We start from the raw sequence: 57,671 nt of genomic DNA, 5'->3' as shown, positions 1-57,671 counted from the left end.
GGTGAATACGGTTCGTACCCACCAGTTTGCAGAAGATGCCGGGCCAATGGCACACCCAATTCGCCCCCAGCAAGTGATCGAAATGAATAACTTCTATACGGTGACTGTCTATAACAAAGGCGCTGAAGTGATCCGTATGATGCATACCATTTTGGGAGAGGCGGGTTTCCAAAAGGGCATGAAGCAGTATTTCGAACGTCATGATGGTCAAGCGGTTACCTGTGATGACTTTGTTGCTGCCATGAGTGATGCCAATGGTAAAGACTTAAGCCAATTTAAGCTCTGGTACAATCAAGTCGGTACCCCGAAAATCAGTGCCCGAACGAGTTATGATGCGCAGCAAGGGGAGTTTACCCTGCATCTGGCGCAGAGCCATGCAGACAATGATCCTGTTGAAGCGCCACTACATATTCCAGTGGCGATTGAGCTGTTAGACCAGCAAGGGCAGGTGATTGCAATTCCTGAATCAACCGCCAAACAAGGCAAAGTCATTGAGTTGACAGAGAAACAACAAAGCTTTGTTTTTGCAGGATTAAAGGATGAGCCTGTGGTCGTACTACTGGAGGACTTTTCGGCTCCCTGCACACTGAACTACGATCATAAACAGCATCAGTTGCTTCACATTGCTAAGTTTGCAAGCAGTGATTACGCGCGCTGGGAAGCCATTCAGCAGCTATATAAAGCCGAGATTAAATCACTGGTCAACACACAGGCATTTGCTGAATATCGCCTACCCGAAAGCTTGACTCACGCGCTGAGTGTGTTGCTTGACGACTTAAGCGGAGATCTGTCGATTCTGGCGGAGCAATTTACAGTGCCAGGCTTTGATGCCCTTAGTGCTGATCACAACCCAGTGCCGGTTGAGCCGCTGCACCAGGCGATTTCGACTATAGAGTATCAGATAGCACAGAAGCTTAAGCCAGTCTGGTGTGCAACCTATGAACAGCTCAATGATGACGGCAGCCTGAGCAGCGCCGCGGTCGCTACTCGAACAATGAAAAATAAATGTCTGTTTTATCTCGCACTGGTATCGGATTCCCAGATCCAAGGCTGGATCCAGGAACAAAGTGAAAGCCACAACATGACGCTAAAACTAGGTGCGATCAGGGCCGCAGTGAATGCGGATCATGTGCTGACCCAGTTGTTACTAGATGATTTTGACAAGCAGTGGCAATCCGATCTGCTGGTAATGGACAAGTGGTTTGCACTGCAAGCCAGCCGGCGCGACGATAACTGCTTAGACAACATTTTGTCTCTGTACAGCCACCCCTGTTTCGACAAAGCGAATCCAAACCGGGTTAGGGCACTCATTGGCGCATTCACTCGCAGCAATCCACTTCACTTCCATCGTAACGACGGGCAGGGCTACGCATTATTGGGTGATTTGATAGCCGAATTAAACCAGGTCAACCCGCAAAACGCCTCGCGGATCATCACGCCTTTGTTGTCGTTCAAACGCTTTGATGAAACCCGTCAAGGCCTGATGAAAGCGCAATTAGAGAAGCTGGCGAGATTGCCTGAATTGAGCGACGATTTGTACGAAAAAATTGACAAGGCGCTGAATTAACAGGGCCTCTGGCTGTAATGTGTAAAGGTTATTATATACAGAATGCAAGAGTATTACTTTTACATGGATTTGAGCCATGAACAGTGTATGGCGTATTACCACGGGCATGTCGAGTTTATTCAGGTTATCGAAGATGGCGGGAAGCGAATTCGCTTCCCGGCGCATCATATCAGACGCCATGTTTCAACTTTAGGGGTCCGAGGGCGCTTCCGTTTATTGCTTGATGAAAATAACCGCTTCGTAGCGTTGGAAAAAGTAGTTTGATGACAATTATGCGACGAGACACAACGTATTTTTGTTAAATCGGTTTGTTTTAAACTTAAATTACGTGTTATAACTACTCTGGTAGGACGTCTTACCATGAGTGAAATGCGCTCCAATGAGATAAAAATGCACCGATCAGACGCGTATTATTTGTAATTTAAAGCTATCGCTTCTATCGTTACGACAACAAAAAACAATAACTTGATAAGAATTACCCGCCAAAGGGGGGAGAAATAATGATAAAAACATCGCGCTTTGTGAAGAACAAGATAATGCTGGGCCTGAGCGCTGCATGTCTTGGTGTCGCTGGCACTGCTGCGCAAGCCGCCACGTTCCAAGTTGGTGATTTTGATGTAACCTTTGATTCCACGTTTTCTTACGGTCAGAGCATTCGTGTAGAAGACCGTGATTTTGATCACATTGGTAAAAGTAATCACCCACGTTATAACTGGACGGGTTATAACGCGTCACTTGGCAACACCATCTACTCATCATCTCAGATCTGGTCTCAGCAGGGTGCATACTCGAATAACGGTGACGCCGGCGATCTGAATTTCGATTCAGGTGACACTTTTTCTCAGTTGCTTAAAGGAACGCATGAACTTGGCATTACGAAGGACAACTATGGTTTCTTCTCTCGCTTCATGTACTTCAAAGACTTTGCAATGGAAGACGGTGATTTCGCATACACCAATCCTGTATCAGGTCAAAAAGTAGACCCTTGTGCAGACGACAAGACTAAGGAGCAAGTATGTTCAGACTTGCGCCTGTTAGATGCGTTCGTTTGGGCTGATTTTGACATCAATGATGGTAAAAACCCACTGTCAGTAAGATTGGGTCGTCAGGTTGTTAACTGGGGCGAAAGTACGCTTATCAGCCACGGGATAAACGTTAACCCGGTTGATATCGACCGCCTGAAAGCACCTGGTGCTGAACTTAAAGAAGCCTTTATCCCGGTTGGGATGTTCTGGGCCTCACTTGGCCTGACTGACAACGTGACACTGGAAGCCTTCTATCAGTACGAATGGCACGAGACTCGTCTTCCTGCGACAGGCAGCTATTTCTCTACTAATGACTTCGCGTCAGAGAATGGCTATAACCAGAACATTCAGCTTGGCTTTACCGCAAACCCGGATATTGACCTGGCACACCTGACTGAAGCGCTTAATAACCTGCATGCTAACTGGATGGGTGCGTTGGCAGCTCAGGGCCTGGACGTAACCGATCCGAACGTATTACAAAGCGAAGCGGCTGTGTCGCAGCTTACTTCGATGTATCTCGCTTACCCGACTAAAGTGGCTTTGAAAGGCAAGGGCCATAACGGTAAGAGAGAGCCTCAAGATGGCGGTCAGTTTGGTATTCGCTTGGGCATGTTTGCCCCGGAGCTTAACGATACTGAGTTTGCGTTATATTACATTAATTACCATGCGCGTCGTCCTCTGATCTCAGGTAAAGCCTCTAACTTTACCAGCGATGCTATTGCCGCTGATCTGAACTACATTCAGAACAACACGCTTAACGAAGAAAACTTCACTAACCTAAACGCATTTACACAGGGCCTGATTGAGTACCCTGAAGACATCAAGTTGTATGGCCTGAGCTTCAATACTGCCATTGGCGAAACCGCTTTCTCAGGTGAATTTGCTTATCGCGAAGATGAGCCGCTGCAAATTGACGACGTAGAATTGCTTTATGCAGGTATGTTGGAACAACTGGCGTTAGCTGGTATTCGTACTGACGTTGCGGGTCTGTCTCAGTTGAGCCAAGGTGACGACGTTGCTTATGTAAAACCGGGTGAAATCGCACAAGGTTATGTCCTGAAAGACACGATGCAGCTACAGTTTACTGCTACACATCTGTTTGGCCCTTCTTTAGGCGCAGACAGCTGGGCATTGGTCGGTGAAGTCGGTGGTGTAACCATTAAAGACATGCCAAGTTACGATGAGCTACGTTTAAACGTAGCAGGTACTGGCCGAAGCGGTACCATTGAAGGTGTTAACGGTCAAAGCTACGATCTGCTGCATATGGCAATTTCTAATGGCCCTGAAGCGAACCCGTTCCCAACGGCTTCAGCATGGGGTTATCGTTTAATTGCTAAGGGTGAATACAACAACCTGTTTGCTGGCGTGAATATGTCACCTCGCATCGTGTTCTCTCACGACGTGAATGGTATAACACCTGATCCTATGTTCTTGTTTGTCGAAGATCGTAAGTCAGTTGGTCTGACCCTGAACTTTAACTACCAAAATGCCTGGTCATTCGACTTCGGTTATAACGCATTCTGGGGTGGTGGCAAGACCAACACATTCTCAGATCGTGACTTCGTTTCATTTAATATCAAGTATTCAATCTAAGGGCTTTCAATATGTTTAGAAAACCTACTATGCTTGCTGCAACAATTATAACTATGATGGCAGCACCGGGTGCATTTGCAAAAATGACCCCAGAAGAAATTGCGCGCTTGGGCGCCGACCTGACGCCAATCGGCGCAGAAAAAGCGGGTAATGCCGACGGCAGTATCCCTGCGTGGACAGGGGGTATTACTAAGCCACCTGCGGGATATAAAGTGGGCATGCACCACCCAGACCCGTTCGCAGACGACAAAACTTTGTTCACGATTGATAAAACCAATCTGGACAAGCACAAAGATAAACTGAGCCCGGGGCAGGTTGCCTTGTTTGAAACTTACCCGGATACCTTTAAGATGCACATCTACCCAACTCGACGTAGTGCTGCCTATCCTCAGTTTGTTTACGATGCAACCAAAAAGTATGCAGCAACGGCACAGCTGATCGAAGATGGTAACGGTATCAAAGACACCGCCATTGGTATTCCTTTCCCTATTCCTAAAAATGGTTTAGAGGCAATCTGGAACCACCTGTTGCGTTATCGTGGTTTGTCTATTGCACGTTACGGCGGACAAGCAATGCCCACGGCTTCAGGGTCTTACAACATCATCGGATTCGATGAGCAACTGTTGGTAAAATACTCTGATCCAGATGCGACACCGGCTGAACTGAAAGAGTCTAACGTACTGTTCAAGTTCAAGCAGAAGGTAACGGAACCTGCACGTCTTGCGGGTACTGCTCTGTTGGTTCACGAAACCATGGACCAGATCCTGACCCCTCGTCAGGCATGGACTTACAACACGGGTCAGCGTCGTGTACGTCGTGCACCAAACGTAGCTTACGATGCACCGGGAACAGCATCAGACAGCCTGCGTACTACCGATGATTTCGATATGTTTAACGGCTCACCTAACCGTTACAACTGGACGCTTAAAGGCAAACAGGAGCTGTACATCCCTTACAACAGCTACAAGTTGCACAGTGATAAGCTAAAGTATGACGATATTCTGATGGCCGGTCATGTAAACCCTGAGCATGTTCGTTATGAAAAGCACCGTGTTTGGGTGGTTGAAGCGAATCTGAAAGAGGGCACACGCCACATTTATAAGAAGCGAGTATTCTACATCGACGAAGACAGCTGGCAGATCCACATTGCAGATTTGTATGATAACCGCGACCAGATGTATCGTGTGGCGATGGCTCATGGTCTGAACTACTATGAGGTACCTACCCACTGGAGTACGCTAGACGTGTATCATGATCTGAACTCTCGTCGTTACCTGGCTATTGGCCTGGACAACGAAGAAAGCATGTATGATTTCAGCCAGTCTTTCCAGGACAATGAGTTTACACAAAGCGCGTTACGCCGCGAGGGTAGACGATAAGCATAGTGGCCGGCTAGTGCCGGCACAGCACAACTCCTCAGGGGCTGCTTTTGTAGCCCCTGAACCTGCTCTTCCTACTCTCTCACACTAAATTTATCGAGTATTCATCATGATTAAGAAGTTAGTCGCAACCACGATTGCAGTGATGGCAATGCAAAGTGATGCAGTAGCCGCAGCTTCTGATGCATTAATGGTGGCACACCCACAGCGTACACTATTGACAGATATCAGTTACACAGGTCAGCAACTGGTTGCGGTTGGTAAGCATGGCACCATAGTAACCAGCAAAGATGGTAAAAGTTGGCAGCAAGCCACAGTGCCAGTGCAAAGTTTACTGACCGCAGTGACCTTTGCCAGCGAAAAAAAAGGCTGGGCATGTGGCCACGACGCAACAATCCTGAACACCGAAGACGGTGGTCAAAGCTGGCAGATCCAGCAACATTTACCAGATATTGAAAAACCTTGTCTTGATATTACCTTTGCCGATGAACAAACCGGCTATGCTGTCGGTGCCTACGGAATGATGTATGAAACCACTGACGGCGGCAAAAAATGGACTAAGCGGTTTATTGATGCCTTTGTTCACCCGGATGACGTCACTTATCTTGCCGAACTCAAAGAAGATGATCCGGCAGCTTATGAAGATGAAACCGCGTTTATTTTGCCTCACTTCAATGCGCTGCTGATTGATGGCTCGCAATATCTGCTGGCCGGTGAAATGGGTTTATTCGCCATCAGTGATGATGCAGGAAAGAGCTGGCGCAAGTTACCCGCATTTTATGCCGGTTCTTTGTTCTCAATTAATAAAACCGCGGATGGCAGAGTGGTTGCAGCAGGGCTACGCGGCAATGCGTTTGTTTCCAACTCGGATCTGTCTCAATTTCAGCGCCTTGCCCTCACTAAAACGGCCACGATTAACCATGTTATGAGTGTGAATGAACAGCAATATCTGTTTGCAAACAGTGGCGTTATTCACACCAGAAATGAAGCAGGTCTGTCTACCAAACAGCTTAAAAATGGCAAGTCCATCATGGCCGGTGTGTTGTTTGAAGGAAACTTGATATTGGCAACGGAACAAGGGATCCAGATAGAAGAGGCGAAACACTAATGCAGTCATTGTTAAACCAACTTGTTTACGTCGTTTTCCGGCATCGTGTTGCGATGATCTTGTTTTTCATTGTCGCAACGCTGTTTTTAGGCTTTCGCGCGACGCAGATCCAGCTTGATGCCTCTTTCAATAAAAATATTCCGCTCAACCATGAATATATGCAGGTTTACCTGAAGCATGAAAAGCAGTTTGGTGGTGCGAACAGTATTCTGATCTCTGTGTGTGATGCCGACGGAGATATTTTTAATCCTGAATTTTTTACTCAGCTGAAAGCCGTTCACGACCAGCTGTATTTTATTCCGGGGGTCAATCGCCCACTGGTTAACTCGATTTTTGCACCCAGCGCACGGTTTGTAGAGGTCGTTGAAGACGGCTTTGCCGGCGGTCCCATTATTCCGGCAAATTTCACGGCTGACGAAGCTGGTTTGGCTGTGGTAAAGCAAAACATCGAAAAAGCAAAAGTGGTTGGCCGTATGGTAGCCAGTGACTATTCGTGTGCCATGGTTACAGCTCAACTTATGGAAACGGATCCGCAAACGCAGGAAAAGCTCGATACACTGGCATTTGCTAAAAAGCTTGAAAGTGAAATTCGTGAGCCACTGAGCACAGACAAAGTATCTATTCATATTATCGGCTTTGCCAAAATGGCCGGTGATATTGCCGATGGTGCCAAAGGCGTTGTGCTATTTTTTGCGGTAGCAATTTTATTCACGTTTATCATGGTGTGGTTATTCTGTAAAAGCTTCAAGCTGACGCTTTTGCCTATCATGTGCTCTTTGATTGCCGTTGTCTGGCAAATGGGCCTGCTCACCGTACTGGGTTTTGGCTTAGATCCTATGTCGATCCTGGTGCCATTTTTGGTCTTTGCCATTGGGGTGAGCCATGGTGTGCAGATGATTAATGCGATCGGTAAAAAAGTGGCGGAAGGCGTGAGCAGTAAAGTGGCGGCAGAAGCAAGCTTTAAAGCCCTGCTAATACCGGGTGGTATTGCGCTGTTATCCGACACCGTAGGCTTCTTGACTTTACTTGCCATTGATATCGGCATTATCCGTGAGCTGGCGATCACAGCGAGTTTAGGTGTTGCTGTGATTATCTTCACTAACCTGATCTTGTTGCCAGTACTGGCTTCTTACTATAACTCCAGCAAAATTCACCGTGTTGACGATGGTAATTCTTTCAGCCACAAGCTATTCACCGCGATGCGAGAAACCTTGGTGAAAACCACGGATAAGCGTGTTGCCCGGGTGATCCTGCTGGTGAGTGCCGTTTTATTTGGGCTGGGATACTGGCAGTCGCAACATATGCAAATTGGTGATCTGCATGCAGGGGCACCAGCGCTACATGAAGATGCGCGCTACAATCAGGATACCTTCCTGATCTCAGACCGTTACGCTATTTCTTCGGATATCCTCAAAGTATTGGTGGAAGCCTATCCGGCTGCGTGTACGGAGCATGACACGATGGACAGGATCAGTCGCTTCCAGTGGCGCGTTGAGAACTTGCCCGGTGTCCAGTCTGCTGTTTCACTGAGCTCCGTTGCGCAATCTGTGAATGCGGGATACAACGAAGGCAACCTGAAGTGGCAAACCTTGCCGCGCAACAGTGCGTCACTGGTTCAGGCCACATCCCGGGTTGAAACCAGCACGGGCTTGTTAAATGGTGACTGCTCTGTGATGCCGATTATCATCTTTATGGCCGATCACAAGGCGCAAACCATAGATAATGTGGTATCGCAAATTAAGGCGTTTGCAGAAGAAGAGGGCACAGATCAGGTGCAGTTTAAACTGGCATCGGGTCCTATTGGTGTAATGGCCGCTACCAACGAATCGGTCTCCGCGGCGCAGTTGCCGATGATGATTTATGTATATGGTGCTGTGATTGTGTTGTGTCTGATTAGCTTCAGAAGTGTGCGTGCCACCATCGCCGTGGTATTGCCGCTATATATCGTCTCAACGCTGGCACAAGCGCTGATGGTAAAACTGGAAATTGGCCTGACAGTTTCGACCCTGCCAGTGATTGCGCTGGGGGTAGGTATAGGTGTGGATTATGGCATCTATATTCTGTCTTCGATGATGACCCAACTGAAACAGGGCGTGCCACTGGCCTATGCGTATCGTAATGCGCTGGCCGAGCGCGGCAGTGCGGTGCTGTTTACCGGCATCACTTTGGCCATCGGTGTCAGTACCTGGATTTTCTCCGCACTCAAATTCCAGGTCGATATGGGCATATTATTAACCTTTATGTTCCTGGTTAATATGTTGGGTGCCGTTTTATTATTACCTGCAATAGGAACCTTAATCTGGACAGACCAGAAAAAAAAGTGTGAATAAAAGTGCTTATAAATGGCCGGTTTCGGCCATTTATATCTATATTTAGTGAATATCTGACCAACCGGCTGAAAAGGCTATAATGTTTTCGTCGAAAAGGCTTTTTATTAGCGCCAGAAAGGTTAAAATTCACATGACTCCACGCTAATAAATGGCTGTACAAATAATCTACCGTTCAAAGGTGGTATAGATTAAGGAACACATAATGACACAAAATGAAGGTCCAGCATCGGTTATCCTGGATAACGTCACCAAGCTGATCCACAAAAAAGTTCATGCCGAAAACGTGTCGCTCGTTGAAACTTTTGCCAAAGCCTTGTACAGCAATATGTCTAAAGAGGACTTGGCACATCGTAACGACAGTGACTTATACGGAGCCGCATTGAGTCTTTGGAATTCTCTCGAAAAGAATGCCACTGACGACGCGGTTATTCGCGTTTTCAACCCGGAAGTAGCCAAAGATGGCTGGCAATCCTCTCACACGATCGTCGAGATCATCGCCAAAGACATGCCATTTTTGGTTGACTCGGTACGCATGGCACTGAGCCGCAAAAACATCGTGTCTCACTTACTGTTGCATAGCCCGCTTAAAATTAAGCGCGACAGCAGTAACAAGATCACTGCATTATCAAATTTAAAAGCAGAACAAGAATCATCGTCGACTAAGACAGTGTTTTTCATTGAGATCGACCGTCAGACAGATGCCAAGGCAATCAAAGCGTTTACCGAAGAACTGGAATCAGTATTGAAAGACGTGTCTGTGGCAGTTGAAGACTGGAAGCCAATCCGCGATAAGCTGGTTGCAGTCAGTAAAGAGATCCCATCACGTCACCATGACTGCTCTCAGGCAGAAGTCAATGAAGCGGTTGAGTTCCTTGAATGGCTATCTTCAGATAACTTCACTTTTATGGGCTACCGCCAGTATGATTTGGTGCCAGTACAAGGTGACCATGAGCTGCGCGCTGTACCAGACACCAGCCTGGGTTTGATGAAAAACTCCAGCCACGATGGCGGTCGTTTGCTTTCTGAGCTGCCAGAAGTGGCCCGAAAAGAAGCCCGCAGCAAAAACCTGCTGATTTTAACCAAGACTAACTCTCTGTCTCGTGTTCACCGTCCAGCCTATATTGATTATGTGGGTATCAAGCGTTTTGACGAGCAGGGCAATGTGATCGGTGAAGACCGTTTCATTGGTTTGTTCTCATCGAGCTTCTACAATAATAGTGCTGCCGATGTGCCTGTGCTCAAGAGCAAGATCCAGCGTATTATGGAGCAATGTGATTTTGCAGAAGGTACGCACGCTTATAAAGCCGTATTAAACTTGCTCGAAACCTATCCGCGCGACGAGTTAGTTCAGGCCCGTGAAGCCGAGCTACTGGAAGTTGCGACAGGCGTATTGCAAATTCAGGAACGCGACATGTGTCGTCTGTTCGTTCGCCGTGATGTATACGGGCGCTTCTTCTCTTGTATGGTATACGTACCACGGGAGCGTTATAACACGGCACTACGTCGTGAAACTCAAAAACTATTGGCAGATGCATTTAAGTCCAATGAAAAAGTTGAGTTTACGACCTTTTTCTCAGAGTCCACACTGGCGAGAACGCATTACATCGTGCGTGTGGCAGACAACAGTATTAAGTACAACGTGAAAGACATCGAAAATAACCTGGCAGAAGCCGCTCGCACTTGGGAAGATAAACTACAGTCAGCATTGCTTGGCAGCAATGGTGAAACTCGCGGTAACGAGCTAAACCGCAAGTATGCCAATGCGTTCCCACACTCATACAAAGATCAGGTTTTGCCTAGTGCCGCTGTAGTCGACATTGAGAAGCTGGAGCAACTGAGCGACGAGAAAAAGCTGGAAATGCTGTTCTATCGTCCTCAGGAAGAAGCAAACAGCGAAATCGTTCGTCTGAGCCTGTTCCACAAAGATGTGCCGATCCACCTGTCAGACGTTATGCCGATGTTGGAAAACTTTGGTCTGCGCGTGATTGGTGAAACGCCTTACGCAATCAAAACTAGCGATGGTCAGGTAAACTGGATCATGGACTTCTCCATGATGATCGACTCCAAAGGCATTGCAGATTTCGATAAAGTATCTGCACGTTTTCGCGCCGCATTGACCAACGTCTGGAACAACCGTCTGGAAAGCGATGGCTTTAACCGCATGGTATTGCTGGGTGGTATGACTGGCCGTGAAGCGTCTATTTTGCGTGCATACGCTAAATATATGCGTCAGATCGGTGTGACATTCTCGCAATCTTATATCGAGAATACCTTTGAGCACTATCCGCACATTGCAGCGCAAATCGTAGAGCTGTTTGTGAAGAAATTCTCTCCTGCGAAGAAAGCGGCACAAAAGACGCTGGACAAGCTGATTGAGAAGATCTACCTGGAGCTGGAAAACGTTGCTAACCTGGATGACGACCGCATCATTCGCATGTACGTTGATATGATCAACGCCACACTGCGTACTAACTTCTACCAAAAAGAAGCGGACGACAGCAACAAGTCTTATGTCTCGTTCAAGGTGAATCCACGTGCCATTCCTGACATGCCGTTGCCGTTGCCTGCGTACGAGATCTTTGTCTACTCTCCGCGCGTAGAAGGTGTGCATTTACGTGGTGGTAAAGTCGCGCGTGGTGGTTTACGTTGGTCTGACCGCCGTGAAGATTTCCGTACCGAAGTACTGGGCCTGGTTAAGGCACAGCAGGTTAAGAACACAGTAATCGTTCCGGTTGGTTCAAAAGGTGGATTCGTTTGTAAGCAGCTGCCTAGTGACCGTGAAGCTTTCTTCAAAGAAGGTCAGGAATGCTACAAGATGTTCATCCGTGGTTTGTTAGATATCACAGACAACATCATTCACGGTGAAATTGTGCCACCAGTTGACGTTGTGCGTCATGACGAAGACGACCCGTATCTGGTTGTTGCTGCCGACAAAGGCACCGCGACGTTCTCGGATATCGCGAACGGCATTGCTGAAGAGTACAACTTCTGGCTGGGTGATGCCTTTGCCTCAGGTGGTTCAATTGGTTATGACCACAAGAAAATGGGTATCACAGCGAAAGGTGCGTGGGAGTCGGTTAAACGTCATTTCCGTGAAATGGACATCGACTGTCAGACTACAGACTTCACCGCGGTTGCTATCGGTGACATGGGTGGTGACGTATTTGGTAATGGTATGTTGCTGTCTAAGCACATTCGCCTGCAGGCAGCCTTTAACCACATGCACATTTTCATCGACCCGAATCCGGATGCAGCAAGCTCTTATGTAGAGCGTGAACGCTTGTTTAAACTGCCTCGCTCAAGCTGGGAAGATTACAACAAAGAGCTGATCTCTGAGGGCGGTGGTGTATTCTCTCGTGCAGCTAAGTCAATTAACCTGACGGCTGAAATGAAGAAGATGCTGGGCACCAAAAAAGCCAGCATGACACCTAATGAGCTAATCAAAGCGCTGCTTAAGATGCCAGCTGATCTGCTGTGGAACGGTGGTATCGGTACTTACATTAAAGCTAAGTCTGAATCCAATGCCGATGTTGGCGATCGCGCGAACGACGGTCTGCGTATCGATGGTTCAGAGCTGGGTGCTAAGATCTTTGGTGAAGGTGGTAACCTGGGTGCAACGCAACTGGGTCGTATCGAGTTTGCCGAGAAAGGCGGACGCATTAACACCGACTTCATTGATAACGTAGGTGGTGTAGCTTGTTCGGATAACGAAGTAAACATCAAGATCCTGTTGAACGGTCTGGTAGCAGAAGGCGACCTGACTAAGAAACAGCGTGATGAACTGCTGTATGCCATGACGGATGAAGTGTCTGAGCTGGTACTGGCTGACTGTTACCGCCAGACGCATACCTTGTCTATCACTAAGTCGAAAGGTCCGGCAACACTGAAAGAGAAGATCCGCTTTATCCATGCGTTGGAGAAAGAGGGTAAACTGGACCGTACGATTGAGTTCTTACCAACGGATGAAGAGTTGGCAGAGCGCGCAGCAGCAGGGTCTGATCTGACTCGTCCTGAGCTGTCGGTTCTGGTTTCTTACTCTAAGATGGTGTTGAAAGAATCTCTGGTTGTTGATGAGATTTCAGAAAACCCGTATTACCGTCAGTTGTTAGTGAATTCATTCCCTGTGCCACTGCGTGAGCGCTTTAACGCGGCGATGGATAACCACCCACTGCGTAAAGAAATCATTGCGACGAAACTAGCTAACAACATAGTTAACGACATGGGTCTGAACTTCATGGTCCGTATGCACGAGGAAACAGGTGCAACGGAAGCCGAGATTGCGCTGTGCTACTCAATTGCCAGCGAAATCTTTGAAATGAAACAGACCTGGCAGTCAATTGCTGCGCTGGATAACCATATTCCATCAGCGGTTCAGACAGAAATGTTGTATCAGCTACGTCGCACTGTACGCCGTACAACGCGTTGGTTCCTGCGTCACCGCAACAAAGGTATGACCATTGAGCAAACCATTGCGTTCTTTGCGCCGACCTTTGCAGATCTGAGCAAAAACCTCAACAGCTACATGGTTGAAGAAGAAAGTGCACGCCTGACAGAAAAAGCCGACGCGCTTATCGCACAAGGTGTACCAGAGCAAATCGCAATGCGTATCGTGTCTCTGTCTAGCCTGTTCTCAGTCATGGACCTGGCAGAAGTAGCTGCAAGCTCTGGCCGTGCCATTGATGTAGTGTCTAACACATACTTCAAACTGGGTGCGAACATGGGGCTGCACTGGTTCCTTGACCAGATCACGGCACAACCGGTTGCCAACCACTGGCAGGCGCTGGCACGTGCCTCTTACCGTGAAGAGCTGGACTGGCAGCAACGTGCATTGTCTGAAGTTGTTCTGAACAGCTTTGAGGGCGATGACCACGATGTCGATTCACTGATCAATCAGTGGATGGAAAATCAGTCAACGTTATTGCTACGTTGGCAGCAAATGCTGGCTGAGTTCAAGACGTCGCAGAGTCATGACTTTGCCAAGTTCTCAGTGGCATTGCGTGAACTGATGTTGTTGAGTCACAACTGTGACACTTCCAAATAGAAAATAACCCGTTAAAATACCCCGGCTTTGCTGGGGTATTTTTTTATCTCAGATTTGAAAATTGACACCAAGTCGCTTCATTTAAGTAAGCCGTTTTGAGGCAAGACAATCTCGGTGATAGCCAGGCAAGAATTTTATGTTTTGTGTGGTACTAAATCAGAAGTTTTTAGCGCAGTGAGCGACGGTTTATCCTTTAAATGGTTTATGCATGAATGCTGATTGGTGTCATACGTTACTAGGAACTTAAGGAGTCTCCATGTTTTATGATTTAGCGCGTCGCTATATGTTCAGTAAAGATGCCGAGTGGGCTCATGATTTTGCGCTCGGAAATTTACGCCGCTTCGCGAACACCCCATTAAGTATGGCCTGGTCACAGTCACTTCCAAAGAAACCGGTTAATTTTCTGGGCCTGGAGTTCGACAACCCGGTGGGGTTAGCTGCGGGACTCGACAAAAATGCAGAGTGTATTGATGCATTCAGCCAGATGGGCTTTGGCTTTATTGAAGTGGGTACGGTTACACCCAGACCTCAGGCCGGTAACGACAAGCCCCGGATATTTCGCTTGCCAGAAGCCAACGCGATTATTAATCGCATGGGCTTTAATAACAAAGGGGTAGATAACCTGGTCGCAAATGTTAAAGCGGCCCGCTACAGCGGTATCCTGGGTATCAACATAGGTAAAAACAAAGATACGCCGAACGAGCAGGGTAAAGATGACTATATTCACTGCATGCGTAAAGTGTTTGAGCACGCGTCTTATATTACCGTCAATATTTCCTCGCCAAATACACCAGGATTACGTGACCTGCAATACGGTGAAGCCCTGGATGATTTACTACAGAGCCTGAAAAATGAGCAGATAGACCTGATCGAAAAACACAAAAAGTCAGTACCTATGCTGGTTAAGATTGCACCGGATGTGGATGCTGTTCAGTTGCAGCAAATTGCCGAATCACTGGTTAATAACCGCATTGATGGTGTTATTGCCACTAACACCACACTGTCGCGAGAAGCGGTCACAGGTCTTGCACACGCAGAAGAGGCGGGTGGTTTATCGGGTCGTCCTGTACGCGAAAAGTCGACACAGGTGGTGAGCGAACTGAAGCGCATGACCGAAGGTAAGCTCCCGATTATTGGTGTTGGCGGGATCGACAGCGCAGCTGCGGCAAAAGAAAAGCTTGAAGCCGGCGCCGATTTGATCCAAGTTTACACCGGTTTTATTTATGAAGGTCCTCAGTTGATCAAAAAGATCATCACGGAGATCTAACCGGTTGTTTTATAAGCTACTGAAAATAAGTGTAATTATTCTGTAACTTAAACGCCATTGAGATACATTTTGATAAAACGATCATTGTTTTGCCGCAATGATCGTTTTTTCCTTATAAAGATCATTCATATAGCGCGATGATCTAAAACAATTTGTTATTACAAAAATTTTCACACAGCGATATTTCGCGATATACTTCTGTCTAGGTCTTAGATGCATAACACATTGATATCGGGAGGTCCGTTTTGCAAGCATCCAAAGAGTGGCGGTGGATAAGATGTAGCCACAGGAACAGACTGCTTGTTGATTTGGGTGATGACCTTCAGTTATGCACGCCGTTTCGTCTCAGACAATTAACGGAAGACTCCCTGCAAAGTGTCGACTTAAGTGTCGAAGAAGCCGCTTTTTATCGTAACGTATACGATTACTTGCTCGGATTCAAAGTCTGGTCAGAGCCTCAATGTTGTCAAATCGCCCTTAATGCGACCGCGGCTAAGTTCCACTTACTCCCCGTACAAGCTAAAAGCTGGTTTTTCAAAAGCTATACGGGAGGTCAGCCTTTGGTGGATGCGGTCATCACGTTGCACTCCAAATGCCAGCCTGGTGAATTTTTGATTGTGGACCACAATCACCAGAGCTGTCTGTGTATTAATCTTACTCAGGGGTTTATGCTGGATGAAAACATTGAGCTTGAGCAATTTCAGGCCATCAAGGTTTTAAACGATCGAGTACACCCTCTGATCCAAGCACATAAGCTGACAAAAACTGCCTGATAGGGCTGCCCATCGTCTTTAATGCGCGACAATGCGCACATCCACTCTGATATCCCAGTCTGCTCCTTGCTGTGTTATACTCGCTGCAATTGAAATTATTGAGTATTTACATTGCAGTTTATCGCCTTAACGTCCATCGGAATTGAAAACCTGTTGCTTGAAGAGCTTCAGTCTCAGGGGCTGGAAGTTGTCAAACAAAGTGTTGGTTCGGTCCGCTTTACTGCGGATAGTCTGGCAGTGCAGAAATTCTGTATGACCACGCGCTTTGCAACGCGCGTCATGATGCTGATTGATGAGCACGAAAACATCAACAACAAAGATGATCTATACAAATTCGCGCGTTTTCAGGGCTGGCAGGAGTGGTTTGGTCCTAAGCAAACATTTGCGGTCGAATTCAATGGTACCAATCGAGAGCTGAAAAACACGCAGTTTTCCGGTTTAGTGATCAAAGACGCCATTGTGGATTATTTTCAGGATCTGTACGAGCAACGCCCGTCAGTCGATAAGCAAGATGCTAATGTACGCGTAATAGCTAAACTCAATAAGGAAAAAATTGCCCTTTATATCGACTATTCTGGCCCACGTCTGTCAGACAGAGGGTATCGTACCAAACAAGGCCGGGCACCTATTCGCGAAAACCTGGCAGCGGCATTGGTGCAGCGCAGTGGTTGGCTGAATGATACCTCTAAACCTTTGTTTGACCCGTGCTGTGGCTCTGGTACTTTGCTGATAGAAGCGGCCAGCATGGCGCTGAACCTGCCTGCCAATATAAACAAAGACTTTGCCTTCAAGCGCTTACCCGGGTTTCGTGATGCCAAATTTAAAGAGCTAAAAAGCGAGTTAAAACAGGCACAGCTGGATAAACCCTTGTGGATCATCGGCCAGGACATTGACGCTCAGGTGCTGGAAACCGCAATGGGCAACGCCAAACGCGCAGGGCTCGAGCAATACATCCGTTTTAGTGAGGGAGATGCCAGCCAGCTGACTTGCGTTGCCAAACGCCCGGGCACATTGCTCAGCAACCTGCCTTATGGTGAGCGTTTAGGCTCTATGGCAGAGCTAATTAGCCTTTACCGGGGTATGGGCGAGCGATTTAAAAAGCACTATAAAGACTGGTCTGTGGCCTTACTTGGTACAGATGAAGCACTATTTAAAACGCTTAAGCTGTCGTCGAAAAAGCGTTATAAATTTAAAAACGGTCCGCTCGATGTCGCTTTGTATCTTTACGATATGGATGAGCGCCAGGTGGCGCAAAACGAACAGACCGGCGCGCTGCATTTTGAACAGTCACGGGCGTTTGCCAACCGGGTTAAAAAGAACAAGCAAGCTTTAAAAAGCTGGCTCAAAAAAGAGCAGGTGCAGGCGTATCGTGTGTATGATGCCGATATTCCAGAGTATAATGTGGCGGTGGATGTCTACGGCGACAATGCCGTGGTATTTGAATACGCCGCACCGAAAGAAATCGACGAGTTAGTCGCCAACAAACGCCTTCAGGATGTTATCACGCTGACCGCAGAAACTCTGGATATCGACCCTTCAGATATTGCGGTTAAGGTGCGTAAAAAGCAAAAAGGTCAGGAACAATACAACGCACTCAGCAAGCAAAATCGGGTGCAAGTGGTTGAAGAGTTTGGCGCCAAGTTCAAAGTTAACTTGTTCGATTATCTGGACACCGGATTGTTTTTAGATCACCGCCTGGCCAGACGCTATATTCAGCAAAATGCCAAGAACAAGCGTGTACTTAACTTGTTTGCGTACACCGGCAGTGCGTCGGTCCATGCCGCACTCGGTGGCGCAAAAGCAGTGACTACCGTCGATATGTCTAAAACTTACCTGAAGTGGGCAGAAGAGAACTTCGCGTTAAACGAGTTGCGTAACCCGCGATTCAGATTTGAGCAGGCAGATTGTCTTAAGTGGCTTGAACACGCGCAAGGTCAATATGATTTGATCTTCCTTGACCCGCCAACGTTCTCTAATTCAAAACGTATGAAAGACGTATTTGATGTGCAGCGCGACCATATCCAGCTACTGGGATGGGTGAAAAAAATCCTCAGCCCGGGTGGTACCTTGTTGTTCTCTAATAATAAACGGGGCTTTAAAATGGATGAAGTTGGTCTCATGGGGCTTGGGCTCAAGGCTGAAAACGTGTCAGAGCAAACTTTGTCACCGGATTTCAAGCGCAACAAGCAAATTCACAACAGTTGGTTGATCACCCATGGCTAAGCTTACCCTTTTTTATACTGACGGCTGTCACCTTTGCGAGCAAGCTCACGAATTGGTGCTACGTTGTGTCGACAGTGACGCTGTAGTGCATCAGGATATTGTGGACGACCCTCAGCTGATGGCTGACTATCAGACGTCAATTCCCGTACTTAAGTCAACAGACAGTGCCAGAACCTTGTTCTGGCCCTTCACAGAACAAGATATAAAAGAGTTGTTAAAGTAAGATGGATTTAATCAGAATTGCAAGGGCCCAACTGGCTTTTGGTACTCATCCTTTGTTAGATCAAGCGGATGCGGTCATTGAAGCCGGAGAGCGGGTCTGTATTGTCGGGCGCAACGGTGCCGGTAAATCAACCCTGCTCAAGGTTCTCGACGGGCAAGTTCAGCTCGACGATGGTGAAATTAACCGGGTATCGGGATTGAAAGTATCGCGGCTCGAGCAAGATCCGCCAAAGGGCGCACAGGGCAGCGTATTCGATTATGTCGCCGGTGGCCTGCCAGATATTGCCCAGCTACTGATTGATTATCATCATGTCAGTGAAGCACTACAAACCGACCATTCAAGCAGTTTGCTTAGTCGCCTGGAGCGGTTATCAGCCGACATTGAAGCAAAAGATGCGTGGCGTTTCGAAAGCCGCATCAAGCTGGTACTGACCCAATTGCAACTGAGTGCCAATATGAAGCTGGAAAAACTCTCCGGTGGCTGGCTGCGTAAAGTGGCTTTAGCTAAGGCATTGGTGAGCGACCCAGACTTGTTGCTGTTGGACGAACCAACCAACCACTTGGATATGAGCAGTGTTGAGTGGCTTGAGCAGTTCCTAAAAGAGTTCAAAGGCGGGATCGTTTTTATCTCCCACGACCGGGCATTTATCCGCGGCGTTGCGACGCGTATTCTTGATTTGGATCGCGGTAAGCTTATCTCTTACCCGGGCGATTATGCTAAGTATCTGGAGCAAAAGGCACACGATCTGAAAGTTGAAGAGGCACAAAACGCCTTATTTGACAAAAAACTAGCCGAAGAAGAAGCCTGGATCCGTCAGGGGATCAAAGCACGCCGCACACGCAACGAAGGACGTGTCAGAGCGCTCAAAGCACTGCGGGTTGAGCGTAAGCAGCGTGTGGAGCAAGTCGGTAAAACTGACTTTAACATTGAGTCAGCCGATCGCTCCGGCAAGTTGGTCTTCGAGGCGCAGCATATTGGTCATGCCTTTAAAGATAAGCGCATTGTAGATGACTTCTCGACCCTGGTCATGCGTGGCGATCGGGTGGGTCTCATCGGTCCCAACGGCGTCGGTAAAACCACTTTACTGAAAATTTTATTTGGTGATATTGCGCCGGATAACGGCAAAGTGAAGCAGGGCGTAAACCTTGAAGTGGCCTATTTCGACCAGTATCGTGAAAAGCTGGATGAGGAAAAAACCGTTCAGGACAACGTTGCCGAAGGCAAGCAGGAAGTACAAATGGGGGGCCGCAGTCGCCATGTCCTCGGTTATCTGCAAGACTTCTTATTCCCGCCTGCGCGAGCGCGCACCCCGGTTAAGGCCTTGTCCGGTGGAGAGAAAAACCGTCTGTTGCTGGCCAAGCTATTCCTTAAACCGTCAAATGTATTAGTACTCGATGAGCCAACCAATGACCTGGATATCGAAACTCTGGAATTGCTCGAAGAGATCATCAACCAGTATCAGGGAACAATCCTGATAGTCAGCCACGACAGAGAGTTTATCGATAATACCTGTAACAGTGTCTGGGCATTTGAGGGCGAAGGCAAAGTGACCGAGATTGTCGGTGGTTTTAGTGATTTTGAAGCATATCGGACACAGCGCCAGGAACAGCAAAAAGCATTGGAAAAGCTCGATAAAGAGAAGCAGCAGGCGAGCGATAACAAAAAATCAGCCAATAAAAACAAATCCGGCAAGTTAAGCTACAAATTAAAGCTTGAACTGGAAACATTGCCGGGTAAAGTAGAGGCTCTGGAAAACGAGTTGGAAGAGCAGCAAAACCTGGTGAATTCACCAGAGTTTTTCAAGCAAGATCCTGAAACGACCCAAACCGCGTTGAACCATTTGGCCGACCTTGAGTCCAAGCTTGAAGCCGCGTTTGAGCGTTGGGAAGAATTAGAAGCATTACAGAATCAGTAGTAAGGATTGAAATGAAATATTCACTTATGGCCGCCAGCATTATCTTCGGCCTATCTGGTGTGGCAGTTGCCGCACCCTATAAACTCACTGAATTACCCATCAGTGACATAGGCAAGATGAACTATGTAACGGATGCCAATGAAAGCGGCGAAGCTATTGGTCGCGTTACGGGACTGTATAATCTGCCTGTCGATATTAGTTACATCGATTTTCAAGACAGCTCGATCACCAATTATTACGATACCTATAAAGCAATTCTGGAAAACAGGGATGAAACCATCACTTTTACCCTGGATGATATACAGAATGGTAATGCGCTTGCGACAGACGCAGAAGCGCATACCTTTATGCTGAGCTACTTGTCGTCTAGCACCCAAAGCGCCAGCGCTGAATTCCAAAAAATCAGTTCTGTGGCTGGGCTCGAATTCACCGGCACCAGCGTTAATCTGATTGATTTATTTGATATAGAATCGCCAGACTATGCGGGCCTGACACGCTCCGTCAGTAATGCGATGACGGCCATCGCGGCAGATGGCACTGTGGCTGGCTGGGGCTCGGCACCTTTTAAAAAGATCACGTTTACGCCTGAAGGAGAAAGTGAAGCGAAAACCTACTTCATTCGCGACTGGCATGCACGTGGCATCGTAATCTCTCCAGGTGGCAAGCGTGTTACACTGGAGCCTGAGTTCACCGAATATGGTGGCTACAGTATCGCGACAGACATTACCCTGACCGATGAAGGCAACTATCTGGTGGTGGGCCAGGCATCAGTGGGCTTGCCAGAGAACAGCCAAACAACCATCACCGATAACTGTGATGACAAAGACGAACCTGAAGCGGTCTGTATTTGGCGTCAGGGACGTGGTGTCTATGATTTGCGTGCTTACCAATGGACGCTGGATAAAGATTTCAACGTTATTGAGACAAAGAATCTGGGTATTGGCCTAGAGCGTAAAGACGATGAAGATAACCCGTTCTATAGCTCAGCGTTTGCTGTTAATAAGGCGGGGATTGCTGTTGGTAAATCCAGGATCAGAGTTGACGATAGCCTGAAAGCCTATGAAGAACCTGGCTACTATCAGAATGGTCAATTTTTCACTTTGCGCGAGCACGATGTTTTTGACCAGGCTGGTAATGCTGTCGACATCAACGACAGTAATGTGATTGCAGGATACGTAGGCAAACAATACCAGGGCTCCTTGTTTGAGGTAGCCGGGTTTTACTACGATATGAGCAACAAAACGCTTGTGGAAATACCCAGTTATTTCAGTGGCTCAGACACTTATGTCAGAGACATTAATAATGCCGGTTACATTGTTGGCCAGGGTGAGACAGAGAAAAATGTTTCTAACCCGCGCAGTGAAGCATTTATGTATAAGCTTGGCGATGAAAAGCTAACTAACATCAACGATTTGCTGCCTTGTCAAAGCGATGAATTCCCATATACAGTCGCCGAAGCCATTCGTATCACAGACGACAATACGATTTACGCAGTAGCAACCAAAACAGTTACCAAGTTGGATTCGTTTGGCAACCCGGACAAAGACTCCAACGGCAATGAAGCGTCAGAATCAGTGACTGTACCAGTCGTATTGACAAAAACGGGCAGTACAGAGCTTGAGCAGTGTGTAGCTCCGGAAACTGAGACTTATGAACGTCAGTCAGCGTCGCTGAGCTGGTTGTCTTTACTTGCACTGCCGCTGCTGTGGGTACGCCGCAGACGTCAGAAATAAACACCTTTCGGGGTATGCCTTCACTGGTATACCCCGTATCTATCACCACTCCAAATCTATCCTTTTAAAGCGCTATATCCGCCTAAGCTTCCTATCGTTATTGGTTACAGTTAGGGTAAGCTGATGTCTCACTGCACTCGTTTAGCTTTATAGCTGATTACTATCTTTTGCCTTTAATAAGTACACAAATCGAGCTCTGAGAATGGATGGCCTGGTTACAGCTTAGTCTATTTGATTGAGTGTTAATATCACCGCTTGTGTCAATCTACCTTATACAACAGATACCTTGTGCCTTCTTTGTGGTCAAAAAGTGCTATAAAAATTATTTTTAGCCATCCTTATGGCTGTTCTTACCAGTGCTTTTTGTAAGTTTTAAGATACACAATGGTGCGGGTTAATTATCTCAGTATTCATAATAATGCAACAAATAAATAATCTCAATTATTATCAATAGCATAAATACATTTATGGCTCGCATCGCAGAGTTAATAAAAGTAAAAATGTACTAGATTATTATTTTTATATAGTCACTTGTTATGTGTTTTTGGAACGATACACTGCATCCGCCTGGACCAAGATGGAAACAAACTCATTTTTCATTGATATCAGGTTAAAAATAAAAACAAGTGAGGATGTATTTATGCAGATAATTAACATGTCAAAGCCAGCCGTTAAGCTTAGCGCAATAGCGCTGGCATTAATGGCACACCACGCGAGTGCGGCGGTGGATTGTAGTGGGATACCTCAGTGGCAAGCCGGTCAGGTGTATACGTCTGGTCAGCAAGTGCAACAAGATAACATAGCTTATCGGGCAAATTGGTGGAATCGTTCATCACCTAAGCTTCGCTCCGGGCAATGGCAGGAATGGCGTGAGCTGGGAGAATGTCGTGGCACTGAGCTACCCAATCAGTCGCCGGTTATTGATATCGCTCAGCCTCAGGGTGAGGTAAATGTAAGCGAAGGCGAACAGATCCAGTTCGTTTTTGAAGCGAGTGACAGTGATGGTGTGATCAAGCAGGTTTTGGTTTATCACAATGACACCCTGGTCAAAGTGCTGGATGAAGCCCCCTATGCAATTAACTGGAAAGCACGCGTAGGGGAACACCTGTTTCATGCTGTGGCCATTGATGACGACGGGGCAAAATCTGTATCGACCAAGCGGACAGTCGTGGTGAACGCGTTACCGCCTGAAGATAAAAACACCGCACCGGTTGCACGCCTGACAGCCGAGTTGCCCAGTGAGCTTGAAGTGGGCAGTCAGGTTCGCCTGACGCTGCGAAGTCATGATAAAGAAAATGATCGCATAACGCAGGCGTTGACACACAATGGCAAAGAGGTGAAGCGCACAGATCTGACTGAAGCGCATTATAACTGGTCGGCAGCCTCTGCCGGGCGTCATGAGTTTACTTTGCAGGCAACGGACGAGCATGGCCTGGTGTCAGAAACAATAACGCGTACTTTCATTGTGAAAGCGCCTGGTGACGATAAAACCAGTCAGCTGGATTGTTTGCCTGCCGGACTATATCGTACACCCGGCGTAACCAGTGCTTATTGTGATGTCTACGATAGCGAAGGTCGGGAGAAAATGGGGGCAGATCATCCACGGCGTGTGATTGGTTACTTTACCAGCTGGCGTCATGGTAAAAATAATCAGCCAAGCTATCTGGTCAATGATATTCCGTGGGACAAGATCACCCACATTAACTATGCCTTTGCCCATGTAAACAGCCAAAATGAGCTAAGTATTGGCGACCCGAAAGCACAGGGCAATGCGGCGACCAATATGACCTGGCCAGGTGAGGCAGGCGCCGAAATGGATCCAAGTCTGCCTTATACCGGTCACTTTAACTTATTAAATCGTTATAAAAAGCAGTATCCACACGTCAAAACCATGATCTCTGTTGGCGGCTGGGCTGAGACGGGCGGTTACTTCGATGAAACCGGTAAGCGCGTCAACAGTGGCGGGTTTTACACTATGACCACCCACGCCGATGGCAGTGTTAATCATGACGGAATAAACGCCTTTGTTGCCAGCTCTGTGGCCTTCTTACGTCAGTACGGTTTTGATGGTCTGGACATTGACTACGAATACCCGTCCTCGATGAAAGACTCGGGCCATCCTGAGGATTTTGAGATCAGCAACCAGCGCCGCGCTGGCCTGAATCAGTCTTATCAGGTGCTGATGAAATCTTTGCGTGAAGCACTGGATAAAGCAGGCGAGCAGGATGGTAAGCACTATATGCTGACCATAGCGTCTCCTTCTTCGGGTTACTTACTCAGAGGTATGGAAACTTTCCAGACCGCGCAATACCTCGACTTTGTGAACATCATGAGTTACGACCTGCACGGCGCCTGGAATGACCATGTTGGCCATAACGCGCCTTTGTATGACACGGGTAAAGACACCGAGCTGAAAACCTGGAATGTCTATGGTACCAAAGAGTTTGGGGGAATTGGCTATCTCAACACAGACTGGGCCGTGAACTATTTCAGAGGCGCATTGCCTGCGGGGCGGATCAACATAGGTATCCCTTATTACACCCGTGGCTTTAAAGATGTGCGTGGCGGTGAAAACGGCCTCTGGGGTCGCGCGCCTCTGCCAGATCAAAACGCCTGCCCGAAAGGGACTGGGATTGGCGAGAAAAACAAATGTGGCAACGGTGCCATTGGCATCGACAACCTCTGGCACGATATTGAAAACGGACAAGAAGTCGCTGCAGGCTCCAATCCACTTTGGCACGCAAAGAACTTGCAACACGGCATCAACCCAAGCTACCTAACCGACTATGGCTTAACGCCAGACACAGACTCGGATGATGTGCTGCGGGGAGACTATGTGCGGCATTACGATGACATCGCTGTCGCGCCCTGGTTGTACAACGAACAGAAAAAAGTCTTCCTGTCCTTGGAAGATACTGAATCCATGCAAACCAAGCTTAACTATGTGGTTGAAAAAGGCCTGGGTGGCGTGATGTTCTGGGAGCTGGCCGGCGACTTTGACTACCATGCAGATAAAGGTGAGTACTTCATGGGCTCGACTATGACGAGTCTTGCCTACAACACTTTCAATCAAGATGGTACTGACTACGCAACGACGCAGGGTGATGCCGAATTCACGGTACCTGAGATGGCAGTCGATATTCGCTTTAATGCCAAAGACTTCCCGGTTGGCGATCAGAACTACCCGATCAGACCTACATTCGCGTTCACTAACCACTCGGAGCTGGACCTGAGCGGGGCAACCATCAGCTTTAATGTGCCAGTCTCAACCTCGGCGATTTTCAAGTCCAACTGGAATGCCCGTAAAAAGCTCGGCATGAAGGTGGAGGTTGATGCCAGCAATGCACGTGGTAATAACATAGGTGGCTTTGACAACGAATTTCATCGTTTCTCAATTACCCTGAAAAACGAGTGGGGTGGCCAGCTGGAGTCATTCAAGCCGGGAGAGACCGTGAATGCCCAGGTTATGTATTACATGCCGATCACCGGACCCGTTAACTTTGTCATTGAAAAAAATGGTAAGCAATACGCCTTCAGTAGTGAATACCCTCTACTGCCTGTAGCGAAAAAATCGGACGACACATCCGGCGGTAAACCACCACAGGGCTCAGGTTGTCAGGGCGTCGAGCTGAGTAATATCAATCAATACCCCCAGTGGCCGCGCACCAATTGGGCCGGTACACCGAGTCATGCGCTCGGTGGCGATATGCTGATCCATAACGGTTACGTCTACAAAGCAAAATGGTGGACCAATGCAACACCATCCAATGGTGGTGCCTGGCAGCAGGTTTGCTCGCTGTAATCCTCAACAAATAGCGGTGGCATCACTGCCACCGCAGGAGATAACCCTATGAAATACAATAAAACCCTATCGGCTTTGGCCGTTGGGATGACCCTGGCTGCCATCAATCAGGCGCATGCCCATGGCTATATGGACTTTCCCAAGGCCCGTCAGGCGATTTGTCAGGAGCAGGGCGGGTTTTGGTGGCCAAAAGATGGTTCCAAAATCCCCAATGCAGCTTGCCGTGCTGCATTTTTGCAATCCGGTCATGTGCAGTTTATCCAGAAACATGAATTTGCCGTCAATACGGCAGAGTTTAACGATCAAAGCGCGGTCGAGGCGAATATTCCCGATGGGACTTTATGCCATGCCGGAGATAAAAACAAAGCTGGCATGGGCTTACCCTCCAAAGACTGGCAGAAAACCCCGGTGATGGTCGATGGCAAGGGGCAAATCAAGATCCGCTATCGGGCCACAACGCCACACAATCCGAGCTTTTGGCAGTTTTATTTGACCAAGCCGGGCGTGGATTTTGAAAACAAAGCACTCAGCTGGGCCGATCTGGAGCTGGTGCAAAGCCATGGCAATGTCGACTTTTTTATGGCACCCGACGGTAACCGTTATTACGAGATGACAGTGGCCGTTCCTGACAAGTTTTCGGGCGATGCCATCCTTTACAGCCGCTGGCAACGGGATGATGTAGTCGGAGAAGGCTTTTATAACTGTAGTGATATTACGCTCATCAGAGACGCTGAACCCCAGCCACCACAAAGCTGGCACAGCGCCGGGTACTATCTGCGTCAGGGGCAGACGGCCAATATTGGCGATACCATTTGGTTGCGGGCGTTCGACGGCAACGGCAAAGAGCTTATTCAGGAAAAACTCACCATTTCTGAGCAGCGCCTTGCCGACTGGCCTGCGTATTTTGCGATTCAGCTCAATGAGGCATTCGCTGCACTGATCCGCATTGGTGTGCAAGATGCGCACGGCAATATTCACTTTGATACAACTAATCTGGCGAGCAATCAGGTTTTTGTGAGCGATCAGGCGCATACCTTTAATCTCAGTGTGGTTGCCAGGCCCGTGAATACACCACCCACAGTGCATACCCCAGCCGTGTTGACGGTACAAGAAGAACAAAGCGCGCATTTGCATGTGCATGCCTTTGATGACCAGCAAAGCAGACTGGATTTCGACTGGCAGTTGCCTGCCCAAGTCAGTTACACCGGCAACGGCGCAACCATCACAGTCACGGCCCCAAAGGTAGATAAGGACACGCAATTTAGCGGCAAAGTTACGGTTTCCGACGGGCAACTTAGCACCTCAGTCAATCTGGTCATTGCCGTGACCAACCAAAATGACACCCCGACGCCTCCCGATAGTGATACCTGGCTGGTGGATAAGATCTATACCAGCGGAGACATTGTCAGCTTTAACGGCAACCAATATCGCGCCAAATGGTGGGTTCGCGGACAACGGCCCGATAGCAGCCAAGCCTGGGAGCGCATTGCGCCGCCCTCAGAACCGCAAGACCAATGGCAAGTCTCCGTGGCTTATACCGGTGGCGCAATTGTGCGCTATCAGGGCGAGCGTTATCAGGCTCGCTGGTGGACCCGAGGCCAGCAACCTGGCAAGCACAGCGTGTGGAAAAAACTATAACAACGAACGAGGAAAAAACATGTTTAACTATTTGATCAGTGCGGCTGCGGTCGCATCAGCTTTATCGGTAGCGACAGCAGTCGCTGCGCCATCAACCCCGAGCATCAACTGGAAACCACAAAACTATTCCTTTGTTGATGTGAACATTTATGGCAGAGGCTCCTACAAACAGCTGATCCAGGCCAAAGAGGTAGTGAATATCGCTATCGAATGGAATGCCTGGTCGGGCAAAGGGGGTGACAGTTACAAAGTGTACTTTGATGACGAGGTGGTTAATGAAGGGCAGCTGGCGAAAGGCACCACCCGTGGGGTGATCCGCTTCCCTTATCATAAATCAGGGCGGCATGAATTGCGCATTGCATTGTGTGATGCGTCGGGTTGTGCCACCTCTGCCAGTAAGCCCATCGTAATTGCGGATACCGATGGTGGGCACCTGGAACCACTCAAGCTGAACGTCAATCCCAATAACAAAAAGTATGACACCGACCCCAATACCGTGGTAGGTGCCTATTTTGTTGAGTGGGGCATATACGGCCGAAGCTTTGATGTGACCCAAATCCCGGCGGATAACCTGACTCACCTTTTGTATGGCTTTATTCCTATTTGTGGTCCCAATGACTCGCTGGCTGAGATAGAAAATGGCAATAGCCTGCGTGCCTTAAAGCTCGCCTGTGGCAGCTCTGAAGACTATGAAGTGGTGATCCATGACCCCTGGGCTGCGGTGCAAAAGGCACTGCCTGGGATCAGCAGTAAAGATCCAATTCGTGGCACCTACGCGCAATTAATGGCGCTGAAACAACGCAACCCGGATCTGAAGATCTTACCTTCGGTAGGGGGCTGGACTTTATCCGATCCCTTCTTTGATTTCACGGACAAAGCAAACCGCGACACCTTTGTGAAGTCAATGCGCGAGTTTCTGACCACCTGGAAATTTTATGACGGCGTAGACATTGACTGGGAGTTCCCCGGTGGTGACGGTGCTCACCCTGATTTGGGTGCCAGCACGGATGGTGAAACCTATGTATTACTGATGAAAGAGCTCAGAGAGATGTTGGACGAGCTGGAAATTCAAACCGGTCGTGAATACGAATTAACTTCGGCCATAGGTACCGGCTGGGACAAAATCGAAGATGTTGATTATCGCGATGCTGCGCAGTACATGGATTACATCTTTGCCATGACGTATGACTTTTACGGTGGCTGGAACAACGAAACAGGCCATCAGACGGGCATTTACTGTGGTTCACATCTGAGTTCAGATGAATGCCGGGGTACGGGTGTTGATGAGCAAGGTGAAGCAAGAAAAGGCCCCGCTTATACGCTGGATAATGCAATTCAGTTACTACTCAAGCAAGGCGTTCCCAGCGAAAAACTGGTCGTCGGTGCAGCCATGTACGGACGTGGCTGGGAAGGGGTATATCCCAAAAATGCCAAAATCGCCGATAACCCGATGACGGCACCAGCCAATGGTAAGTTACGAGGCAGTACATCACAGGGCGTCTGGGAAGCGGGTGTCATCGACTATAAAGGTCTGAAGGCGCATATGATTGGCAGTGGTGAGCAGGGCATTAATGGCTTTGAAGTGGGTTATGACACCACAGCCGAAGCGGCCTATGTGTGGAACCGCGATACAGGCACCCTGGTGACCTATGACAGCCCGCGCTCCGTCAGAGCCAAGGGGCAATATGTCCGTGAGCACAACCTCGGCGGCTTGTTCGCCTGGGAAATTGATGCCGATAACGGCGATATTCTCAATGCCATGCACGAAGGCTTGGCCGGGAAAGTCACTGAGCCAGTGCCCGTGAACAAAGCACCCATAGTTACTGTGCCGATTAACCTGAATTTGCAGGCGGGTGACATTTATATTCTGACTGCCGACGCGCGAGATCCGGAAGGTAAAGCGCTGACCTATCGCTGGTCAGGCGATGCTCAGCTGAATCTGCAAAGCGAGCATGACAGCGTTATCGTGACTGCGCCCAATGTCGCTCAGGACGCAGTTTTTACTGTCAACTTACAGGTCTCCGATGGGGTGAACCAGGTACAGCGACAAGTCAAAGTACAGGTGAAAGCGCCGGTAGTTGAAAATAAAGCTCCCGTTGTTGGAGACATAGCGAGTATTAACCTGGATGAAAAGGCCAGCAAAATGCTGACTGTGGATGCCACTGATCCGGAAGGTAAAACACTGAGTTACCGCTGGAATGTGCCTGGTCACACAATCAGTGGTCAGGGCGCATCTGTGACCCTGACGGCCTCCGAAGTAGATAAAACACAGACTGTAACCGGCACTGTGACCGTCAGCGATGGCGTTCATGAAGTGCAACGTCAATTCAACGTGACCGTGAAAAATCTGACTGAAAAACCGGAGCCGACACCAGGTGACGACAACACCACCTGGGATGCCAACAAAGTGTATGTAGGCGGCGATAAGGTGTTTTACAAAGGCGTTGAATATCACGCTCGCTGGTGGACACGGGGGGCGCTGCCTGCCAATGGCGGTGTGTGGCAGGAAATCATTCCAGCCGATGGCAAAGTGCGTGCCTGGCGCAGTGACCTGGTTTATACCGGCGGTGATAAAGTTATGTATAACGGTGAAACCTGGCAGGCACGCTGGTGGACACGAGGTCAGTCGCCTGGCAGCAATGGTGTCTGGCGCAAGCTATAAATTAACTCACGCTTACGGATAGCCCCTAAACAGCGCAGGGACGCGCTTCTAACAGACAAATAAAAACAACGAACAATAAGAGTATAATCATGTACAAACTATCACCCATAGCGTCTTTTCTCGCCGCAATGAGCGTGTTTGGTGCTACTGCAAACACCGCCCCGATCAGTGTCCACAGTAATAAGCAGCTGGAATCACAGCTGATTGAACAGTTGCAGCAGTCAACGCGCTTTTTCCAATCCCGTCAGGCAAGCACTATGCCTGGCTTTGAATTTAAAACCCACAGCCGCAGTGAAGATGGCAAACACCTGCGTCGTAGCCAGTATTACCAGGGGGTACGGGTACATGGTGGGGAAATCGTCACCCATCATGATGCGCAAAACCTGTTTAGTGTGTGGTTTGCCCCTGAGGGTAATATCACGGGTATCAGTGGCTCAGTGGTCCCGGCGCCTAAGCTGGATTCAGTGGTGGCGTCAATTGATGAAGCGCAAGCCTTGCGCAGCGCAAAAGCCAGTATCCCGGATCTTTTGCTGACCCAGGATGAACAGATTGAACTGCTGGTTTTCCCTTATCAGGATGGCTTTAGGTTGGCATATATGATCACCTTCTTTGCTGAGACAGAGCAAGCGCCCAGCCGGCCGGAGTTCTTTATTGATGCCCATAGTGCAGAGGTGTTGAGCCATGTTGAAACTCTGACCCACGGCAAAATAGGTACGGGCCCCGGCGGCAATGAGAAAATCGGCCGCCATTACTACGGCGAAGATAAGCCCAAGTTTTATGCCACAGAGCGTGACGATGGGCGTTGTGCCCTGGCGCATGATGATATTCGCGTGATCGACATGGAACACAACATCAGTAATACAGAGACCTTTGTGTTTGATTGCCACGAGAACCAGCATAAGTCAGTTAACGGTGCCTATTCTCCGCTCAATGATGCCATGTATTATGGAAAAGCAACGCTGGAGATGTTTGATGACTGGTACAGCAGTCGCGCGCTTGAAGGCGATTTGGTGATGCGGGTGCACTACCGTGAAAATTACCTGAATGCATTTTGGAATGGCAAGGAAGTGACATTTGGCGACGGTAACTTGTCGCGTTATGGCGTATATCCCTTTACATCACTGGGCGTGGTCGCCCATGAGATTGCCCATGGTGTGACGTCACAAAACTCGAAGCTGGTATATAGCAGTATGTCTGGCGGTGTAAACGAAGCGTTTTCAGATATGACGTCGGAAGCACTGGAGTGCTTTTTGAATCAAGACGCCGATGGCAATTGTGAAGTAGACTGGTTAATTGGTGCCAGTATTTTCAAAAACCGCACAGCGCTGCGCTATATGGATGACCCAACCAAAGACGGCAAGTCCATTGGTCATGCGGATGATTACACCATAGGGCTGGATGTTCACTATAGCTCTGGGGTGTTTAATAAAGCATTTTATCATCTGGCAAACACACCCGGCTGGGGTGTGAAAAAAGCTTATGAAGTGATGTTACATGCCAACAAACACTACTGGGTTTACAACGGCAATTTTGAATCGCTGGCTTGCGGGGTAACAGATGCTGCCGAGGAGCTGGGTTACGACATAAAAGAGGTTGGCGAGGCGTTTAAACAAGTGGGGGTCTTTGCCTGTACAGAAAATAAAGCACCAGAAATTAGCATAACAAACCCGGGCGAGGGCAGTCGCTTTAAGATTAACTCAGCGCTGACCTTCAGTGCAGATGCAAAGGATGAGTATGGTGAGGTTGCTAAAGTCACTTTTGTTATAAACGGCGAGCAATATCGGACATTAACCGCTGAGCCTTATGAGATAAGGTGGCAAAGCGATGAAACCGGCACCTATCAACTCAGCGCGATTGTAGAAGACAACGAAGGACTGACAGTCACCTCAGAGCCCGTGCGCTTTACCTTAATTGACCCTGCGCAATGCAAGACACCCCAGTGGAGAGAAAGTCAGGTCTATGTACAGGGTAATAAAGCGTCCTTTGATGGCTTTGAATATACGGCCAAATGGTGGAACCGAGGCCAGAGCCCAGCGCATAACTCAGGTTCCTGGGGCGTGTGGCAGCGCGGCGTCGAGTGCGGTGTCAAAGCGGATCAGCCAAATCAGGTGCCTGAACTGACCTTTTTATCACCAGACAATGACCTAGAGGTGAGTGAAGGTAGCAAAGTTGCGGTGGCATTAAAGGCAACCGACAGAGATGGCACGATTAAACAGGTATCAGTGAGTGTCAATGGACAGTTGCTGACTGAGCTTACTCAGGCACCTTATGCATTTAACTTTGACGCAAAACAAGCTGGAGAATACATTCTGAGTGCGGTTGCCATAGATAACAAGGACGCCCGCTCCGCGGTGGCAACACGCACAATTAAAGTGAGTGCAGCGCCTGGTGAGACCCATGCGCCAGAAGTAACCCTGAACAGCCCCAAAAATGGCAGTGAGTTTGCACCGGGGCAGCCAATCGCGCTGCAGGTTAGCGCCTCTGACAAGGATGGCGACCTGGTTCAAGTTCGGTATTTTGTTAATAGCAAACAGGTTGCAAGCAGTCATACAAATCCTTACTCAGCCTCGGTGACCTTGAGCGAAGCGGGTGCGTATGAGATATATGCGGTGGCCAGCGATGAGAGTGGGTTGCAAACTCGCTCAGCCACGCACAACATAAGCGTCAAAACACAGATCCCCGGTTGTCGGGTCGCAGTCTGGTCCGCCAATGCGGTTTATACCGCCGGCGATCAGGTGAGTTACAACGGACGTTTGTTTCAGGCTAAGTGGTGGACACGCAATCAGAACCCGGCCGACAATGCTAGCCGCTGGGCTGTGTGGAAAGACAAAGGAGATTGCAAGTAACTAACAATAAGGGCCTGAGCTGCGTTTGCCTCGGGCCCGAATCAATTGAATATTCGTTTACTGAGCAAAGGGTAACATTTAATAACACCTAATCCATTGTTTCCCAAATTCATACAGATAGACTTTGGTGAGGAAGTCGAGTAAGGATATCAAACAATGAAGATACAAACACTGTGCGCACTGGCGCTATCGGGCATACTTGCTGGTTGCGGGTCGAGTAGTAATGGCACCACATCCGGGCCGGATGTGCCACCCAAGCCCAGTGAGAAAAACTCCAAAATAGTGACTCAAGGATTTGAAGTCCGCGTTTACAATCGACTGGCGGAACAAGATACGCAAAACCCTGAATATAATCGAGACACACCCTATCAGGGAACTGAGGAAGTGACCTACCAGGACATTGTTTTTGGTCTGGACACGCAAACGATGTCGGTTACAACGGCATCCTGGCGTGATATACCTCATTCGTTTTCGTTGCTCACAAAAGCCTATGCTTTGTCGCCCGTGCCGCTTCAGACAGAAGAGAATATCGTCTCAATTAACATTACTTCAGCGTCCGATTTTAGCCAGGTCTATCCATCTGGTAGCAATCTGAATACACTGTTCTCGGTGACCTATACAGATACACTGAATAAGTACTACAGCTATAAAAACGAGATAAAAACGTTTTTTACCGTTGAGGAGCATGTGCAATATGGTCAGGTCAATGGTGGGCTAAATGCCGGGTTTACACGCAATCTTGTGTTGAATACCGGGCCAGACTATCCAGTAAATATGACTTTTTATATCGAGATTGAGCTGGACAATGGCAAGACCTTTTCCCTTGAAACGCAAGAAGTTACCTTTAAACACACGGATAATTAAGGCCTAGTTAAGTGCCATGGGGTCATATTAATGTCCGATTGACCCCAAATAAAATACAAGTCACAGTATCTGCACCTAAAATTATAATAAAACAGGAACCACACATGGCAGAACAACTGTTGCCATATCAGCTTACCATTTTGGTGCTCGGCCTGTCGGGCGCATTATTCTTAATCCAACTGGCAATTGTCGATATTGTCGCCATTAAGCAAAAGCACCCACCGGGCGTGGCGGTTGCTCAGGATCCCGATGACTGGCTATTTCGTTGTAATCGGGTATTTGCCAATAGCAACGAAACGCTGGGGATCCTTGTGCTGGTCGTGCTCTTTGCGTTGTTTTCTGGCGCTGATCCTTTGTGGCTCAATGCACTTGCCCTGATATACCTGGCATCCAGAGTCGGGCATATGTTGTGTTATTACTTTGGCCAAAAAGTATTGCGCAGTATTGCATTTGGTATCTGTTACCTGAGTCTGTTTGGGATATTCACCATCGGGTTATCAGCCTGGTTATCAGCATGACTTGCAAACTCACAATTTAAACTGGCTGGTTGCGGCGACCAGCCTGTCTGATGCTTCATGCAATCGGTGCGAAACATCGTCCAGATCAGCAAATGACGCATGTACCTGCTGTTGCCCTTCGTTCATCTGCTCAATGGTATCGGCAACCTGAGCAGCGACAGAGCTTTGTTGTTCTGTGGCCGACGCGATTTGATTGTTCATCAGCGTAATGTTGGCAATTTTAGACTGTATTTCTTCCAGTGCTTGTCCTGCTTTTAACGCCCGGCTTTCATTACTTGCAGCTTGTTCGTCGGCCTGGCTCATCATTTTAACGCTATGATCTGCTGCGTTTTGTAAGGAGTCGAGCAGAGAGCGTATTTCAGTAGTGGCGTCGCCTGTGCGCGATGCCAGGGTTCTGACTTCATCTGCAACGACGGCAAAACCTCGACCTTGCTCACCAGCTCGGGCAGCCTCAATGGCCGCATTGAGCGCGAGCAGATTGGTTTGTTCTGCGATTGAACTGATCACGTCCAAAATAGACGAGACATTACCTGTGCCTTTAGCGAGATCGTTAACAGCCTCGGCGGCATGGCTGATCTGCTGGTTTAACTCTTTTGAGTTAGCAATGGTGTCTGTAACCGCAGTCAGGCCATTATGGGCTTCCTGCTCGGTTTCATGTGCTGCGGTATTGGCAGCTGACGCGGCTTCACTGATGCTGGCGATGGACTGGATCAGCTCATTAATCGATTGCTGCGTCTGTGACGCGTGAGCAGACTGGGTATTGGTCACTTCTCTGACTTTTTCGGTACTGTGCACCAGTTTTTCCGAGGTATCGAGCAGCGGCTGAGACACCGACATAACACCATTGATGGCCGAGGTCAGGGTATCCATAAACTTGTTGAAGTTTTGTGCCGTGCGTCCCAGTTCATCTTTGCCCAGCACCTTAATACGCTGGTTTAAATCCCCGTGTCCGTCAGCCAGTTCTCGCAGTGAGGATCTCAGCTCGTTGGCGGTAAAACTGATGTTGCGGGCCACCGACAGCGCGACGATGACAAGTAAAATAGTTAACACGACGCCGGATTGAATAGACAACCACAGGCCATCATTGCCGCTTTGATAGGCTTTCTTAATGGTTGCCTGAAACAGCGCATCGACGCTTTGTTGGTAAGCGCTCAGATCGTTATCGGCTTGCTCGAACAGCTCCGATTTTTGTTTTGCTTTAGCGGGTAAGGTACTGAAGTCAATGGTGTCGTTGATCATGCCCTGCGCGATTTGTTCAGACAGCGCTTTGTATTGCTCTATCACGCCCAGCTGGCGCTGAATTTGTGTGGCGTTGTCAAGGTCCAGCACGCGCAGTTCATCCAGGTTCGTTTTCAAATCCTGCACTGTTTGTGACGCCTGATTCAACACATCATTATCTGCAAACGAAACGGCCTGACTGTAGAGCTCATCTGCACGGCGGATAAGCACACTATTAATGGTCGACAACTGAACGGTTTTATAGATTTGCTCCTCAAGCAATCTCAGCTCTTTTTGCGTGCTTTGAAAGGCGAAGAAGTTAATGAGCAGGTTTGCGGTAAATACGGATACCGACAGAGCGACGATCAGACAAACTTTGTAAAATAGCGGTAGGTTTTTAAACCATTGCATAACCTTAGTCTCCAAGGGATGTGCTGTATCTGTGTCAGCACTACTGCCCTGTAATGCGCGGATAAGTTGTTCAGTCCATTACCAAGTTTTAGTCATAAGGCAAGAAAATGCCAATTGTTTAGCTAAATTTAATAAACCGCTCATATGACTCAAACCAGCTTTTAGCGACTTTCACCCTGTGTTGCTGAAGAAATAGCACAAAGCGTGACCTAACTGGCTGTTAAAAATTGGCTAATTTTTAACCTTGCTACTACTTTGAAGGGGGAAGTTTGTGCACAAAACTTCTTGATTCTGCCACTCACATGAGGAAACGATTATGTCAATCTCTGTCAAGAAGGTGTGTTGTGCGGCCATGTATGGCGTCGCACTCCTGGGTATGGCCCAGTCCCTGCCTGTACATGCCGAAGTTGTCGTCATTGTCCATCCAAGCAATGACTCGTCCTTTGATAAGGATGAAATCAAGAAGATATTCTTAGGAAAAACAAAGTCTTTCTCTAACGGCCGCAATGCGATTTTGATCAGTGCCAGTGCGGATGACCAGGGGGATGTGCCTAATGGCTGGGCTTATCATGGCGATTCGCGCACCATCAGTATGGGTGTCGACTTTGTTTTTTAGTTCGTATGGTGAGTTTGTTTATTGGCTCATTGCATTGCCGGCCGGGTGAGACATCGCCTCTGGCAATGCGATGACAAACAAACCAAGACTCTCTGTGCTCAAAAAGACCAACGAGTAGGATATAACTATGAACTGTAATAATGCGGTAAAGTGGGTGATTGGGGGCGTAATGGTGACGAGCAGTTTCACCAGTTATGCCGAAATTGTGTTTAACGGGTTTGCTTCTTTGCGGGCGACGGCAGCTGACAGTGATGGCGGTGCGCCACCATTTCCAACTTTACACGGAGACGGTGACGTCTCATTTTCGGATGAGTCTCTGTTTGCTTTGCAGGCCCGGGCAGATCTGAGCGAAGGCCTAAGCGCGACTGTACAGATGATAGCCGAAGGGCAAGACGACTTTGAGGTGGAAGCCCGCTGGGCTTACGTCAGCTACGAAATCAACCCGCAGCACACCGTGAGCATGGGCCGTTTTGCCAACCCCAGCTTTTATCAATCTGAATATCAAAACGTCGGCTATACCCACAACTTTGGCCGGTTGCCAAAAGCGGTTTATGCAGGGTTCGACTTTACCACCATTGAGGGGATCTCCCTCGACAGCAACTTTGTATTCGGAGAATACGCACTCTCTACTAAGCTGCTATATGGCAGCTGGCGTGGGACCACTTATCTTGCTGCGACACAACAAGACGAGTCCTTTGGCTTTAAGGATGAAATTTCGGTGCGCCTTGAACTGACTAAAGGCTGGTGGACTGTCTATGGCGGCTTTTTTATCGTTGAAATTGAAGGCGGCAGCGTAGATACCAATGCAATTTTAGGTAATGCACAGCAGGCAATTGCACTGGCGCAATCTCAAGGTGCAAGTGCAGCTCAGGTTAAAGCCTTTGAAGATGCGGTGACCTGGGATGGTAAAAACGGTCTCTATGGCTATACCGGATTTCACATTGATTACGACCGAGTTATTCTGGACTTTGAATATGCCGATTATGGCGTAGAGGACTCTTCAGATGGTTTTAATCAGGTATGGTACACCGCCTTTGGGTATCGTGTGTTTGATGACACCATAGTGACTCTGCACCACGAGAAATTCTTACAAGATAACAAGGACCTGGATTTCCTTAACGGGGTCGACCAGCCAACCCTCAAGGCGACGGGGATTGCCATCAGAAACAGCCTGGCATTGCGTGAGTTTGATGGGATTGGGCTGTCAGTACGCTATGATTTTCACCCTAACGCCGCACTGAAGTTTCAATATGTCGCAGGGGAAGATACCCGGCCCTCGGTCGGAGATTATTCCATCTGGAGTGCTGGTGTAGATCTGATATTTTAAGGGGGAAACAATGAAAGCGATAATCCTTGCAGGTTTCATGGGCCTGTCATATTCAAGCTGGGCGGTTGACGTTGTTGTGCACCCTTCAAATACGGTCGCGCTGGACAAAAGCCAGATAGAGCAGATCTTTCTGGGTAAGCTCAAAACCTTTACCGGCTCTGATAAAGCCGTGCCGGTTAGCCAATCCGAGACCAGTACGGCAAGCGAAGAGTTCTACAGTAAAGTGATAGGGCGAAACCCCACTCAGCTAAAGGCTTATTGGTCAAAGCTGCTGTTTACCGGCAAAGGGCAACCGCCGAAAAAGTTGGCAAGTGACGAGGAAGTGCTTAAAACGGTAGCGGCAGATCCGAGCATTATTGGCTATGTTAGCAGTGGTAGCGCCGATGGTAGTGTCAGAGTGGTGGCGTCTTTTTAGCGCAGTAGATCATGAAACTGATCAACCACATTTGAGTATAGGAAGCTTTGTTCAAGCAAGGCTTCCATTAGTCCTTCACGCTTTGCTTTGATAATGGCCGCTTCCAGCGCTTCCTTGTCAGCCAGACAAGGGCTTTGGTTAGACAGGGCCAGATAGACAGGGTTGATATGCACGGGCTCCGGTAACATCGCAAGGGGTAAAGACTGCTCACTGTACAGGTTTAACCAACTACTGATGGCATGCCACTGTGGGGCAATAAAGTAATCAATGCGGTCCAGTGCCAGCATTTTAAGGGCTTTTTCAACGCTGTCTGCGGTCGTCAGGGTCAGCTGGGAGAGATCAAATCCGCTGTGGCTATGTGTGGCTGATTTAGCACCTCGCAAGGTCGCGCCTCTGAGTGGTAAAAGTGCGTGCAAGTTACGCAGCGGTAGTTCTCGGCGTCGATAAAACACACTGTGTGCAGATGTTGTCAGAGGGGGCTCTAAATACGTAAACCACTCAGGCGGGTAGTGGGTGCTTTGCAGACCAACCAGCAAGTCAATATGGCCATCTCTTGTCCAGTGAATGGCTCTGAGCCAGGGCATGGGCTTTGCTATTTCAACGTGCGTTTGCTTAGGTAAAATTTGTCGAACAAAATCAAAGCCAATTCCTCGCAACCTGTCTTCCCGAATGGCATAGCTGATGGGTGGGGCATCAGGGCTGCCACCAATGCGTATCAAAGAGCATATAGCAAAACTATGCTTACTCATCAATAAGCTAAGGATTAAGAGCGCTATAACATGGAGGCGTTGCACAATTTTACCGCGTACTCAGGTGAAGGCTGTTATTAGTTATAGCTCAGTTTTGTTTGTTTTTCGCGGTGCTATAGAGGCTCAGTGTGAGCGGACAGTATGCTGTAGGTAGTCATTGGCACGACGTAATTTATTACTTGTATTGCAATACAAATTCAAAGAGGTGCCAAAATACCGCTAAATTGTACTAATTTAAGTAATGGCTTTGTGTTCTCTAAAGAACCGTGAAGGGGTGGTATATGCCGGAAAATTTGAATGGCCTTAAGTACCTGGTTTGCTTATGTCTGTGCCTTACATTCAAAATGGCATCTGCGACCCTACCACCTGCATCACCCCAGATAATGGCTGCCAAGATAGAAGATACTGATGGCCATGATAAGGTCGAAGCAATCATTGATTTCGTTGCTGCGCACTTTCATTTTCATTCTACTCAGTCACTTACCTACGGGAAAATCGGACTATCCATGCTGTCAGATAATCCCAATAACGACCAGGCTGCTCGGTTGCTGAGCCATCTGGCTCGGGCTCATATATCGAAACGCGAGCTAAGCGAGGCCAAAGAATTGGCACAGCGCGCGAACGTATTGGCAGTACAAAGTGGTATCGAGGCGAACCAGGTGCTAGCCAGACTGGTCTCTGCCGATGTTGCGACACGGCAGAAAAATTTCGCAGTTGCAGAGGCTGATCTTGCTACGGCAATGGCGCTGGCAGCCAATATAGGGCATGACAGGTATCTCGCCAGAGCCCGACAGTTATCGGGTGTACTCAATGTACAGTTAATGCGTTTTGATGATGCATTGGCCGATTTTCTTCATAGTCTGAATTTGTATCGCAATTTACAGGATACCTACAGGGCATCTTCGATACATCAAAGTCTGGCGTCGCTTTACAGAAAAATGAACCTGTATGAAAAGGTGCTGATCCATCAGAATAAGGCCATCCAGATTGCGGTAGAGCTCAAAGACGACAGAAAGCTTGGCATCTATTACAGCAACAAGGGAACCTACTTTGAAGAGATTGGTGACTACAACAGCGCCATTGATATGCACCTGAAGTCACTGGAGTACAAAAAAGTGCTGGGTTATAAAATGGGCATGATCCACACTTATAATCGGCTGGGTTCCGCCTATCGTCTGGCTGGGGACTTTAGTCGTTCTGAAAGTAGCCTGATGGAGGCCGAGCAGTTAAAGCAGGCAATCAATCGCTATGACACCAATATCTCTACTTACCTGGACCTGGGGCGTTTATACTTAGATACGGGCGAGTTGAAAAAAGCTGAAGACTATCTTAACAAAAGTTTGCCATTGTATCTGGGGTCACCGTGGGAAGACAGGATAGCTGAGATTTATCAGGCTTTCGCGCAATTGTCGTTGCAACGGGGAGAAGCAAACCAGGCGATTGAACACTATCTCAGAGCCATTGAAATTGCTCATCGGCATCAAAGAGACTCGCAGGTGTTGCAATATCATCGTGAGCTTGCACAGGTCTATGAGCGCGTTGGTCAGGTACAGGAGGCGCTTAGGTATCTGAACGCTTATTTACTGCGTCAAACTGAGTGGGAAGACAGAAATAACCAGTATCGGCTCAGTGCATTAAGTGTGGAGTTTGATGTCGAAGAAAAGGAACGTGAAATTGCTGCCCTGGTTCAGGAAAATCGAATTAAAGATTTAGAAATAGAAAAGCAGGCATTCCAAAAAGGCGCTGTTCTGATTGCGTTAGTACTGGCATTTGGCACCGTCTTCTTTTTGTATTTTTGGTACAGCAAAAACAAACAACTCAAGATAGAGCAACTTGCTTTACAACAAGTGAGTGACGCAAAAGAGCGCCTGAGACTGGCCTTATGGGGCAGTGGTGATGAACTGTGGGATTGGGATTTGGCTGCGGGGGTTATCACACGAGATAATCGACTGGGTAATTTGCAGTTACCTGATGCTCAAATTGGTTCTGATCTTGGCACACTCAAAGCGTCCGTTCATCCACAAGACTACATAAGGTTACAAGAGGCGTTTAACAGACACTTGAACGGAGAAAGTGATTATTATGAGGTGAGTTACCGGGTTAAAGACAAGCAGGGTAGCTGGTTGTGGGTGCTGGACAGAGGCAAAATAACGACACGAAACGAAGCGGGCGACGCCATCAGAGCATGTGGCACAATCAAAGATATATCAGAACTCAAGGCCACAGAGTTGGCGCTGGCGGAGCTCAATAAGTCCCTTGAAAAGCGAGTTGAAGAGCGGACCGAGCGATTGCAACAATCCCGAGATGAGCTGGCAAATACCCTGAAAGAACTCACCGAAATGCAATCTAACCTGGTGGAAGCACAAAAAATGGCGTCACTTGGACGCCTGGTCAGCGGTGTTTCTCATGAGCTCAACACTCCACTTGGCACAGCCATAACGGCCAGCTCAGTATTAACTCAGTCTTTGCGAAGCTTTAAGGATAAGCTGGACAGTGGCAAGCTAACATTGAGCGACACCCAGGCTTTTATTGATGTTACAGAGTCTTGCGCGCAGCTGGTGGACAGTAATACGGCACGAGCAGCTCAGCTGGTTAAGCGTTTTAAGCAGGCATCCGCTCAGGAATATATCAACAGTAACGACCCAGTCGAATTGAAATCCTTTATTGAGGCGTTTTTGGCATACAGGATAAAGGAAAGCAAAGTAAAGGTTGAGCTTGACTGTCGCGACCCAATCAATATCTCCAGTAATGGTCTGGCACTTGAAAAAATACTCGAAGACTTGATTGCAAACGCGATAGATCATGGCTTCGATGCTGCTGAGGGTTGCATTTTGATTCAAGTCAGACAACAAGAAGAAATGATAACCATACGTTTTTCAGATAATGGTAAAGGGATCGACAAGGCTGAGCTTGCGCAGATTTTTGAGCCATTTCATACTACTGCGCGCCATAAAGGGAGCGTGGGTCTGGGCTTATATATGGTGTTTAACTTGGTGACCTATGTACTGAATGGCAGCATCCAGTGCAAACCCAATGTGCCACAGGGCTGCACGTTTGAGGTGGTTTTCCCCGCTAAAATAAAATAGTCTTTTAAGGGGACTGAATTGATTTAACCTGCTCACCAGATCAAGGCACCAGCGACTTACAAAATTGAACCAGGTATCAAAATCAGGTTATGGCGCGAATAATAATACCGGGATCTGTGATCCCTTCTTTTTTCAGCGCTTCCTGAATGTTCTTTATTATATCAAAATACTGCTCCTGCAACTGCATCAGGTACTGGCTTTTCATTTCAGTCAATTGTTGAGTTGCTTCGTCCGGTTCGCGCTCTGTTTGCAGTGCCATTAACTCTTCTTTGAGTAAGGTCATTTCCTCTTTGAGCTTTTCAAGGCGTTCCAGCATACGCTGAATATAGGCAGGGACATCCTCAAACTCCTCGGCCTCTTCTTTGGCTTTTTCTCCAGACAGTACATGCTTGTCTTCATTAGATAAAGTTATGCCTTGCGTTTCTTCTGTGGTGTCTGTTACAGACTCCGCCATCTGCGCCTCTTTGGTTTCAGCTGCTTCGTCAGTGGTGGCAACAGGCTTGTTCTGAAAAGTGGAAATGTCTCTGGATGTCTGGTGAATTATAAATGTCATAGCACTTTCCCTGGTCACGCTTGGCTAAACACACAAAGTATCGATTAATACTTTCATCTTAATCTATATCGACAATCATTTGGACATCTTTAGGATTAAAACCACTACAAATGCGACGGCCTGCGCCAGAATTTGTCTATTAATACCGGGAGTACGCCAAGCAAAATCAATAAATAGGCGCCAGAGAGAGGCATGATGATCACCAGTATCAAACCAAATAGTATGAGTGACGGTACAAATGATCTTGGCACGGGTATCTGATAGGTGCTGAGTTGACGCAGCACAGAGCCCAGCAGCAAAAACAACACCCCACTGCTCAGGAACCAGACGATGGCTTCTCGATCAAATAGCATACTGCCGCTGTCCACAGTCGTTGCGAACCAGCCTTCCTGATGCATTTCGGTGAGTACGTCCCAGGCCATCAATAAACCGACCAGGTTGTGAAGCAGGCCAGTGGCTATCAAGCCATTTCCTAAAAAAGCAGCGCGATTCATAATAGTATCTCCAGTTGTGATTTTGCCTGTTGTGAACTGAGGGCGAGGCAATCTTGTATGGGCAGGCGAGGGTAGAGTTGCTGAAGCCCAAGAAAGCTAGCGTAGCTGGTGGTTGCCAGTTGCTCAGCCTGGGTGGCGTCTAAACCTAACTCAAGGTAACAGGCTTTAAGGTAATCCTGACGCTGAGTATCTATGGTACACAAATGCTGCCCGATGCGGTTATCTTTCAGTGCCCAGGCGCGAATATGCAGTTCAGCTTCTATGTCGGTCGCCGCGATGGCCTCGTCGAGGCGTTCCAGTCTGGTCATAGGGCAGGGCTGAGTATCGGCAATGGTGATCAGGCGTGCGGTAGCTCGCTCATACCAGTATGTCATCAGTGCATCGATAAAAGCCTGGCGATTTTTAAAGTGGTGGTAAAAAGAGCCTTTGGTCACTTTTTTACGGCTGCACAGGCGGTCTATGGTCAGGGCATCCGGACCATGACTGACCAACGTTTTTAGCGCAAACGCGAGCCAGCTTTGTTTTGCGTCACTCATAATCTGCCTGCCTTCTTAGCTCTGTGGATAACACTTCGGGCAATAACATAATGAAAGGGCAAAATGGCAGTGAGGTAAACGCGACCCGTTAGGGTTTTTGGGTTCACTAAAGTAGAAACTATCACTGTATTTTGCTGCTTTTTCACACTCAGGTAAAAAGCCATGTGGCGGTCTTCAGCATTGCTGATGATCTCCTCCGGGTATTTTTCGCTGATGCTCAGAAAGCCTGCCTGATCACCTACATCCAGCTCATCACTTGCGGGTTCCATGTTATTTTTACCGACTGAAAAGCCAAATACGGCAACCAGCTTATTTCTGAGTCGCATCAATTGCGTCACCCAGCCGGGCAAGGTATTAAAAATCCGGTATTGTAGCTGGCTGGGTGTTAAGGATGGCGTGTCGAGCGTTAATTGCAGTGCGTCGCGAAAGTGGTGCGCGCGTGCTTTGGCCTGAAGGCGATCGCGTTCAGGTGTAAGACTGATGATCTGACTGAACATAAACAACTCCGTTTGATGATAACTCAACATACCATACAGTATGGTATGTTAAGTTATCAATGGCTTTGTCTGTTTTTTTGTTCGAAAAAATCACTGTTGTAGGCCAAAAAAGAAGGAGTGAGAGCCGGATCAGTGTAGATGATCCGGCAAAAGCCTGGTTTAGAAGGTCCAGGCCAGGTGGATTTGAGGAACAGACTCGTTGGTGTCGGTGCCCAGTTTATTTTGCCAGTACTGCCATTCGATACCCAGCATCAGCTGGTTGTCGGGCATCTCCAGTGCATGACCCAGATCCCAGCGCAGAATAGGTTGCGCCAGTAGCCAGCCTTTCACATCGCCACCCAGTTCATTGTCGCGGCCTGTGATGTATTCCACGTGGCCAGTGAACTCAAACTTGTGCTCGCCAATGGTAAACGGGTAGCCCCAGGCCACATCCAGCATATAACTGTTGGTTTCTTTCGGTGCGCCACCGCCATTAAGACCGCGACTGTCGTCGATATAGCCAGTCAGGGTGGTAGAAAAGAAGCTAAACCCGTCGATATTCCAGGAAAGCTTTACGCCTGGCAGGTATTTCATCACCTTAGCATCGCCCGCGGCGTTAAAGCCCATCACAATCCCAACGTCCTGAAGCGCAGAGTCATTAAACTTCAGATCTGCCAGTTTCCCCAGGCTAAATGTGGAGTACCACTCGCCATAAAAGTCGCCATCCTGATAGCCATCGTCTAAATCATCTGTGCTGTAGTCGATAAAGAAGAAGTTATCGCCATAGCGGTAACCGGAGGCATGTTGCAAAGAATAAATCGTCTGATTGGCTTCTTGCTGGCTAAATGGGTTTTTAAACTCACCGTGATTAAGGTGAAGCTGAGTGTTGCTCCAGTCAGCCGCCGCAGCGGTACCAGCACTAAGCATAAGACTGGCAGTAAGCGCAGAAAAAAGAGGTGTTTTCATTGTTTCTCGTGTGTATGGGGTTATAAACAGCTGAATTATAAACGCAAATCAACAAACAAGGGGAATAAAAACACGCATTTTCTTGGTTTAGAACAAATAATGGCATCCTCAGGATGCCATTATCGTTTGGTGATCAGTCTTTATGACGGCGCAAACATATAACGGCAATGGCCGTAAACGCCAGAATAAAGCAGTAGAAGGACGAGGTTGAAACTTCCCAGGGACTGATCTTAAAGGTTGCGCCCAGCAATAAAGCTTGTGCGCCATAAGGCAGTGAGCCTTGCATAACACAGGCAAAAATGTCCAACAGGCTGGCTGAGCGCTTACCAGAGATCTCACCATCATCGGCCAGCTTTTTAGCAACCGGACCGGCAACAATAATACTTACGGTGTTGTTGGCGATACACAGGTTACTGGTCAGTACCAGCGCGGCAATACCCAGCTGATCGGCCACTTTTCTGTGCCATTTGGCAATGATGGCCGTGACTGCCTGGATCTTGTGAGCCAGATAATCCAGTCCACCATTGACGCGGATAAATTCAGACAAGCCACCGATGAACATAGATAACAGGAAAATTTCCTGCATATCACTGAAGCCCTTATACACGTCTTTAACGAAAGCAGCACCCTGATAATCGCCGGTGAATCCCATCAGTGCAGCGAAAATAATACCACTAAAGAGCACCACAAAGACGTTAATGCCGATCACTGCCAGCACCAAAATAAAGGCATAGGGCAGCACCAGTAGCCAGTCAAACGGCTTGGTTTCAACTGCCTGTGGCTCAGGGGTTAGGAATACCAGCAGCGCTACGGTAAGCACGGCAGCGGGCAGGGCAATTTTCAGGTTTTCTTTAAATTTGTCTTTCATTTCACAACCCTGAGTACGGGTTGCTGCGATGGTGGTATCCGAAATGATAGACAGGTTATCACCGAACATCGCACCGGAGACAATGGTACCGGCCATCAGGGCGGGATCGATACCGGTTTTGACAGATACAGCATAAGCAATCGGGCCAATCGCGCCTATGGTACCCATAGACGTTCCCATGGCAGTCGAGACCACGGCGGCAATTAAAAACAGCCCGGGTAATAGCAGGCTTGGCGGGATCAGCGATAACCCGGCATTGACGACGGCATCAACGCCGCCCGTGGCACTGGCCACCGATGAAAACGCACCGGCAAGCAAGTAGATTAAGCACATGGTAATGATGTTGCTGTGTCCGGCGCCTTTAATAAAGGTTTCAACGCTCTGGTTGATGGTGCCTTTGTTGATCCAAAACGCTACTACTATGGCGGGTAAAATGGCCACCGGTGCCGGTAGCTGATAAAAAGCATAGTCGACGCCCTGTGATTGCAGGTACAGACCTGCGCCCAGGAACAGGCCAACAAAGGTTAAAAGAGGTAGCAAAGAAAGCTTTGCTTGTGTGTGATTTAAGTGTGGCTGCATAGCACTCCCCAAAAACTAACCACAGCCAACGAGTCCATTATTAGCTGCATTTAAACTACATCGCCCGCAATAATTGAAATCGGCGAGGGCGGAAGTTTATATGGTTAGACGTCTAAAGTCCATTATGTTTCGTTATTATATTTATCTACCTATCTGAGCGCGTCGCCTTGGTCGTGAACAGCGCGCTCGATAGCGCAAAACACACCTTGAAATGGCACGCTGTCTGTATGGTTACACGCCAGTGACGAGCTCGCAAAACAGGATAGATTCGTATTATTGTCAACTGACTATGACACAGAGATAGGGTAAACTCTAGGGCACAAAATTAATCGCCCGGCATAAAAATGGGCTGATTAAGCTTATCTCTCTTGCGCTGAAAATCGGGAAAATACGTTTCCGTACCACCTTAAAGGTGGCATATCTAACACAAAGGAAAATCGTAAAATGACACAAATCGGTATTTTTGGCGCCAATGGCCGTATGGGCCTGGCGCTGATTGAAGCAGTCCAACAGTCTCAGCATTGCCAGCTTGGCAGCGCATTCGTCAGAGCGTCTTCGCCCCACCTTAACCAGTCTATTGCCACATTACAGCCGCAAGCACCCGGCGGGTCGACCTTTAGTTCTGAACAGCAACTGGACACTGAACTGGATGTATTAATCGATTTTACCCTGCCAGAGGGCATGCTTGGTCACCTGCAACAGGCTGTGGCCAACAAAACACCTATGGTGATTGGCACAACGGGCCTGAGCGCAGAGCAAATGCAGGCACTGGAAAGTGCCTCTCAGTCTATTCCGATTGTGTTTGCGCGTAACTTTAGTGTCGGTGTGACGTTAATGCTGGACCTGGTGCAAACTGCCGCGGCAAAGCTGGCCGATGAAATGGACATTGAAATTTTTGAAGCCCATCACCGTAATAAAGTCGATGCACCGTCGGGAACCGCACTGGCGATTGGCGAAGCCATTGCCGAGGCAAAAGGCTGGGATCATGACCAGGTGGCACGCTATGACAGAACTCAGGTACATGAGGCTAAAAGTCAACAAGAAATTGGCTATTCAGTGCTCAGAGCTGGCGATATAGTTGGTGAACACACGGCTTATTTTGCCACTATGGGAGAAAGGCTGGAATTAACACATAAAGCAACATCAAGATTAACCTTCGCATCAGGTGCTGTAAGGGCTGCGCAGTGGTTAAAAGATAAGCCAAACGGACTTTATTCCATGCAAGATGTGCTTGGATTGAAGAGGTAAGCTTACTATTTTAGCGTGTTCGTTAGTAAAAGTCGTCAAAAACCTTATTTTTTTATTTTTTACGTGAATTGTTAGACGAATCTAAGAAAGTGCTGTAGACTATAACGAATTTGCCAAAATTTTAATAACTGCGTGTTACCAAGCGCTTTGTAAACGGGAAAACAAGCGTTGGCTTGCTCCCGTTTTTTACTATCTAGGAGGTTAACTTGACTAAATCCGCTCTCTTAGTCCTTGAAGACGGCACTGTGTTTCGCGGTACTGCCATTGGCGCTGACGGCCTGTCCGTTGGTGAGGTAGTATTCAATACGTCTATGACGGGATATCAAGAAATTTTGACGGATCCTTCTTATGCACAACAGATTGTGACGCTGACTTATCCACACATCGGGAATACCGGTACTAACAGTGAGGATGAAGAAGCCGATAAAATCTGGGCTAAGGGTCTGGTAATTCGGGATTTGCCATTACTTGCAAGTAATTTCCGTAACGAGCAATCGTTAAGCGATTACTTAAAAGAACGCAATATCCTTGGGATTGCCGATATAGATACGCGTAAGCTAACGCGTATTCTGCGTGATAAGGGCGCTCAAAATGGCTGCATCATCGCGGGCGATGAAATTGATGAGCAGCAGGCACTGGAAGCGGCAAAAGCGTTTCCTGGCCTTAAAGGGATGGATTTAGCGAAAGTCGTAACAACAGAGCAGACTTACGAGTGGCGTGAAGGAAGCTGGACTTTAGGTCAGGGCTTTCAGACTCTAAGTGCTGAAGATGAGCAATTCCATGTTGTTGCGTATGATTTTGGTGTGAAAAAGAACATTCTTCGTATGTTGGTTGACCGTGGCTGTAAACTGACTGTAGTACCAGCAGAAACCTCCGCTGCAGAAGTACTGGCGATGAATCCAGACGGTATTTTCCTGTCTAATGGCCCTGGCGACCCAGCGCCTTGTACCTACGCAATCGATGCGATTAAAGCTTTCTTAGAAACTGATACGCCTGTCTTTGGCATTTGTTTGGGCCATCAGTTACTGGCGCTGGCATCCGGTGCACAAACGGTGAAGATGAAATTCGGTCACCACGGTGGTAACCACCCGGTGAAAGACCTGGACCGTGACGTGGTAATGATCACCGCACAGAACCACGGTTTTGCTGCGGATGAAGCAACCTTGCCAGATAACCTGCGTGCAACACATAAGTCGTTGTTCGACGGAACCCTGCAGGGCATTCATCGTACCGACAAGCCGGCCTTTAGCTTCCAGGGTCACCCAGAAGCGAGCCCGGGTCCGCACGATGCAGCACCGCTGTTCGACCACTTCATTGAATTAATGCAAGCACGTAAAGCCTAATTAGAACCGGAGTAACAATGCCAAAACGTACCGACTTAAACAGCATACTGATCCTGGGCGCAGGCCCAATCGTCATCGGCCAAGCCTGTGAGTTTGACTACTCTGGTGCTCAGGCGTGTAAAGCGCTAAGAGAAGAGGGCTACCGGGTTATTCTGGTGAACTCAAACCCGGCAACCATCATGACTGACCCGGAAATGGCAGATGCAACTTACATCGAGCCAATTCACTGGGAAGTGGTTGAAAAAATCATTGAAAAAGAAAAGCCAGATGCCGTACTGCCAACTATGGGTGGTCAGACTGCCCTAAACTGTGCGCTTGACCTGGACAAGCATGGCGTACTGGCTAAGCACGGTGTTGAGCTGATCGGTGCAACCGCAGATGCCATCGATAAAGCAGAAAACCGTGAACGTTTCGACGCGGCAATGAAGAACATTGGCCTTGAGTGTCCTCGCGCAGAGATCGCCCACTCAATGGATGAAGCGCACGACGTACTGTCGCGTATCGGCTTCCCGTGTATCATTCGTCCTTCTTTCACTATGGGTGGTACCGGTGGTGGTGTTGCCTATAACATGGAAGAGTTTGACGAAATCTGTACCCGTGGTCTGGACTTGTCTCCAACCAACGAGCTACTGATCGATGAAAGCTTACTGGGCTGGAAAGAATACGAAATGGAAGTGGTGCGTGACAAAAACGACAACTGCATCATTGTGTGTTCTATCGAAAACTTCGACCCTATGGGTGTTCACACGGGCGACTCAATCACAGTAGCACCGGCACAAACCCTGACTGATAAAGAATATCAGATCATGCGTAACGCCTCGATGGCGGTACTGCGTGAGATTGGCGTAGAAACCGGTGGTTCAAACGTTCAGTTCGGTGTTAACCCGGATGATGGCCGTATGGTTATCATTGAAATGAACCCGCGTGTATCACGCTCATCTGCACTGGCCTCAAAAGCAACCGGTTTCCCGATCGCTAAAATTGCAGCTAAGCTGGCAGTGGGTTATACCCTGGACGAGCTACAAAATGACATCACAGGCGGTGCAACCCCTGCGTCATTCGAGCCGTCAATCGATTACGTTGTGACTAAGATCCCACGCTTTAACTTTGAGAAGTTTGCCGGCGCTAACGACCGTCTGACTACCCAAATGAAGTCGGTGGGTGAGGTGATGGCCATTGGTCGTAACCAGCAAGAATCACTACAAAAAGCTCTACGCGGTCTGGAAGTAGGCGCAACAGGTCTGAACCCAATTGTGGCACTGGACGACCCGAAAGCCAAAGAAACCATCATTCGCGAGCTACGTGAGCCAGGCGCTGAGCGTATCTGGTACATTGCCGATGCAATGCGTCACGGCATGAGCGTAGAAGAAGTGTTCGAGCTGACCAAAGTTGACCGCTGGTACCTGGTTCAGATTGAAGACATTCTGAAAGACGAAGCAACCATCGCTGAAGTGGGCATGGCTGGTCTGAACAAAGACTTCCTGCGCCGCCTTAAGCGTAAAGGTTTCTCAGATCCGCGTATCGCTGAGATTGCCGGTGTATCTGAAAAAGAAATTCGCAAAAAGCGTCACCAGCTGGATATCCTGCCGGTTTATAAGCGTGTAGATACCTGTGCTGCAGAATTCAGCTCAGACACCGCTTACATGTACTCATCTTACGATGAAGAGTGTGAAGCCGCACCGTCTGACAAAGACAAAATCATGGTGATCGGTGGTGGTCCTAACCGTATCGGTCAGGGCATCGAGTTCGATTACTGCTGTGTACACGCCGCGCTGGCAATGCGTGAAGACGGCTACGAGACCATCATGGTTAACTGTAACCCTGAAACGGTTTCAACTGACTACGATACCTCAGACCGTCTGTTCTTCGAGCCAATCACGCTGGAAGACGTACTTGAAATCGTACGCGTTGAAAAGCCAAAAGGGGTAATCGTTCAGTACGGTGGTCAGACACCACTGAAACTGGCCCGTGACCTTGAAGCGAATGGTGTGCCAGTAATTGGTACTTCACCAGACGCGATTGACCGTGCCGAAGACCGTGAGCGCTTCCAGCAGCTGGTTGAGCGTCTTGACCTGCTTCAACCTGAAAACGCGACGGTAACGTCACTGGAAGAAGCGGTAGCAAAATCTCAGGAAATCGGCTTCCCGCTGGTTGTACGTCCTTCTTATGTACTGGGTGGCCGCGCGATGGAAATCGTGTATGACGAAGATGATTTGCGTCGTTACATGACCGAAGCGGTATCTGTGTCTAACGAAGCGCCAGTTCTGCTGGACCGCTTCCTGGATGACGCCATCGAAGTAGACGTTGACGCGATTTGTGATGGTGAGAACGTCATTATTGGCGGTATCATGGAGCACATTGAGCAAGCCGGTGTTCACTCTGGTGACTCTGCTTGTTCATTGCCTGCGCACTCTCTGTCTCAGGAAATCCAGGACGTAATGCGCAAGCAAGTGCGTGACATGGCACTTGAGCTGGGCGTGGTTGGTCTGATGAATACTCAGTTTGCTGTGAAAGATGGCGAGGTTTACCTGATTGAAGTGAACCCACGTGCTGCGCGTACTGTACCGTTTGTTTCTAAAGCAACTGGTGTTGCACTGGCAAAAGTGGCGGCGCGTTGTATGGTAGGCCAGTCACTGGAAAGCCAGGGCGTGACGAAAGAAGTTATCCCGCCTTACTACAGCGTAAAAGAAGTGGTACTGCCATTTGCTAAGTTCCAGGGTGTTGACCCAATGCGTGGCCCAGAGATGCGTTCAACGGGTGAAGTGATGGGTGTTGGTGAAAACTTCGCCGAAGCCTTCGCAAAAGCGCAATTAGGTGCATCAAACGCTTTACCACGTGGTGGTCGCGCGCTACTATCTGTTCGCAATGGTGACAAGGCACGTGTTGTAGAGCTGGCTAAGACCATGAAAGCCATTGGCTTTGAGCTGGATGCCACCAAAGGTACAGCACAAGCTCTGGAAGACGCCGGCATCGAAGTACGTCGCGTAAACAAGGTATTTGAAGGTCGTCCACACATTCTTGACCGCATCAAGAACGGTGAGTACAGCTACATTGTGAATACCACAGAAGGCCGTCAGGCCATCGAAGATTCGAAGGTGTTACGTCGTGGTGCACTTCAGCATAAGACTAACTACACCACTACGCTCAACGCAGCGTTTGCAAACTGTACAGCCAATGAGGCTGACGACAGAAGTTCTGTAAACTCTGTTCAGGAGCTACACCAGCGTTTGAACTAAGAAGAACAAGGCCAGGGCGCAAGCCCTGGCAATGAGTGAGATACTATGCAATCAATTCCGATGACAGTACGAGGCGAAGAAATGCTTCGTGAAGAACTGAACCATTTAAAGAAAGTCGTCCGTCCTAAGATCGTTGCCGATATCGCGGAAGCGCGTGAGCACGGCGATCTGAAAGAAAACGCCGAGTACCACGCTGCACGTGAGCAGCAGGGATTCTGCGAAGGCCGCATCCAGGAAATTGAAGCCAAGCTGTCTACATCACAGGTTATTGACGTCACTAAAATGGCAAACAATGGCAAAGTGATCTTCGGCAGCACGGTGACCATAGTCAATGTCGATACCGATGAAGAAGTGACTTACAAGATAGTGGGTGACGACGAGGCAGATATTAAAAACAATCTGATCTCGGTTAACTCGCCCATTGCGCGTGGTCTGATCGGTAAAGAACTGGATGATTCAGTGACCATTCAAACTCCAAACGGTAGCGTTGAATACGACATCATCGAAGTTGAATATGTCTAGATTTGTCTAACCTATAGCACCAAAAACCCGACCCAGTGTCGGGTTTTTTATTGCCCACTCCCTAACCTTGTGCCAGATCAAAGAGCCATAAAAGCTGCGCGTTATGATGAGTTTAACAAAGGAGAACATCATGACTGCTGACCAAATAACAAGTTTTCTCAAATCCAAACAAAATGAACTGAGTCAACGGATAGCCGCCATTGAAGCCGATTTCAAAAAGGGGCGGTCGGCCAACTTCGCAGAGCAAAACACAGAGCGCGAAAACGACGATGTACTGGATGAAATTCATCAAGAAGCCAAGCAAGAGCTGGAGATGGTCAATAACGCGATATTGCGAATAGAGCAGGGGGTTTATGGCCTGTGTCAGCACTGTGAAGAACAAATCAATCCGCAGCGCTTAAACGCTCTGCCTTACACAACGACTTGTATTAAATGCGCAAAATAGAAAGGACCATATTATGACAATTGAAAAACATGACTTACACCACGAATTTCCTGAATATAAAGACGAGATCCACCACCTGAAAATGAACGACGCGCATTTCGCTCGCCTGTTCAAGGAGTACCACGAGTGCGATCACGAAGTACATCGCATTGAAACCGGCGCAGAGAACACCTCTGATGACTATCTTGAGTCACTGAAAAAGCAGCGCCTTCATCTAAAAGACCAGCTGTTTTCTATTATTAAGAAAGCACAGACTGTTGCTTAAGTCTTAACTTGAATAAGACTTAACTTGAATAAGACTTAACTTGAACTGTCGGATTTGGCTAGTACAGCTTAATCTGACGGTTTTTTATGTGTTAAAGGCGGGGGTTTAGGTGTCAGTCGTTTGTGCTCCAAATCCAGTTAGAACAAATGCTCTTCATCGACAGCTTGCATTGAATTACCCCAAATTTGCTAATGCCACCACGCCTTGATGACTGGTCTAGATGTGTCGTAAAGAGTGCTGATGTGATGGTTTTATCAGACGTATTAAGCTTTGGTAACGTGAGGGCGGTAGTGTGCACAATCACACTTTTAGTGTCTATGACGCTCCCTTGCAACAAAGCGCGTTGTTTCTGTTGGTGCTGAGTTGGGCTAATCTATAAAGAAAGTTATTTAAATCGCTAGGTTAATCGGATTTTCCTACTGTAAACCTATTCAGTAAAATGCCAATGAAATCAATTTCAAATCGATTTCTATGAACTTTGTGGTATATTCATGCACCATTAAGTGAACAGTAAAATCGCTACTAAAGATAAGGAGTAGTTATGGGGGTTTCTGTTAGGGTTCTTGAAGCAAATCATGGAGATTGCATTTTAGTTAGTTATGAGGGTGCTTCAGGTACTACCAATATTTTAATTGATGGAGGTACATCAACGACCTTTAAATATGGTCCGAGGCAGCGTTATGCTGGGGCACTTTGCCGAGCGCTAGATGAGCTTAAAAGCAAAGGTCAGAATATTGATCTTGCGGTATTAACTCATATTGATGACGACCATATTCATGGCTTGATAAAAGCTTTTGAAGCACCTGGTTACTTATGTGACCTCGTTAAGTCTATCTGGTTCAACTCATCTCGATTGATTACACAACATTTTCGTGCTCCTGAGATACCAGAGAATAATGTTCTATTGACAGACGATTCTCCAAAAACAAGTGTCCGCCAGGGAAAAGAGCTTGAAACACTGCTTTGTGAAATAGGATGTAATCGCTCTTCTCTAGTATTAGCCGGACAAGTCCATACTGTTGGCCCGTTCACATTGAAAGTTTTGTCTCCCGAGCGAAGTCAGTTAGAGAGGTTATTACATAAATGGCCTTCTGAAGTTGAGTCAGGTGCTACAGCTGCTCACGACAATGATTATGCTCTTTCTCTAGAAGAAATTTGGGCAGCAGACGAATTTGAGTCAGATTCATCCGTTTACAATGGCAGTTCAATCGCTTTTTTGTTGGAAGTAGATAATACAAAAATGCTCTTTCTTGGAGACGCTCATGACCAAGTCGTAGTGGAGCGTCTCAAAGAACTAGGCTTTGATGAGACAAATAAGCTTCACCTTGACCTTGTGAAGGTTTCACATCATGGTAGCCAATATAATACTAGTTCTGAGTTTCTTTCCTTACTCCAATCATCTCGTTACGTAATTTCGACCAATGGCTCGAAGCATGGCCTGCCAAACAAAAGAACCATCGCCAGGATTATCAAGGATACAGACGGTCAGATTTGTTTCAATTACAGCGATGTGATCAAACCATTGCTCTTAGACCATGAAATACAACACTATGGCTCTCGACTAGAAGCGCTGGATGAGGAGATCCAACTTTAACATGACAGTCTCTGAAATCATTAAGTCATACTGTGTCAAAGTGAATGGTGGTAGTGGCGTATTAGTAAACGCAATTACACGAGAGTATTCTTATGTACTAACTGCTGCGCATGTAATTCCTGAGAATCAGGATGAAATTGTTGTTAACGATTATCAAAATAATCGACTTGCCGTTTTATCTGTGCTGATTCCTCCGGAGTGGGATGAATCAGAGCCAGACCGTTATGATTATGCAATTTTAAAAGTAGATTATCAGGAACGATTAGCACAAAAATGCGCACCTGCTTCAGACTTAACTGAACTTGCCCCACTTACCCTTGTAGGCTTCCCGATAACAGAGAGAGACTCCTCGGATCCTATTAAAGAATATACAGGTCATAAGATTAGTGTGGCTAATGACCTCATTATTATGTTTCTTGATGGTGGACCTGGAACAACAACGATTAGAGGTATGTCTGGTGGTGGTGTTTATCATATTAAAGAAGAGAAACCATTGCTCGTTGGTGTTGAGTTTCAAATGGATGGTACTGGTAGCGAGCAACAGTATGGTCGTGCTCAGTGCCACAGTCTAGCAAGGTTCGAAGAATTAATTGCTGCGTATTCAAGCGCACCAATGATCCCCGCCTATTTGGAGTGCTTTTCAAATATGCGAGACAGGATATTCACGTTTAATGTTATTGATCAAAATAACGTATCTAACCTTAAACTAGAGCTTGGGAGAGCAGCAGACTATTTAATCAATACTGATTTGGTTCCACCTTATAAAGTAATGGAACGATATCATTCAGATCTTTTAGTCGATCCTAGCAATATTGGGGAACTTAAAACCTATGAATTGTGGGTGGCATATTTGGAGTTCTTAGTGATTAGTGTGTTGATTGACCAATCAGCTGGGGCTGATGATGCTTATCTGAAAGGTTTAGAACGGAAGCGTCGGTTGATATATACAAGCAATGGCACTAATTGGGTCAGTCGCTTGGAAGACTTATTAAAAACTGCTCGCAGGCTTTTAGATAAAGATGGGACTTTGATAGTTGCTTCTCCTGAACCAGCAGCAAGGGTATTGCCGCCATCATTTAGACTAGAGAACGTTATAAGTAACATTTCTATTGTGCCAAATCAGGGGCCATTTCCTGTTATTGATTCATCAGAAAGTGCGATCTTAACAAGCTTTAAATTGACCCATTTAGAAGGTCTTCGCCAAAAATGCGTAGTAGATATTGAAGATGAATATCCAAACTTACAATCAGGTAAGTCGCAATCGGATTTGTTGAGAGAAAAGCTAAGTGAAATTATTAATTAAAGAAATTGACCTAGGATTTTTATCTAACCAACATGAAAACATTCAGTTTTATATGCTTCGTTCTGATGATCGTCTTTCTTTTATATCTTGTATTGTATGCGTATGTGAAACGGCATATGACATCATAGAAAATTGGCGATCTATCCAAAATATGATGGCCGTCTATCATCAACACTCAGGTGGTTTTGATGCCTGGAACATGTATTTGGCGTTTGTTTCTGTTGAAAGCATTCCCGTATGGGAAAAATATGAAATCGAAAATAACAAGTTTTCTGCGCGTAAAATAGTACTGGATGATTTTCAAGAAATCCCAGACATTGAACAGTTAATTATTGAGCTAGAGAAACAGTTATTGGGTTCAGATCTAACACTTGAAAGTCGATCATTCCAGCTAGATGAAGATTTACCGTATCTAGAAAACTACTATCGTGGCGCTCCTTTAGATTCTAAAAGCGAGTCTAGAGATAAGCGAGCATTGATGATCGATAAAATAATTGAAAGTTTGAACAGTAATGAAAATTAAAAAAGTTGAGATTGAGGCGTTTCGAGCCTACCAGTTAAAGTCAGATGGAACTTTTGATTTTACAAATGATGGAGAAGAGCCTGCTAACTTTGTTGCGCTCTATGCTCCAAATGGCTTTGGGAAAAGCTCTTTTTATGATGCAGTAGAGTGGGCTGTTACCAATCATTTAGAAAGGCTTGGTGGAGAATATAATAAAGCAAATAATCAAAGCGCAGCTAAATCGACAAAGAACCCGAATGAAGGGCTAAAAATTCTACGTAACAAGTATGTAGATGAAAGAGTAGACACCAAAGTTGTAGTATCCACCAACGGTAAGAACACCTTTGAACGTAAGCTTCCGAAGCTTCGTAAGAATCAGATCGATATGCGTATAGAGCTGGACCCCATTGGT

The 57,671-nt window shown here is 47.7% G+C and carries 41 protein-coding genes (1 of these 41 running past the window's edge); 33 read left to right on the top strand and 8 right to left on the bottom strand.

Going from position 1 to position 57,671, the window contains the following annotated elements; translation table 11 throughout:
* The 19 genes from pepN to TW77_RS01030 all read left to right on the top strand — a co-directional run.
* A protein-coding gene (gene pepN, locus TW77_RS01120; RefSeq protein ID WP_046003132.1) for an aminopeptidase N crosses the window boundary here: on the top strand, positions 1-1,567 show its 3' portion. The gene continues 1,025 nt to the left of window position 1, outside the view; the window shows 1,567 of its 2,592 coding nt (coding positions 1,026-2,592); its start codon lies off the left edge, out of view; it ends in the stop codon at positions 1,565-1,567.
* Positions 1,568-1,609: 42 nt separating this feature from the next.
* Positions 1,610-1,831, top strand: coding sequence for a DUF2835 domain-containing protein (locus TW77_RS01115; RefSeq protein WP_046003131.1), 222 nt, complete (start codon positions 1,610-1,612; stop codon positions 1,829-1,831).
* 236 nt (positions 1,832-2,067) lie between these two features.
* Complete coding sequence (locus TW77_RS01110; protein ID WP_046003130.1) at positions 2,068-4,185, top strand: DUF1302 domain-containing protein; 2,118 nt, start codon at positions 2,068-2,070, stop codon at positions 4,183-4,185.
* Positions 4,186-4,196: 11 nt separating this feature from the next.
* Positions 4,197-5,564: a DUF1329 domain-containing protein gene (locus TW77_RS01105; protein WP_046003129.1), complete on the top strand. Its 1,368-nt coding sequence runs from the start codon at positions 4,197-4,199 to the stop codon at positions 5,562-5,564.
* Between the two features lie 109 nt (positions 5,565-5,673).
* Positions 5,674-6,672 carry a WD40/YVTN/BNR-like repeat-containing protein gene (locus TW77_RS01100; protein WP_046003128.1) on the top strand — a complete coding sequence of 333 codons (999 nt, stop codon included), beginning with the start codon at positions 5,674-5,676 and terminating at the stop codon, positions 6,670-6,672.
* Entirely contained in the window at positions 6,672-9,002 is a 2,331-nt protein-coding gene (locus tag TW77_RS01095; RefSeq protein ID WP_046003127.1) for an efflux RND transporter permease subunit, read from the top strand. The genes TW77_RS01100 and TW77_RS01095 overlap by 1 nt, the downstream gene beginning before the upstream one ends.
* Positions 9,003-9,204: 202 nt before the next feature.
* Positions 9,205-14,043 carry an NAD-glutamate dehydrogenase gene (locus TW77_RS01090; RefSeq protein ID WP_046003126.1) on the top strand — a complete coding sequence of 1,613 codons (4,839 nt, stop codon included), beginning with the start codon at positions 9,205-9,207 and terminating at the stop codon, positions 14,041-14,043.
* Positions 14,044-14,299: 256 nt separating this feature from the next.
* Positions 14,300-15,310, top strand: coding sequence for a quinone-dependent dihydroorotate dehydrogenase (gene pyrD / locus TW77_RS01085; RefSeq protein ID WP_046003125.1), 1,011 nt, complete (start codon positions 14,300-14,302; stop codon positions 15,308-15,310).
* Positions 15,311-15,555: 245 nt separating this feature from the next.
* Positions 15,556-16,083, top strand: coding sequence for a cell division protein ZapC domain-containing protein (locus TW77_RS01080; protein ID WP_082078781.1), 528 nt, complete (start codon positions 15,556-15,558; stop codon positions 16,081-16,083).
* Between the two features lie 111 nt (positions 16,084-16,194).
* Positions 16,195-18,306 carry a bifunctional 23S rRNA (guanine(2069)-N(7))-methyltransferase RlmK/23S rRNA (guanine(2445)-N(2))-methyltransferase RlmL gene (gene rlmKL, locus TW77_RS01075; RefSeq protein WP_046003124.1) on the top strand — a complete coding sequence of 704 codons (2,112 nt, stop codon included), beginning with the start codon at positions 16,195-16,197 and terminating at the stop codon, positions 18,304-18,306.
* A complete protein-coding gene (locus TW77_RS01070; protein WP_046003123.1) occupies positions 18,299-18,529 on the top strand; it encodes a glutaredoxin family protein in 231 nt (76 codons plus the stop codon). Before rlmKL ends, TW77_RS01070 begins: the two co-directional genes overlap by 8 nt.
* Position 18,530: 1 nt before the next feature.
* Positions 18,531-20,444 carry an ATP-binding cassette ATPase Uup gene (uup, locus tag TW77_RS01065; protein ID WP_046003122.1) on the top strand — a complete coding sequence of 638 codons (1,914 nt, stop codon included), beginning with the start codon at positions 18,531-18,533 and terminating at the stop codon, positions 20,442-20,444.
* A gap of 11 nt (positions 20,445-20,455) precedes the next feature.
* Positions 20,456-22,177, top strand: coding sequence for a DUF3466 family protein (locus TW77_RS01060; protein ID WP_046003121.1), 1,722 nt, complete (start codon positions 20,456-20,458; stop codon positions 22,175-22,177).
* 640 nt (positions 22,178-22,817) lie between these two features.
* Positions 22,818-25,979 (top strand): glycosyl hydrolase family 18 protein, encoded by a 3,162-nt coding sequence (locus tag TW77_RS01055; protein ID WP_046003320.1) that lies wholly within the window; start codon positions 22,818-22,820, stop codon positions 25,977-25,979.
* Between the two features lie 48 nt (positions 25,980-26,027).
* The gene (locus TW77_RS01050; RefSeq protein WP_046003120.1) at positions 26,028-27,617 is read left to right on the top strand and encodes a lytic polysaccharide monooxygenase; all 1,590 of its coding nucleotides are present in this window, start codon (positions 26,028-26,030) and stop codon (positions 27,615-27,617) included.
* A gap of 19 nt (positions 27,618-27,636) precedes the next feature.
* Positions 27,637-30,279: a glycosyl hydrolase family 18 protein gene (locus TW77_RS01045; RefSeq protein WP_046003119.1), complete on the top strand. Its 2,643-nt coding sequence runs from the start codon at positions 27,637-27,639 to the stop codon at positions 30,277-30,279.
* 89 nt (positions 30,280-30,368) lie between these two features.
* A complete protein-coding gene (locus TW77_RS01040) occupies positions 30,369-33,125 on the top strand; it encodes an Ig-like domain-containing protein (protein WP_046003118.1) in 2,757 nt (918 codons plus the stop codon).
* Between the two features lie 156 nt (positions 33,126-33,281).
* Complete coding sequence (locus tag TW77_RS01035; protein WP_052712988.1) at positions 33,282-33,989, top strand: hypothetical protein; 708 nt, start codon at positions 33,282-33,284, stop codon at positions 33,987-33,989.
* A gap of 104 nt (positions 33,990-34,093) precedes the next feature.
* Complete coding sequence (locus TW77_RS01030; RefSeq protein WP_046003117.1) at positions 34,094-34,507, top strand: MAPEG family protein; 414 nt, start codon at positions 34,094-34,096, stop codon at positions 34,505-34,507.
* Between the two features lie 9 nt (positions 34,508-34,516).
* Here TW77_RS01030 and TW77_RS01025 read toward each other — a convergent pair whose 3' ends face one another.
* Positions 34,517-36,136, bottom strand: a complete 1,620-nt coding sequence (locus TW77_RS01025; RefSeq protein ID WP_046003116.1) for a methyl-accepting chemotaxis protein — start codon at positions 36,134-36,136, stop codon at positions 34,517-34,519.
* A 316-nt stretch (positions 36,137-36,452) separates the two neighbouring features.
* Here TW77_RS01025 and TW77_RS26005 point away from each other — a divergent pair, with 316 nt between their 5' ends.
* The 3 genes from TW77_RS26005 (at position 36,453) to TW77_RS01010 (ending at position 38,494) form a co-directional block, all read left to right on the top strand.
* Positions 36,453-36,752, top strand: coding sequence for a hypothetical protein (locus tag TW77_RS26005; protein WP_205623836.1), 300 nt, complete (start codon positions 36,453-36,455; stop codon positions 36,750-36,752).
* Positions 36,753-36,879: 127 nt separating this feature from the next.
* Positions 36,880-38,079 (top strand): hypothetical protein, encoded by a 1,200-nt coding sequence (locus TW77_RS01015; RefSeq protein ID WP_046003115.1) that lies wholly within the window; start codon positions 36,880-36,882, stop codon positions 38,077-38,079.
* Between the two features lie 10 nt (positions 38,080-38,089).
* Positions 38,090-38,494, top strand: coding sequence for a phosphate ABC transporter substrate-binding protein (locus TW77_RS01010; RefSeq protein WP_046003114.1), 405 nt, complete (start codon positions 38,090-38,092; stop codon positions 38,492-38,494).
* Here the strand turns inward: TW77_RS01010 and TW77_RS01005 are convergent.
* Positions 38,491-39,243 carry a substrate-binding periplasmic protein gene (locus tag TW77_RS01005; RefSeq protein WP_046003113.1) on the bottom strand — a complete coding sequence of 251 codons (753 nt, stop codon included), beginning with the start codon at positions 39,241-39,243 and terminating at the stop codon, positions 38,491-38,493. The genes TW77_RS01010 and TW77_RS01005 overlap by 4 nt on opposite strands.
* Positions 39,244-39,587: 344 nt before the next feature.
* On the opposite strand from TW77_RS01005, the gene TW77_RS01000 reads away from it, so the two are divergent.
* Entirely contained in the window at positions 39,588-42,329 is a 2,742-nt protein-coding gene (locus TW77_RS01000; RefSeq protein WP_162197930.1) for a tetratricopeptide repeat protein, read from the top strand.
* A gap of 82 nt (positions 42,330-42,411) precedes the next feature.
* Here TW77_RS01000 and TW77_RS00995 read toward each other — a convergent pair whose 3' ends face one another.
* From TW77_RS00995 to TW77_RS00970, 6 genes are all read right to left on the bottom strand, one after another.
* Positions 42,412-42,882 (bottom strand): hypothetical protein, encoded by a 471-nt coding sequence (locus tag TW77_RS00995; protein ID WP_052712986.1) that lies wholly within the window; start codon positions 42,880-42,882, stop codon positions 42,412-42,414.
* Between the two features lie 104 nt (positions 42,883-42,986).
* On the bottom strand, positions 42,987-43,376 hold the full coding sequence (locus tag TW77_RS00990; RefSeq protein WP_046003111.1) for a DUF6463 family protein: 390 nt from the start codon (positions 43,374-43,376) through the stop codon (positions 42,987-42,989).
* Positions 43,373-43,912 carry a TetR/AcrR family transcriptional regulator gene (locus tag TW77_RS00985; protein WP_046003110.1) on the bottom strand — a complete coding sequence of 180 codons (540 nt, stop codon included), beginning with the start codon at positions 43,910-43,912 and terminating at the stop codon, positions 43,373-43,375. Before TW77_RS00985 ends, TW77_RS00990 begins: the two co-directional genes overlap by 4 nt.
* Positions 43,909-44,409, bottom strand: a complete 501-nt coding sequence (locus TW77_RS00980) for a DUF2867 domain-containing protein (protein ID WP_046003109.1) — start codon at positions 44,407-44,409, stop codon at positions 43,909-43,911. Before TW77_RS00980 ends, TW77_RS00985 begins: the two co-directional genes overlap by 4 nt.
* 159 nt (positions 44,410-44,568) lie before the next feature.
* A complete protein-coding gene (locus TW77_RS00975) occupies positions 44,569-45,354 on the bottom strand; it encodes a nucleoside-binding outer membrane protein (protein WP_046003108.1) in 786 nt (261 codons plus the stop codon).
* A 133-nt stretch (positions 45,355-45,487) separates the two neighbouring features.
* Positions 45,488-46,801 carry a Na+/H+ antiporter NhaC family protein gene (locus TW77_RS00970; protein ID WP_046003107.1) on the bottom strand — a complete coding sequence of 438 codons (1,314 nt, stop codon included), beginning with the start codon at positions 46,799-46,801 and terminating at the stop codon, positions 45,488-45,490.
* A gap of 444 nt (positions 46,802-47,245) precedes the next feature.
* Between TW77_RS00970 and dapB the strand changes: the two genes are divergently transcribed.
* The 10 genes from dapB to TW77_RS00920 all read left to right on the top strand — a co-directional run.
* Positions 47,246-48,049, top strand: coding sequence for a 4-hydroxy-tetrahydrodipicolinate reductase (gene dapB / locus TW77_RS00965; RefSeq protein WP_046003106.1), 804 nt, complete (start codon positions 47,246-47,248; stop codon positions 48,047-48,049).
* Positions 48,050-48,255: 206 nt separating this feature from the next.
* A complete protein-coding gene (gene carA, locus TW77_RS00960) occupies positions 48,256-49,392 on the top strand; it encodes a glutamine-hydrolyzing carbamoyl-phosphate synthase small subunit (protein ID WP_046003105.1) in 1,137 nt (378 codons plus the stop codon).
* Between the two features lie 17 nt (positions 49,393-49,409).
* Positions 49,410-52,628 carry a carbamoyl-phosphate synthase large subunit gene (gene carB / locus TW77_RS00955; protein ID WP_046003104.1) on the top strand — a complete coding sequence of 1,073 codons (3,219 nt, stop codon included), beginning with the start codon at positions 49,410-49,412 and terminating at the stop codon, positions 52,626-52,628.
* 45 nt (positions 52,629-52,673) lie between these two features.
* Complete coding sequence (gene greA, locus TW77_RS00950; protein WP_046003103.1) at positions 52,674-53,150, top strand: transcription elongation factor GreA; 477 nt, start codon at positions 52,674-52,676, stop codon at positions 53,148-53,150.
* Positions 53,151-53,280: 130 nt separating this feature from the next.
* Complete coding sequence (locus TW77_RS00945) at positions 53,281-53,595, top strand: TraR/DksA family transcriptional regulator (RefSeq protein WP_046003102.1); 315 nt, start codon at positions 53,281-53,283, stop codon at positions 53,593-53,595.
* A 13-nt stretch (positions 53,596-53,608) separates the two neighbouring features.
* Complete coding sequence (locus TW77_RS00940) at positions 53,609-53,860, top strand: YdcH family protein (RefSeq protein ID WP_046003101.1); 252 nt, start codon at positions 53,609-53,611, stop codon at positions 53,858-53,860.
* Positions 53,861-54,401: 541 nt separating this feature from the next.
* Complete coding sequence (locus TW77_RS00935) at positions 54,402-55,454, top strand: ComEC/Rec2 family competence protein (protein ID WP_046003100.1); 1,053 nt, start codon at positions 54,402-54,404, stop codon at positions 55,452-55,454.
* Between the two features lies 1 nt (position 55,455).
* The gene (locus TW77_RS00930) at positions 55,456-56,757 is read left to right on the top strand and encodes an ABC-three component system protein (RefSeq protein ID WP_046003099.1); all 1,302 of its coding nucleotides are present in this window, start codon (positions 55,456-55,458) and stop codon (positions 56,755-56,757) included.
* Positions 56,741-57,280 carry an ABC-three component system middle component 1 gene (locus tag TW77_RS00925; protein WP_046003098.1) on the top strand — a complete coding sequence of 180 codons (540 nt, stop codon included), beginning with the start codon at positions 56,741-56,743 and terminating at the stop codon, positions 57,278-57,280. Before TW77_RS00930 ends, TW77_RS00925 begins: the two co-directional genes overlap by 17 nt.
* Positions 57,270-57,671, top strand: a 402-nt coding sequence (locus TW77_RS00920; protein ID WP_046003097.1) for an AAA family ATPase, incomplete at its 3' end; no start/stop codon positions are given. The genes TW77_RS00925 and TW77_RS00920, both read left to right, overlap by 11 nt.

The organism is Pseudoalteromonas rubra (assembly GCF_000967655.1).
In the GTDB taxonomy this organism is placed as follows: domain Bacteria; phylum Pseudomonadota; class Gammaproteobacteria; order Enterobacterales; family Alteromonadaceae; genus Pseudoalteromonas; species Pseudoalteromonas rubra_A.
Note: the sequence above shows the minus strand (reverse complement) of the source record. Positions and strands in the feature narration are given on the sequence as shown.

Coding starts and splice junctions, on each gene's coding strand:
- carB (WP_046003104.1), top strand. CDS start 49,410: ATGCCAAAACGTACCGACTTAAACAGCATACTGATCCTGGGCGCAGGC.
- TW77_RS01035 (WP_052712988.1), top strand. CDS start 33,282: ATGAAGATACAAACACTGTGCGCACTGGCGCTATCGGGCATACTTGCT.
- TW77_RS00945 (WP_046003102.1), top strand. CDS start 53,281: ATGACTGCTGACCAAATAACAAGTTTTCTCAAATCCAAACAAAATGAA.
- uup (WP_046003122.1), top strand. CDS start 18,531: ATGGATTTAATCAGAATTGCAAGGGCCCAACTGGCTTTTGGTACTCAT.
- TW77_RS01010 (WP_046003114.1), top strand. CDS start 38,090: ATGAAAGCGATAATCCTTGCAGGTTTCATGGGCCTGTCATATTCAAGC.
- TW77_RS01045 (WP_046003119.1), top strand. CDS start 27,637: ATGTTTAACTATTTGATCAGTGCGGCTGCGGTCGCATCAGCTTTATCG.
- TW77_RS01050 (WP_046003120.1), top strand. CDS start 26,028: ATGAAATACAATAAAACCCTATCGGCTTTGGCCGTTGGGATGACCCTG.
- TW77_RS00935 (WP_046003100.1), top strand. CDS start 54,402: ATGGGGGTTTCTGTTAGGGTTCTTGAAGCAAATCATGGAGATTGCATT.
- TW77_RS00990 (WP_046003111.1), bottom strand. CDS start 43,376: ATGAATCGCGCTGCTTTTTTAGGAAATGGCTTGATAGCCACTGGCCTG.
- TW77_RS00995 (WP_052712986.1), bottom strand. CDS start 42,882: ATGACATTTATAATTCACCAGACATCCAGAGACATTTCCACTTTTCAG.
- TW77_RS01105 (WP_046003129.1), top strand. CDS start 4,197: ATGTTTAGAAAACCTACTATGCTTGCTGCAACAATTATAACTATGATG.
- TW77_RS01060 (WP_046003121.1), top strand. CDS start 20,456: ATGAAATATTCACTTATGGCCGCCAGCATTATCTTCGGCCTATCTGGT.
- TW77_RS01090 (WP_046003126.1), top strand. CDS start 9,205: ATGACACAAAATGAAGGTCCAGCATCGGTTATCCTGGATAACGTCACC.
- TW77_RS00985 (WP_046003110.1), bottom strand. CDS start 43,912: ATGAGTGACGCAAAACAAAGCTGGCTCGCGTTTGCGCTAAAAACGTTG.
- TW77_RS01030 (WP_046003117.1), top strand. CDS start 34,094: ATGGCAGAACAACTGTTGCCATATCAGCTTACCATTTTGGTGCTCGGC.
- TW77_RS01115 (WP_046003131.1), top strand. CDS start 1,610: ATGCAAGAGTATTACTTTTACATGGATTTGAGCCATGAACAGTGTATG.
- TW77_RS00975 (WP_046003108.1), bottom strand. CDS start 45,354: ATGAAAACACCTCTTTTTTCTGCGCTTACTGCCAGTCTTATGCTTAGT.
- TW77_RS01025 (WP_046003116.1), bottom strand. CDS start 36,136: ATGCAATGGTTTAAAAACCTACCGCTATTTTACAAAGTTTGTCTGATC.
- TW77_RS00980 (WP_046003109.1), bottom strand. CDS start 44,409: ATGTTCAGTCAGATCATCAGTCTTACACCTGAACGCGATCGCCTTCAG.
- TW77_RS00940 (WP_046003101.1), top strand. CDS start 53,609: ATGACAATTGAAAAACATGACTTACACCACGAATTTCCTGAATATAAA.
- TW77_RS01040 (WP_046003118.1), top strand. CDS start 30,369: ATGTACAAACTATCACCCATAGCGTCTTTTCTCGCCGCAATGAGCGTG.
- TW77_RS01100 (WP_046003128.1), top strand. CDS start 5,674: ATGATTAAGAAGTTAGTCGCAACCACGATTGCAGTGATGGCAATGCAA.
- TW77_RS01070 (WP_046003123.1), top strand. CDS start 18,299: ATGGCTAAGCTTACCCTTTTTTATACTGACGGCTGTCACCTTTGCGAG.
- TW77_RS26005 (WP_205623836.1), top strand. CDS start 36,453: ATGTCAATCTCTGTCAAGAAGGTGTGTTGTGCGGCCATGTATGGCGTC.
- TW77_RS01005 (WP_046003113.1), bottom strand. CDS start 39,243: ATGAGTAAGCATAGTTTTGCTATATGCTCTTTGATACGCATTGGTGGC.
- TW77_RS01095 (WP_046003127.1), top strand. CDS start 6,672: ATGCAGTCATTGTTAAACCAACTTGTTTACGTCGTTTTCCGGCATCGT.
- TW77_RS00930 (WP_046003099.1), top strand. CDS start 55,456: ATGACAGTCTCTGAAATCATTAAGTCATACTGTGTCAAAGTGAATGGT.
- TW77_RS01000 (WP_162197930.1), top strand. CDS start 39,588: ATGGCATCTGCGACCCTACCACCTGCATCACCCCAGATAATGGCTGCC.
- TW77_RS01055 (WP_046003320.1), top strand. CDS start 22,818: ATGCAGATAATTAACATGTCAAAGCCAGCCGTTAAGCTTAGCGCAATA.
- pyrD (WP_046003125.1), top strand. CDS start 14,300: ATGTTTTATGATTTAGCGCGTCGCTATATGTTCAGTAAAGATGCCGAG.
- TW77_RS01110 (WP_046003130.1), top strand. CDS start 2,068: ATGATAAAAACATCGCGCTTTGTGAAGAACAAGATAATGCTGGGCCTG.
- dapB (WP_046003106.1), top strand. CDS start 47,246: ATGACACAAATCGGTATTTTTGGCGCCAATGGCCGTATGGGCCTGGCG.
- TW77_RS00970 (WP_046003107.1), bottom strand. CDS start 46,801: ATGCAGCCACACTTAAATCACACACAAGCAAAGCTTTCTTTGCTACCT.
- greA (WP_046003103.1), top strand. CDS start 52,674: ATGCAATCAATTCCGATGACAGTACGAGGCGAAGAAATGCTTCGTGAA.
- TW77_RS01015 (WP_046003115.1), top strand. CDS start 36,880: ATGAACTGTAATAATGCGGTAAAGTGGGTGATTGGGGGCGTAATGGTG.